Source organism: Acidovorax sp. GW835-FHT14B10 (assembly GCF_058793725.1).
Genome location: NZ_JBXAGC010000001.1, coordinates 343,359 through 399,307, shown reverse-complemented (window position 1 = coordinate 399,307; position 55,949 = coordinate 343,359). Strand labels below are relative to the sequence as shown.

At 65.2% G+C, this 55,949-nt stretch carries 54 protein-coding genes (2 of these 54 cut by a window edge); 35 read left to right on the top strand and 19 right to left on the bottom strand.

Annotation, left to right across the window (positions count from 1 at the left end):
• Positions 1-1,064 carry the 5' portion of a PRTRC system ParB family protein gene (locus tag AC1Q5S_RS01810; protein WP_066788232.1) on the bottom strand. 700 nt of this gene lie to the left of the window's left edge, so the window shows 1,064 of its 1,764 coding nt (coding positions 1-1,064); the start codon lies at positions 1,062-1,064; the stop codon falls past the left edge of the window.
• 34 nt (positions 1,065-1,098) lie between these two features.
• On the opposite strand from AC1Q5S_RS01810, the gene AC1Q5S_RS01805 reads away from it, so the two are divergent.
• On the top strand, positions 1,099-1,311 hold the full coding sequence (locus AC1Q5S_RS01805; RefSeq protein ID WP_156445267.1) for a hypothetical protein: 213 nt from the start codon (positions 1,099-1,101) through the stop codon (positions 1,309-1,311).
• A gap of 196 nt (positions 1,312-1,507) precedes the next feature.
• Here the strand turns inward: AC1Q5S_RS01805 and AC1Q5S_RS01800 are convergent, their stop codons facing one another.
• From AC1Q5S_RS01800 to AC1Q5S_RS01770, 7 genes are all read right to left on the bottom strand, one after another.
• The gene (locus AC1Q5S_RS01800) at positions 1,508-2,353 is read right to left on the bottom strand and encodes an HNH endonuclease (protein WP_060987132.1); all 846 of its coding nucleotides are present in this window, start codon (positions 2,351-2,353) and stop codon (positions 1,508-1,510) included.
• A gap of 1 nt (position 2,354) precedes the next feature.
• Positions 2,355-3,977 carry an AAA family ATPase gene (locus AC1Q5S_RS01795; protein WP_066788238.1) on the bottom strand — a complete coding sequence of 541 codons (1,623 nt, stop codon included), beginning with the start codon at positions 3,975-3,977 and terminating at the stop codon, positions 2,355-2,357.
• Between the two features lie 129 nt (positions 3,978-4,106).
• Positions 4,107-4,952, bottom strand: coding sequence for a three-Cys-motif partner protein TcmP (locus tag AC1Q5S_RS01790; protein WP_060986644.1), 846 nt, complete (start codon positions 4,950-4,952; stop codon positions 4,107-4,109).
• A complete protein-coding gene (locus tag AC1Q5S_RS01785; RefSeq protein ID WP_066788249.1) occupies positions 4,949-6,232 on the bottom strand; it encodes a three-Cys-motif partner protein TcmP in 1,284 nt (427 codons plus the stop codon). The genes AC1Q5S_RS01790 and AC1Q5S_RS01785 overlap by 4 nt, the downstream gene beginning before the upstream one ends.
• 36 nt (positions 6,233-6,268) lie before the next feature.
• A complete protein-coding gene (locus AC1Q5S_RS01780) occupies positions 6,269-7,132 on the bottom strand; it encodes a DUF5131 family protein (protein ID WP_013722621.1) in 864 nt (287 codons plus the stop codon).
• A 111-nt stretch (positions 7,133-7,243) separates the two neighbouring features.
• Positions 7,244-8,188, bottom strand: coding sequence for a nucleotidyl transferase AbiEii/AbiGii toxin family protein (locus AC1Q5S_RS01775; protein WP_060986645.1), 945 nt, complete (start codon positions 8,186-8,188; stop codon positions 7,244-7,246).
• Positions 8,181-8,684 (bottom strand): hypothetical protein, encoded by a 504-nt coding sequence (locus AC1Q5S_RS01770; protein WP_431512813.1) that lies wholly within the window; start codon positions 8,682-8,684, stop codon positions 8,181-8,183. The genes AC1Q5S_RS01775 and AC1Q5S_RS01770 overlap by 8 nt, the downstream gene beginning before the upstream one ends.
• A gap of 622 nt (positions 8,685-9,306) precedes the next feature.
• Between AC1Q5S_RS01770 and AC1Q5S_RS01765 the strand changes: the two genes are divergently transcribed.
• Both AC1Q5S_RS01765 and AC1Q5S_RS01760 read left to right on the top strand, forming a co-directional pair.
• Positions 9,307-9,639, top strand: coding sequence for a hypothetical protein (locus tag AC1Q5S_RS01765; protein ID WP_060986647.1), 333 nt, complete (start codon positions 9,307-9,309; stop codon positions 9,637-9,639).
• Positions 9,640-9,947: 308 nt separating this feature from the next.
• A complete protein-coding gene (locus AC1Q5S_RS01760; protein WP_060986648.1) occupies positions 9,948-10,622 on the top strand; it encodes a hypothetical protein in 675 nt (224 codons plus the stop codon).
• 71 nt (positions 10,623-10,693) lie between these two features.
• Here the strand turns inward: AC1Q5S_RS01760 and AC1Q5S_RS01755 are convergent, their stop codons facing one another.
• Together AC1Q5S_RS01755 and AC1Q5S_RS01750 are read right to left on the bottom strand one after the other, a co-directional pair.
• Positions 10,694-12,070 carry an AbiJ-related protein gene (locus tag AC1Q5S_RS01755; protein ID WP_296335981.1) on the bottom strand — a complete coding sequence of 459 codons (1,377 nt, stop codon included), beginning with the start codon at positions 12,068-12,070 and terminating at the stop codon, positions 10,694-10,696.
• Between the two features lie 49 nt (positions 12,071-12,119).
• The gene (locus tag AC1Q5S_RS01750) at positions 12,120-13,031 is read right to left on the bottom strand and encodes an AbiJ-NTD4 domain-containing protein (RefSeq protein ID WP_060986651.1); all 912 of its coding nucleotides are present in this window, start codon (positions 13,029-13,031) and stop codon (positions 12,120-12,122) included.
• A 601-nt stretch (positions 13,032-13,632) separates the two neighbouring features.
• Here AC1Q5S_RS01750 and AC1Q5S_RS01745 point away from each other — a divergent pair.
• On the top strand, positions 13,633-18,525 hold the full coding sequence (locus AC1Q5S_RS01745; RefSeq protein WP_492238232.1) for a helicase-like domain-containing protein: 4,893 nt from the start codon (positions 13,633-13,635) through the stop codon (positions 18,523-18,525).
• Between the two features lie 1,600 nt (positions 18,526-20,125).
• Positions 20,126-20,350: a hypothetical protein gene (locus tag AC1Q5S_RS01740; RefSeq protein WP_060987331.1), complete on the top strand. Its 225-nt coding sequence runs from the start codon at positions 20,126-20,128 to the stop codon at positions 20,348-20,350.
• Here the strand turns inward: AC1Q5S_RS01740 and AC1Q5S_RS01735 are convergent.
• Positions 20,321-20,551, bottom strand: coding sequence for a hypothetical protein (locus AC1Q5S_RS01735; RefSeq protein ID WP_060987330.1), 231 nt, complete (start codon positions 20,549-20,551; stop codon positions 20,321-20,323). The genes AC1Q5S_RS01740 and AC1Q5S_RS01735 overlap by 30 nt on opposite strands.
• 126 nt (positions 20,552-20,677) lie before the next feature.
• On the opposite strand from AC1Q5S_RS01735, the gene AC1Q5S_RS01730 reads away from it, so the two are divergent.
• On the top strand, positions 20,678-21,190 hold the full coding sequence (locus AC1Q5S_RS01730) for a hypothetical protein (protein ID WP_060987329.1): 513 nt from the start codon (positions 20,678-20,680) through the stop codon (positions 21,188-21,190).
• 94 nt (positions 21,191-21,284) lie between these two features.
• Here the strand turns inward: AC1Q5S_RS01730 and AC1Q5S_RS01725 are convergent, their stop codons facing one another.
• The gene (locus tag AC1Q5S_RS01725; RefSeq protein ID WP_060987328.1) at positions 21,285-21,497 is read right to left on the bottom strand and encodes a hypothetical protein; all 213 of its coding nucleotides are present in this window, start codon (positions 21,495-21,497) and stop codon (positions 21,285-21,287) included.
• 541 nt (positions 21,498-22,038) lie between these two features.
• On the opposite strand from AC1Q5S_RS01725, the gene AC1Q5S_RS01720 reads away from it, so the two are divergent.
• The gene (locus tag AC1Q5S_RS01720) at positions 22,039-22,347 is read left to right on the top strand and encodes a DUF5983 family protein (RefSeq protein ID WP_060987327.1); all 309 of its coding nucleotides are present in this window, start codon (positions 22,039-22,041) and stop codon (positions 22,345-22,347) included.
• 51 nt (positions 22,348-22,398) lie between these two features.
• Here AC1Q5S_RS01720 and AC1Q5S_RS01715 read toward each other — a convergent pair whose 3' ends face one another.
• Positions 22,399-24,867: a hypothetical protein gene (locus tag AC1Q5S_RS01715; protein WP_060987333.1), complete on the bottom strand. Its 2,469-nt coding sequence runs from the start codon at positions 24,865-24,867 to the stop codon at positions 22,399-22,401.
• Positions 24,868-25,082: 215 nt separating this feature from the next.
• Between AC1Q5S_RS01715 and AC1Q5S_RS01710 the strand changes: the two genes are divergently transcribed.
• Genes AC1Q5S_RS01710 through AC1Q5S_RS01700 form a run of 3 tightly spaced genes read left to right on the top strand, consistent with a single transcriptional unit; the run spans position 25,083 to position 28,814 of the window.
• Positions 25,083-25,484, top strand: a complete 402-nt coding sequence (locus AC1Q5S_RS01710; protein ID WP_066788243.1) for a DUF6088 family protein — start codon at positions 25,083-25,085, stop codon at positions 25,482-25,484.
• Positions 25,481-26,446 (top strand): nucleotidyl transferase AbiEii/AbiGii toxin family protein, encoded by a 966-nt coding sequence (locus tag AC1Q5S_RS01705; protein ID WP_066788246.1) that lies wholly within the window; start codon positions 25,481-25,483, stop codon positions 26,444-26,446. The genes AC1Q5S_RS01710 and AC1Q5S_RS01705 overlap by 4 nt, the downstream gene beginning before the upstream one ends.
• A 40-nt stretch (positions 26,447-26,486) precedes the next feature.
• A complete protein-coding gene (locus AC1Q5S_RS01700) occupies positions 26,487-28,814 on the top strand; it encodes a type I restriction enzyme HsdR N-terminal domain-containing protein (protein WP_067512333.1) in 2,328 nt (775 codons plus the stop codon).
• A gap of 99 nt (positions 28,815-28,913) precedes the next feature.
• Here AC1Q5S_RS01700 and AC1Q5S_RS01695 read toward each other — a convergent pair whose 3' ends face one another.
• Positions 28,914-30,194 (bottom strand): metallophosphoesterase family protein, encoded by a 1,281-nt coding sequence (locus AC1Q5S_RS01695; RefSeq protein WP_060985801.1) that lies wholly within the window; start codon positions 30,192-30,194, stop codon positions 28,914-28,916.
• Between the two features lie 11 nt (positions 30,195-30,205).
• Positions 30,206-31,489 (bottom strand): recombination directionality factor, encoded by a 1,284-nt coding sequence (locus tag AC1Q5S_RS01690; RefSeq protein WP_060985806.1) that lies wholly within the window; start codon positions 31,487-31,489, stop codon positions 30,206-30,208.
• A gap of 297 nt (positions 31,490-31,786) precedes the next feature.
• On the opposite strand from AC1Q5S_RS01690, the gene AC1Q5S_RS01685 reads away from it, so the two are divergent.
• Both AC1Q5S_RS01685 and AC1Q5S_RS01680 read left to right on the top strand, forming a co-directional pair.
• Positions 31,787-32,734, top strand: a complete 948-nt coding sequence (locus AC1Q5S_RS01685) for a tyrosine-type recombinase/integrase (RefSeq protein ID WP_243721570.1) — start codon at positions 31,787-31,789, stop codon at positions 32,732-32,734.
• Positions 32,735-32,739: 5 nt separating this feature from the next.
• Complete coding sequence (locus tag AC1Q5S_RS01680; protein WP_060985799.1) at positions 32,740-33,984, top strand: DUF1173 domain-containing protein; 1,245 nt, start codon at positions 32,740-32,742, stop codon at positions 33,982-33,984.
• 49 nt (positions 33,985-34,033) lie between these two features.
• On the opposite strand, the gene AC1Q5S_RS01675 is transcribed toward AC1Q5S_RS01680, so the two are convergent.
• Entirely contained in the window at positions 34,034-34,273 is a 240-nt protein-coding gene (locus AC1Q5S_RS01675; protein WP_060985805.1) for a helix-turn-helix transcriptional regulator, read from the bottom strand.
• Between the two features lie 421 nt (positions 34,274-34,694).
• Positions 34,695-35,480, bottom strand: coding sequence for an AcaB family transcriptional regulator (locus AC1Q5S_RS01670; RefSeq protein WP_060985798.1), 786 nt, complete (start codon positions 35,478-35,480; stop codon positions 34,695-34,697).
• Positions 35,481-35,969: 489 nt separating this feature from the next.
• Between AC1Q5S_RS01670 and AC1Q5S_RS01665 the strand changes: the two genes are divergently transcribed.
• The 6 genes from AC1Q5S_RS01665 (at position 35,970) to AC1Q5S_RS01640 (ending at position 41,192) form a co-directional block, all read left to right on the top strand.
• Complete coding sequence (locus AC1Q5S_RS01665) at positions 35,970-36,551, top strand: hypothetical protein (protein ID WP_060985797.1); 582 nt, start codon at positions 35,970-35,972, stop codon at positions 36,549-36,551.
• A gap of 33 nt (positions 36,552-36,584) precedes the next feature.
• Complete coding sequence (locus tag AC1Q5S_RS01660) at positions 36,585-36,806, top strand: hypothetical protein (RefSeq protein ID WP_060985796.1); 222 nt, start codon at positions 36,585-36,587, stop codon at positions 36,804-36,806.
• Positions 36,803-37,150 carry a hypothetical protein gene (locus tag AC1Q5S_RS01655; RefSeq protein ID WP_060985795.1) on the top strand — a complete coding sequence of 116 codons (348 nt, stop codon included), beginning with the start codon at positions 36,803-36,805 and terminating at the stop codon, positions 37,148-37,150. Before AC1Q5S_RS01660 ends, AC1Q5S_RS01655 begins: the two co-directional genes overlap by 4 nt.
• Positions 37,151-37,216: 66 nt before the next feature.
• Positions 37,217-38,854, top strand: coding sequence for an ATP-binding protein (locus AC1Q5S_RS01650; protein WP_060985794.1), 1,638 nt, complete (start codon positions 37,217-37,219; stop codon positions 38,852-38,854).
• On the top strand, positions 38,841-39,845 hold the full coding sequence (locus AC1Q5S_RS01645) for a DUF7146 domain-containing protein (protein ID WP_066786508.1): 1,005 nt from the start codon (positions 38,841-38,843) through the stop codon (positions 39,843-39,845). The genes AC1Q5S_RS01650 and AC1Q5S_RS01645 overlap by 14 nt, the downstream gene beginning before the upstream one ends.
• A 282-nt stretch (positions 39,846-40,127) precedes the next feature.
• Positions 40,128-41,192: a DUF932 domain-containing protein gene (locus AC1Q5S_RS01640; RefSeq protein ID WP_060983776.1), complete on the top strand. Its 1,065-nt coding sequence runs from the start codon at positions 40,128-40,130 to the stop codon at positions 41,190-41,192.
• A gap of 84 nt (positions 41,193-41,276) precedes the next feature.
• Here AC1Q5S_RS01640 and AC1Q5S_RS01635 read toward each other — a convergent pair whose 3' ends face one another.
• On the bottom strand, positions 41,277-42,026 hold the full coding sequence (locus AC1Q5S_RS01635) for a S24 family peptidase (protein WP_243721571.1): 750 nt from the start codon (positions 42,024-42,026) through the stop codon (positions 41,277-41,279).
• Between the two features lie 263 nt (positions 42,027-42,289).
• Here AC1Q5S_RS01635 and AC1Q5S_RS01630 point away from each other — a divergent pair, with 263 nt between their 5' ends.
• Genes AC1Q5S_RS01630 through AC1Q5S_RS01610 form a run of 5 tightly spaced genes read left to right on the top strand, consistent with a single transcriptional unit; the run spans position 42,290 to position 47,637 of the window.
• Positions 42,290-42,604, top strand: coding sequence for a hypothetical protein (locus AC1Q5S_RS01630; protein ID WP_060983777.1), 315 nt, complete (start codon positions 42,290-42,292; stop codon positions 42,602-42,604).
• Positions 42,605-43,267 carry a FlhC family transcriptional regulator gene (locus AC1Q5S_RS01625; RefSeq protein WP_060983778.1) on the top strand — a complete coding sequence of 221 codons (663 nt, stop codon included), beginning with the start codon at positions 42,605-42,607 and terminating at the stop codon, positions 43,265-43,267.
• Between the two features lie 53 nt (positions 43,268-43,320).
• Entirely contained in the window at positions 43,321-45,114 is a 1,794-nt protein-coding gene (mobH, locus tag AC1Q5S_RS01620; protein WP_060983779.1) for a MobH family relaxase, read from the top strand.
• A 1-nt stretch (position 45,115) separates the two neighbouring features.
• Positions 45,116-47,017 (top strand): conjugative transfer system coupling protein TraD, encoded by a 1,902-nt coding sequence (gene traD / locus AC1Q5S_RS01615; RefSeq protein ID WP_060983780.1) that lies wholly within the window; start codon positions 45,116-45,118, stop codon positions 47,015-47,017.
• Positions 47,014-47,637, top strand: coding sequence for an IncC plasmid conjugative DNA transfer DtrJ family protein (locus AC1Q5S_RS01610; protein WP_060983781.1), 624 nt, complete (start codon positions 47,014-47,016; stop codon positions 47,635-47,637). The genes traD and AC1Q5S_RS01610 overlap by 4 nt, the downstream gene beginning before the upstream one ends.
• Before the next feature lie 15 nt (positions 47,638-47,652).
• Here AC1Q5S_RS01610 and AC1Q5S_RS01605 read toward each other — a convergent pair whose 3' ends face one another.
• Positions 47,653-47,898, bottom strand: a complete 246-nt coding sequence (locus tag AC1Q5S_RS01605) for a helix-turn-helix domain-containing protein (RefSeq protein ID WP_041835951.1) — start codon at positions 47,896-47,898, stop codon at positions 47,653-47,655.
• A gap of 170 nt (positions 47,899-48,068) precedes the next feature.
• Here AC1Q5S_RS01605 and AC1Q5S_RS01600 point away from each other — a divergent pair, with 170 nt between their 5' ends.
• The 12 genes from AC1Q5S_RS01600 to traC form a co-directional block, all read left to right on the top strand.
• Complete coding sequence (locus AC1Q5S_RS01600; RefSeq protein WP_060983799.1) at positions 48,069-48,377, top strand: DUF5983 family protein; 309 nt, start codon at positions 48,069-48,071, stop codon at positions 48,375-48,377.
• Between the two features lie 203 nt (positions 48,378-48,580).
• Positions 48,581-49,078, top strand: coding sequence for a hypothetical protein (locus AC1Q5S_RS01595; protein ID WP_060983782.1), 498 nt, complete (start codon positions 48,581-48,583; stop codon positions 49,076-49,078).
• Between the two features lie 141 nt (positions 49,079-49,219).
• On the top strand, positions 49,220-49,747 hold the full coding sequence (locus tag AC1Q5S_RS01590; protein ID WP_060983783.1) for a lytic transglycosylase domain-containing protein: 528 nt from the start codon (positions 49,220-49,222) through the stop codon (positions 49,745-49,747).
• The gene (locus AC1Q5S_RS01585) at positions 49,744-50,166 is read left to right on the top strand and encodes a hypothetical protein (protein WP_060983784.1); all 423 of its coding nucleotides are present in this window, start codon (positions 49,744-49,746) and stop codon (positions 50,164-50,166) included. Before AC1Q5S_RS01590 ends, AC1Q5S_RS01585 begins: the two co-directional genes overlap by 4 nt.
• A 97-nt stretch (positions 50,167-50,263) precedes the next feature.
• Positions 50,264-50,626, top strand: coding sequence for a hypothetical protein (locus AC1Q5S_RS01580; RefSeq protein ID WP_060983785.1), 363 nt, complete (start codon positions 50,264-50,266; stop codon positions 50,624-50,626).
• 31 nt (positions 50,627-50,657) lie between these two features.
• The gene (gene traL, locus AC1Q5S_RS01575) at positions 50,658-50,957 is read left to right on the top strand and encodes a type IV conjugative transfer system protein TraL (protein ID WP_011804814.1); all 300 of its coding nucleotides are present in this window, start codon (positions 50,658-50,660) and stop codon (positions 50,955-50,957) included.
• A 14-nt stretch (positions 50,958-50,971) separates the two neighbouring features.
• Positions 50,972-51,538, top strand: coding sequence for a type IV conjugative transfer system protein TraE (traE, locus tag AC1Q5S_RS01570; RefSeq protein WP_060983786.1), 567 nt, complete (start codon positions 50,972-50,974; stop codon positions 51,536-51,538).
• Positions 51,539-51,623: 85 nt separating this feature from the next.
• Positions 51,624-52,532 carry a type-F conjugative transfer system secretin TraK gene (locus AC1Q5S_RS01565; RefSeq protein ID WP_243721572.1) on the top strand — a complete coding sequence of 303 codons (909 nt, stop codon included), beginning with the start codon at positions 51,624-51,626 and terminating at the stop codon, positions 52,530-52,532.
• Positions 52,529-53,965, top strand: coding sequence for a TraB/TrbI/VirB10 family type IV secretion system protein (locus AC1Q5S_RS01560; RefSeq protein ID WP_060983787.1), 1,437 nt, complete (start codon positions 52,529-52,531; stop codon positions 53,963-53,965). Before AC1Q5S_RS01565 ends, AC1Q5S_RS01560 begins: the two co-directional genes overlap by 4 nt.
• Entirely contained in the window at positions 53,949-54,779 is an 831-nt protein-coding gene (locus tag AC1Q5S_RS01555) for a DsbC family protein (RefSeq protein ID WP_060983788.1), read from the top strand. The genes AC1Q5S_RS01560 and AC1Q5S_RS01555 overlap by 17 nt, the downstream gene beginning before the upstream one ends.
• A complete protein-coding gene (locus tag AC1Q5S_RS01550) occupies positions 54,776-55,441 on the top strand; it encodes a TraV family lipoprotein (RefSeq protein ID WP_067512335.1) in 666 nt (221 codons plus the stop codon). The genes AC1Q5S_RS01555 and AC1Q5S_RS01550 overlap by 4 nt, the downstream gene beginning before the upstream one ends.
• A gap of 7 nt (positions 55,442-55,448) precedes the next feature.
• On the top strand, positions 55,449-55,949 hold the 5' end (the start) of the coding sequence (traC, locus tag AC1Q5S_RS01545) for a type IV secretion system protein TraC (RefSeq protein ID WP_060983789.1). It continues 2,082 nt past the right edge of the window; the window shows 501 of its 2,583 coding nt (coding positions 1-501); the start codon lies at positions 55,449-55,451; its stop codon lies beyond the right edge, outside the window.

Here is a 55,949-nt window from a genome sequence, read left to right as displayed (position 1 = left end):
GCGCCCTTGCCCTGCGCTTCGTCCTGCGCCGCCTGGGCATCGCGCTGCGCTTTGCGCCACAGGACAACCTTCTGGCTGTTGCATGCGGCGTCGAAGCACAGCGAGCGCGTGACCTCGCCATAGCTGCCCGGCATCGCGGATACCGCGCAGCCGAAGGACTGGCATCCCTGGCAGGAGGTGTACTGCGGCGCGCCGACGCCCAGGTCGCCCTCGGCGCTCACGGGAAGCGGCGCGAAGCCATCGCCGGCCTTGACGATGCGGATGACTGGGTATTCATCGCGCAGCGCATTGGCTCGGGATTCGATGGCCGGCTGGGTCAGTTCCTCGAAGTGGCTCGGGTGCTGGCAGTAGCCCTCGCCCAGGGATTCCGCGAACAGGCCCGACTGCCGCGCCGAGTTGTGCGGACAGCCGCCGCATTGCGCGGTGTCGAAGATCGCTTCGGCCAGCCGCCGTGCGTAGCGGCCCAGTTGCGCCTTGAGCACGGCCACCGGCACCTTCTGTGCCACGATGCCTGTGAGCACGCTGTCCTGCTTGTCCGGGGGAATGCCCGAGAGCAGTTCGGCGTGGCCGAGCTGGATGGTGCGGGTGGTGAGCGCCTTGAGCACGGCGGGCGTGCAGGCCAGCAGCGCCAGCCGCCGCTCCAGCACATCGGGCGACCAGCCCATGAGGCGGGCGGCTTCCTCCTTGTCGCCACGCTGGCGCAGGAGCTGGCGCTGTGCGGCGTGGGCCTCCTCTGCGGGCGACATCGCGGCGCGGTGGTAGTTCTCGATCACCGACATGGCCTCGGCCGTCTCGTCGTTCGCGTCCTTGATGACCACCGGCATGTCGTAGCCGTCGCCGAACACGTTCTTCGCGGCGCGCCAGCGGCGTTCACCGGCGATGATTTCGTAGAGGTCGGTGCCCGGCACGGGGCGCACGACGATGGGTTCGAGCACACCGACGGCGCGGATGCCCTCCTCCAGTTCCGCCATCTCGGCGGGGTCGAAGTATTCGCGGGGGTTCTTGCCTTGGACGATCTTACGGATCGGCAAGGTGGGCTGGCTCGGCTGGGTGGGGTCGGTCATGGTGCCTCCTGTCTGCATCGGGTGGGATGCAGTCATGCTCTCGCCGCTCCGCCTCCCTTCAAGAGGCTCGCCCTCGCCATCAGGCGGGAACCCGTCCAAACGGATCTTCGACCACGCGGTGCTGACGCTCAATGGCCACCACGGCGAACTGGCCTGGCCCAGCGGCCGGCGCGAGGCTCTGTCGCTCGATCCCGGGCGCGCGCTGCGCCCCGAGTTCCAGCGGCTGGTGCATCAGCACCTGAACTGAAGTCTTCCGACCGCCAGCGCAATGCGTGTCACGCCCGCAGCCGCAGAGCGTGCTGCTGCATCAGCGCCGCATAGCGCGCGCTGACCGACTCACTGTCCGTTCGCGATCAGGTACGCGTCGAGGAACCACCTGGCAGGAACTCGCCTTCCCCAACAGGCGGCCACTCCATCACACGGCAAGGAGGAGCCGAGTTCGCTTACGGAATCGTGAGATAGCCCCCGCCCACGAACCAAGCATCAGCGGCCAACGCGCGATAGGTCGCATATTGCCAGCTGTTGGGCCGTACCGAATGCAAGTCACGCTCGTCATTTAGAAACTGCTGGATCGCAGGCACGCCACCGCGACTTGACTGCAGAGCCAGCCTGTCGCGAAGGATCGGCAATTCGTCATTGGCGTTGGTTGTGAACGTGGTCGCCAGCCCGCACACGTCGAAGTGCCGCCGAACGCGATCTTGATCCACAGTGGTCCACGCAGTTGGAGGGCAGGCATCGAACACCAGCACCGGCGGTGGCCCGGGGTTGAGCGTTGCGCGCACCCAGGGTACGTTCAGCAGATGCTGGTCGAAATAAGGATGGAAGGTCTGTTGTCCGGCCGTGGCAGGATACTTCGCGCGCTTCTTGTCATTGCAGAAATGACATGCGGGCACCAGGTTGGACGGCAGAATGGACAAGTCGGGATAGCGTGACTTGGGCAGATGGTGGTCGCAATGGGCGACGCTGCCTACACCGCACAGCGGACAACGGTTGTTCGGTGCCGCGCTGCGTATGCGGTCATAGACCGCGCGAGCCGCGCCGCTCGTCTTGCTCAGATGCTCCTCGTAAAGTCCGGTCAGCTCCGCCTTGGTGACACCGCCAACCGAGGGCCGGCGCTCGACGTGGTGGAGCGAGGCCGCCGTAGCGTTCGCATGATAGGTCACCCCAGAAGCAGCGAGGCTGGCACCAATTGCCGTCAGGCGGGCCTGAAGGCCAGGATCTGTCGTGGCGCCCAGGCACAGCGCGAACACACTCGCCTGCGTGTCGGTAGGAAGAGGCAAACTTCGCATGTTAGGCCCCCTCGCCTGCCGCGTCGGGTGGAGACGGAGGCACCATGCTGAGTGCGCGAGCCAACGATCGCGCCTCGCCTCCGAGTCGGCCGCCGAATCGCGCTATGGCCTGTTCATATCCGCCTTGTTGCACTGCGTCGCTGATCAAGCGGTGAAAGCCAGTCTGGACAACCTCCAGTCCGAACACCTCGCGGGTGAGGATTCCGACGTTTTCGCCAAAAGTCTCAAGCTCGGGCCGGTCGACGCGCGCGGAGTGGCCCGAGCGGTTGAGCACCCATGCACAAGAACCAGGCACTTCCTGCAAAACGACCGGCGAGTGCGTCGCAATGATGGCCACACCATTGCGGTTAACCAGTAGCTCGCTCAGCGCACGCACAAACGCGGATAGCAGCGGCGGATGGAGATGCCCTTCGGGCTCGTCAATAAGCACCAGCGACTTCTCCTCGACAAGTTCGACGAGCAGCGTGATCGTCAGCAAGACAACACTATGGCCCGAGCTCAGTCGCCGAAACCACTTGCGCGTGCGATCTTCCCAGCCCTCACCTGTGTCATCGATGACGCTCCTGGCATTCGCATCAAGAAACAAGGGGTCGGCCTCGAGCAGTTCGACCGCTTTCAGCCAGCGACGCCGACGCGCGGCACCGCGACAGGCGACTATGCCTTTCAAAAAATCCCGAGAAAGCTCGGGACGCCCCTTGATGCTCAGCTCCGACTGCCCATCATCATCGACGCCACTTGGTTGAACATCCGCTGCGGACTGCCGGATCAGGCCAATGTATTCGTACCTCACCGCCAGTTGAGTATTCGCGGGCACCAGCGGGCCGTACTCGTCGAATGGACTGAACGAAACCGTCACCAATCCGGCAAAGTCATGGCCCCTACCCGGGGACGGATTGACGTACCCGAACGGACTGTTGAACCCGAGAGGATTCAGCGGCCCCAATTCGCCTACCGCACCTCCATCGCGCGACTGCAGGCCAAGAAAGGCCCGCGACAAATAGTCGAAGCAGCGCGTCTTGCCGACGCCGTTCCGTCCGATAACGACGTGGACGTTGGTCGGTGGACTGGATTCGGGCGTGACCTGGAAATCGAGTCGCGGCGGAGCGTCCAAGGTACGCGGATCCTGGGGAAACGTGTAGCGAAACGCGAACGCGGTCAGCACGACATTGCCGAGCGCGAGCCGGTGGAAGCGATTGCGCACTCGGTCGATATCGATATCGCGCAGCAGTGACCGCCGCAAAACTTCCTCGGCGGCATATTCCTCGAGCAGTGATGGGTTCCGCGCCATGTCACGCATTGCAAGGAGGTACTCGTCCCGCAACTGCTCGCCGAGTTCGTTGAGCTGTTCGTAGTAGTTCTCGGTCTGGCCCATCGAGAACCACGGGGCTTCGAGCCTGGAAAACACGGGGTCGAGCAATGCCGAGCTGACGGCAGACTCAGAGGTCATCCCCGCCCTGGCAATCTTTACGTTGCCAATATCGATCCGCCGGCGGTCTTCTGTGACCACGATCACATGGAACTGCGTCACCCAGGTGAACCAGTCGTTCCAATTGTCTCGGCCGAGGAGTACCTCATTGCCGCTGCTTGGGGCAGAGGTCGAATCGACGACCCTGAATGACAGCATTCCTTCTCCCTATATTTTTCCAAGAACAGCCATCACAACGGCATCTTTGCTTCCTCGCTTCGATTGAAACACCTCAGCATGGGATGCGATTTTTAGGGGCAAGCTCAAAGTGATTCGCTCAGAGCTTCCCTAGAAGTCGAATTCACGGTTCGGACCTTGGGCCACATCGCCCCAGATCCTGTTGGGTAGCTCATGACGACTGAAGAAAACCAAGTGGTACAGCGGCCGATTTCCTTCGTCGCGCACCAGCGGCATGCGTCGGCTGATCGAAAATCCAAGGCCGCGCACCAGATCGCACCAGTAGTCAAAGAACGCCTCGTCTGCATCACCACGTACAAATGCAATCGGGTCGATATGATCCCGCCATCCAGGTGCTGCCGCATCGAAGCGCGCCCGCTCCGAGTTGTATTCCATCAGCACGTTTCGCCGCAGATCCATGGTGCTGAAATGAACCGCAAAATCAACAAACTTCAGCCGTGCCAGTTTCTCGATCACGCTGAACGACAGGTACTGGAGGTTGTAGGGATCGAGGTACGCAAGGCACAGAGCGCCCTTCGGAATCATTCCAAACACTTGATCCACCGTGGACTCGGCTGCCCCCAGCAAAGCTGTGGCCGGCGCACCCATTGCCTGCAACCGCTCCGCGCAGGCCGATGCTCGTGACGCGTCCAGGTCACCAACGAAACATGATGTGAAGGCCACTTTGTCGCGCAGCGAGTGCTGCCATGCGACCTGTGCGCCACCAGGACGGGTCATCGTTTCGCCTTTGACCTGAATGCGTCCAGGCCCACAGAACAGATCGACATAGACGCGCTGCTTGAACTTCTCGCGCGCTCTCCGTGTGCCTTCCACATACTTGGCCAGGAAGGTGTGCTTCATCTCTGGAACCCACCTGCCAACACCCTCGCCGGCCCGCCCGAATTCCACCGGCAGATGGGGCAAAGGGTCATCGTTGTGCGCGAGGGAAAAACTCACTGCCCACCTCTTTGCGGAGTGCGGAATAGAGCGCCCTGCCGGTTTCGTTCGATCCAATCCGTATCCCGCATGTATCGCGCAAGCCGCCGAACCGCCCCATCCTCCGATCGAATGACGATGTCCTTCTCACCGGACAACCGCTCAAGCGCGTCCTTGTACATGAGCGAGGTGCCCGGGGACGTATTGCAGGTCGAGGCATAAAGCTCGCCGATCTGCACCGGCTGTCCTCGCCCAAAAATATTCTCCGCGAGGTGCTGGGGCAACACATCGGCAGACAGGCTCTGCGCCACATCGTCGAACACGAATCCCCCTTCGAACTCCTGGCGGAACCCCATCATGTGGGTCGCAAGCATGTCAAGGCCCGCACCACCGTAGTGGATGGAATGGTTCTGGTGCTCCCAGTGCACCTGCTTCATCACATCCTGCGCACGCGGATGCCGCGAAAGATGGACAAGCCAGTACTCGCCTTGACCGCTCCCTTCTCCACGAATGAAGAACGGCGTGAAGTACTCAGCTCCACAATCTTTCACCAAGGCATGGTACAGAGCGGCTTGAATGAAGCGCCGCCAATCCGTCGAGTTCTCTTCCTTGATTTGCTCGATCGTTTTACCTCCCAACGCCGCACGGATGTCAATGGCCAGCTTTCCAGAAACCTTGTCCGTGAACTCATCGTTGGTGTAGGTGGCAAAAGCCGAGACATGGAACGTCAGGACCACCTCGCTCTTCGGTGATTCAGCAAATATCTTTTGAATCAGCGGCGCCGGCACATCGCTGTAACCATACTGATCCAGAAAGAAAAGCGCCGTGTGTGCTCGGGGGGTGTGAGCCTCAATCAACCGAAACACGGCTGGCGACGCCGAGACAAAGTCGTCATGAATGACGTGAATGGATTGGCCAACTTGTGCACCGTATCCTCTGTCATGCAAGACTTGCTTCAGGTGCGACAGTGCCTGAGCATCCTTGTCGATGAAGATGTACCGCACATCCAGATCGATGGGTTTCGTTCTCTGGGCGTTGACGCGGAGACTGGCCTCCCGGACGGCATCCAGCATACGCAGCGGCGAGCCAAGGATTTCCGTACCCAGCCCTTTGAGCGTGTAGAGACCGCCCCCGCAAAATCCATCAACCAACGTGATGCGGAGTCGCTCACGCCCGCGGGCATTGAGCGTTCGCTGCTCGAAGTACCGAATCAGGTAGCCAACCAGCACCTCATGCTTCGTCACACTGTGCGGATCGATCTCTGCCGGTCCGTTCCTCCAATCGTAGTGACTCTTTGCCAAGTGCAAGCCTTTCTGCGGTACTGAAGTCGATCGACACTACACCGTGTTTCCCGTGCTCGGAAACTGATCCCAATGCCGGCCGCCCAAAGAGCGGCCAGCCTTGCCTTTCCCGACAGCGGCGAGTTTGATCTCTGAACCATCACGCCTGACGATGTGAATCGGGGTCCGGCCCGTCACGGCGTCGGCGGCTTGCTCGATGGGCGCCCAGTGGCCCCATTGCTTGAAATGGAAGGCGACGCCGGCCGCATTGCATTGTTTGCGCAGATCTTCAGGCCATTGCGGATCCATGGGACGCGACCCTGGCCCCGACTCGCCGCCAGCGATAACCCAATCCACACGCGTGCCGCCCTCCCGTGCCTTCAACCACTGGCGCAAATCCAGGGGCCCGAGCAGAGGCTCACAGGACAGGAACCGGACTGCCGGCGTCTCGAACTCCAGAAGGTACTTCAGCCGTTTGCCTGCGGCATCCTGGTTTTCGACGGTCGCACCAAGCCAAACGTTGGAAGGCAGTTCATAGCCCTTTGGCAGTTGCTTGCGCACCAGGTGGATTCGCTTAGTCAGGAGCAGCCAATCAAGATGGGGCGTTGCCGCGATAAGGTCCAGAAGGCGAAGCCGATGCGGAACCAGATCCTTGCGGTTCTCGAATACATCCGCCATGGACGCACAAAACACGCGCCGTCTGGTCTTGCTCTCCCTGGCCTCCCGGTCCCACTTCAGGGGCTCCTTCCAATGGGCATCGCCGAAAAAGCGTCGCTCAGACTTTGCGCCCCAAACGTCTTCCCCCAGGCGCTTCGCCCAGGTTTCGGCATAGCAATGGTCACACGCATCGGACACGCGCACGCAACCCCACCATGGATTGAAGGTGTGGTGCGTCCACTCGATACGGGTGTCTTTTCCCATTGTTCACTCTCTTAATGCATCGTAACAATGCACTGGTTTTTTGTACAGCAGCGACATGCAGACATGGGAAGGCACCGAATTCGGAAATCGCCGCATCAAGCCCTCGCCCTCTCACATGACGTCGATGTGTTGATGGATTCTGTCCAGCAGCACCTCGAAGTCAGGCTGCCCCTGGTAGTACAGCGCGGCTGTCTTGCGATATTCCTGCGCGAATCGCTGACGCTGATCGGCGTCGGCCAGCAAAAAAGCAGGATTGCGGGCAATGGCTTGGTCATCGCCGGTTCGGAACCGCTGCGCCTTGCGCTCCTGGTAGGCCGGCGTCCTCATGAAGGCCTGGACCTCATCCAACTCCAGTAGGCAGTACACGTCGTAGTAATGCCTCAGGAAGTTGCCTGGGAACGCCTGGGCTTCATCGAGTCGGCGGTACTTGGTGGAGATCGTCTGCAGTTTCTCGACGAAGGTGTGCGTGGGCGCATAGCACGGCACGGCCACCGCGCGGTTGTCCCCCGCCGCGACCCCGCGCTCCATGGCTACATCCAGCGCCCACGACGAGATCGTGACGGGCCGGTTCGGGGCGGTGTCATCGAATCCGAGTTCCAGCAGGATGCCGTCCTTGACGCCAGCAAGCGCCGGGACACGCGGTGCGTAGATCAAGCGGATGCCTGCGCTGCGCATCTTGTCGTCGTCGAACTGCATGTCGCGCTCAACACTGTCGATGCCCGGAATTCGAATCCTTGCTGCCAGCGCGTCGTAGTACGCCCGCCGTGATTCGACATGCGCCGGCTTGTCCTGGTTGCGCCCCGTCTTCACGTCCATGCCAGCGGGAGGTTCAATGCGGATGTCGATGTCTTCGGAGAAGCGGTGGATGACACCGAACCCCTTCGACAAGGACGTACCGCCCTTCAACTCGAACTGAAAGCCCTGCGCCTGAAGGCCCCACAGGCAATGCATGATCCAGTAGTCCTTCTCGACCAGCACGGGATCGACGCCGCGCTCGTCTGCAACCACCGACAGCAACTGATCGAAGTCTCGTCGTTCGTGTAGGAACTCAGCCATCCACCCACTCCCGCAGACGCTTGCGCGTGGCCACGCTGCCAAAGCTGTCAGCCGCGCGTTGCAGACGGGCGGGATCAAATGAAGGCAGTTTGCTGCGCGCCTGCCGCAAGACCGCATCACGGTCCTCAGCCAGTTCGTCCAGGTTGTTCAGCAGATCCACGTACAGGAACTCCGGCGTCAGCTTCCTGGGAAAGCGCGGCTTCATCCTGAAGTCGAACTGCCGATTGCCGAGCTTGAAGACGCCGTGGCGCTTGTGGTTGTAGACCAGCGTGCGGTTGTAGAGCTGGGTCGTACCCAGACCCACGGCGTTGTAAGCCGAGGGAGAGAACACCAGGAAATCTTTGTCGCGCAGGAACCCGCCCACCACTTGCTCATCGGCCGGCGGCAGTGGACCAAAGCTGGACTGCTTCGGAGCGTGGTACAGACCTTGGGCCAGCTTCTTCAGCTTTCCGGTAGCCACCAGTTCACGCAGATGCCGATCCACTGCCGTGGACAAGCCTGCAAGATCCTCCCTCCGGTAAACGCGCCCGGCTTGCAACTCGCCAGCAAGGTGTGCAGCCCCGCCTCGCAAGGAGACAACAGGAGATTGAGCAACGGCAGGCATGGCTAGTTTCTCATTGAAATTTCATGCATTTTACCGCTTTTCCACGCTCCACAGACATCGGGGGCAGCCCAGGCGCAGCTCGGACACCTATGCCACCGTGATTCGGCCATCGATCCAGACGCTTACCGGTTGACTTCGGATCGCCAGCGCCACAGATCTTGTGGCATTGCAGCCATACTGGAAATTCCCCTGCTTGCATTGCGTAAGCCCTCCCGGCCCAGCCGGGCGTCGCAGTCGTCACCTGCCTGAGAAAGGACAACCGCCCTTTCGCTTCATATCCCCCTGGGAACACTGCTCCCGTGGGGAGGGTGTTCCCGCTTTTTCTGGAGATCACCCATATGTCTCATCGCCATGCCCCCGCATGTCCCCTCTGCCCAGGTGAAGGTGCGCTACTCGGCGCGCTGGGCTTGCGTACCTGGTTCCGCTGCCGCCAGTGCGGCATGGACTTCAGCCGCACCCGCCGTCCGAGGCGCCCCGCCCCTGCTGCAGCGACTGCGTCACTGGAACGGCCAGCATGAGCCGCCACCTCCTGCACCTGATCCATCAGGGCCGCAAGCTCACCGTGGTGGCCGGCTACGACCGGCCTCTGCGTGAGCTGTATTTGCACGTGATCCACGACAACGATGCGGATCCCCATCAGGAGGAAGCGTTCGTCTACGACAGTCTGGGCGACCCTGGCCTGGATTGGACGGACATCAACACCGTGGCCGACAAACTGGCGAGCCTGGGCATCGAGCCTCCCGCCAGCCTGATCGAAGGCATCTTCCTGGATCAATGCTTCAACGTCGGCAACCGACTGGTCGAACACCACTTCGACCGGCCTTCGGTCGTTCTGCACGCGGGCTGAATACCCAACCCCGCGTACCGAGTCCGTCGACAGGCCGCCACCTGTCCATCCTCACCAGCGGTTGCCTGGTTTTCGTCAGCATCCTGGTGTGCGACCCGGCATGGCCGAGGTCGGCGCCTGCGCATCCCTGACCATTGGCGCAGTGACGGCGCTGCGGCGCCTGTTCGTCACCACGGTGCGGGCCCAGCCGCAACGGCTGGTCGCCCGAAGCATCGGGTGGATGCCACGGCATCTGCTTTTCCAATCCAACCCGGCGGGGCTCGCTCCGCTGGGGGGCGGGTTCTGCCCCAACCCTCAAGGAACCCGCCATGAACGTGACCCTGAATGCCGAGCAACGGCTGTACGTCATCCCCTGCGGCGATGGCTACACCTGCCTGGGCTTCGACAACGCGCGCAGCCATGCCGACCAAATCGCCGCCCGGCTGCAACGGCCTGACCTGGCCTTCGCGTCCAGCGACCACGGCTCGCTGGACGGCTACGCCAAGTACCAGGCCGCCATCGCCGCCTGGGGCCGTTCACAGCTGACACTGCAGACCTACTTCGACCCGGGCACCGATCCCAAGGCGGCCCGGGCGCTGGAGATCTGTCGCCGCGATGGCTGCAAGGTGCGGCTGGTGCAGGGCGACACCGCTACCGGCCGCTGCTGGCTGGACGAGCACGATGTGGTCGGCCGGATCGGCCGTTCTGGCGGCATGACGAAAGTGCCGTTGCTGATCGCGGCCGGCGCCGATGGTGGTGGCACGGCCATCTTGACGAATTGCCTACTGCGCCTGATCGACTGGGGATCGGGCCGCGACCTCTACCGGCACCCGGCCTATCGCACGCCCGACCTTACGATCCGCAAGGATCGTGACAAAACCGACCGGCCCTGGCAGCTGTTGCTTGACGGAACCGTCGTGGCCTGCTTTGCGGATATCGGCAAGGCGGGCGGCTACCTTGCCTTCATGTGCGGCGAGACCGTCGAGCCCCGTGTTTTCCAGTGAAGCCTGAACCGCAGGCCGCACGGCGGACCCGAGAGTCCCATCTTGGGCTTCGCTGTGCGCGTCAGCGGCGACTATGCGCTCGCGCGATCCAGGTGCCGGGCGAACAGCTTTTCGAAGAAGTCCACGATGAGCTGTCTCGAACGTGGCCCCACCGCGTAACGCCCATCAACGCGCTCAACATCCGCAAACTCGGCGGCTCCGAAACGATAGACCTCGTAGCCCTGCAGGCGCAGGCGGCGGTCTTCCGCAGCCATCTCTGCATACCGCGCCGGCGACGCCACCTCTCCATTGGCGAAATGGTGCTTGCCATCCACCTCGACCACGACACGGACGCCATGCACCAGAAGGAGCAGAAAGTCCATGCGCTGCCTCGCGAGAACGCAGCCGGCGCCACGCTCCGACGCCGTCCTGGGGTCGTAGTGCAGGTAGACCTGAGGAATCAGCGCCGGCAGCTTGTCGCCCATGCTTCGCGCGAAGTGAGCGTAGTAGGCCTCAAAGATAGCCACTTCGCCCGGCGACTGGGCGGCGTGAACCGCGGCGCGCAGCCTCACGAAAAGGCTCTTCCTGGCGTCCGCCACCTCCTCGTGCCGTTCCCGGTCGCGCCACCAGTCGACCAGAGCGTCCCAGCGAAGGCCGCCATCGGACAGCACACGGTCGTAGATCAAGGCGTCGGAATCGTTGGCGATGGCAACGTCGTTGTTGATCGCGTCAGAAAAATACAGGTCCGGCTTGCAGTTGATCGCGGCAAAGATCAGGTTCTTCGGCGCGCCGGCCACCCCACTGGCCGCGCGGCGCACACCGTACTGCGGATGCCGCGAGACCTCGCCGATGACGACAAGCACGAAGCCGTCGGCCACCAGCAGCTGGTTCAACGCTTGAACGAGGCGTTCCTGCTCCGGCCCGCGGCGGCAGACAGGATCGACAACCTTTTCCAGCATGTCGACAAAACGCTGCTGCGAGCATGTCAGTGCGCCACACAGCTCCAGCAGTTCGGCATTGTTCAGATCGTTGTCTTCAACATAGTGCCGCTGGATGTCGTCTCGCAGCGTGGCCGCGAACTTGGTCGAGTACTGAGCGGGCTTTTCGAGGTCCGGACACAGCACCGCGACGCCGTCCCAGACTGGCAGGTTGCCGAACAATTCTCCCGCTGAGACCAACTCCGCAAGTACGGCGCGACGGGTGAAATCCGTGATGCGGTGATCGGCATGCGTCGTCAGCTCACTCACGTAGTCCGCCAGGTCCGCAGCTCCGAACTCCTCCACCACGCGCTGCGCCAGCGCGAACAGCTCTGGCCCTTTGAATATTGTGATGCGGCTGCGCACGTATTTGCGCTTGCTGTTCATCGCCTCGGCCGAATCGCCGTCGCGCAGGCCCAGGGCAATGCAGGCGGCGGGCAGCGCGGGCGCGCTCACGGCGCCCCACAAGGCTTCGGCGATCGCGTCGCGCAATGTCTCGAGGGTGGTGGTCGGTGTAGTTGTGCCATCGTCGATCGGCTTCCTAGCGCGGCGAGTTCCGGCGAATGACCAACTCGACCAATGCGAACAACCGGAGGTACAGGTAGTCCACATGGTCGACATCGATCACCGGTGTCTGGTTGCGCTCATGGTGGCGCAACAGATGGCCGTTGCCGATCTGCGTGAGTTCCCGCGCTTCCTTCTCAAGAACCTCGCGGAACGCGGGCTCGGAAGCGCACCTGTCCAGGATCAGCTGAACCGACTTGGCCTTGTTGGCATCGGCCAGGGACTTGATGCGCTCCCAGGCATCGAACAGCCGCTCAAGCGCTTCACGCCGAATCAGGGGATCCGGGTCTGAGAACTTCGTCCGGCTCTCCTCCAGCATCACGTCCAGTGTCCGATCCCCGGTCCGGAAGTAGGTCCGCACCAGAGCCTCCCCGAGCACGGCCGGCAACAAACGCCGCATCCCACCGTCCTCTCCCAGTTCATAGGCCATGCCATTGCGAGCCAGGATCCGGTTCACGTCCGAACGGAATGCCGAACGCCCAGCCTCGATGTCGAACGTGAGGTGGTGGTGTCGGTGATAGTCGTGATGCCAGCCAACGACAGGCAGCGCCACCTTGCGCCAAACGAACTCCACGAAGTCCAGCGCCACCAAGGTCGGCGGCGCCCACGGTTCGCGGGTGCGGATGAAGCTTTTCTCATCGATTTGGTCGGTCGGCAGTGGCCATGTCAAGCCGTGGAGTTCAGCTTCGATGGCGCTTTTCAGATCGGATATCTCATTGCCGCAGATGGCCTGCCCATCGGGGCAACGCTCTGGATAGCTCGCCCCAAAGGCCCCGCTATTGGCCAATGAAGCCGCGAGCGCCGCGATACCAGCCCAGGTCACAGGGCCCATCTCCTGCTCGACCCTGGCTTTGGGACCCAGTTCGCGGTCGCTGAAGTAGTCACTCATAGAACATCCTTGGTCATCAGCGTCTGCGACCCGCCTTTTCCAGCGGATATCGATGTCGAATCTCGACGCCATTGACATGGTATCGCCCCGCATTTCACGGTTGACTCCCGGGATGGGACGTACAGCGCCACGGGGTTTCTTCCCGGTGGGCTGCCGCTTGCGCAGGCGCCGCTCCAGGAACTCGCGGCCGGAGCCCGCCGCGCCACACACTGCTCCTCGCATCCTGGCTCCGGCCAACGCACGCCCCACGGGCGTTCCCGAGTCCGCTCGGGCGTCGCGGTCGATACCCGCCTCCACGCCACGGCAGCCCTGAGCTGTCCCTTCATCACGCACTTTGCGCCATGCGCCCGCACTGCGGGCGCATGGCTCCGTGCATTTGTTCATCCCATCCGGGGAGCTCGCCTCCCCCATGGGGTCGGTGCGTTCCCCGCCTTCCTTCGGAGAACCACCGATGGCACGCACCACCGCGCCTTCCCTATGGCTGCCGGGCTTCGACCCCGACGAACCTGCGCTTCCCGATCTGCCCCCCGAGGCGGATCTGTTTGCCGAACACCTTGCGCCCGACGCGTCCCAAGCCACCGCTGACACCAGCGCGGCCGGCGTGCTTGCTGGGACCGAAACCGACGCCGAAGTGCACAGCGAGCGCCCCAGCTCGCCCACGCGTGCAAGCTGGCGCGTCGTCATCGGTGCGAAGCGCGATGAGCCGCGACCTCTCTGGCCGCCATTGCGCCGTGAGCACCTGAGCGGTCTGAACGGCGCCGTCACCAAGTTCGAAGCCAACCTCGCCGCCGCACGCGCACTGCAGGGCATCGAATTGGCGCCTCGCACCCCGGACGCCACCGAGCGCGGCCAGCTGCTGCGCTTCACAGGTTGGGGCGGCCTGCCCGCTGCCTTCAACCTCGAAGGCACTGATCCGTCCTGGCGCGGCCGCGCCGAGGAGCTCCAGGCCCTGCTGCCCACCGACGACTACGCGTCGGCCCGGGCCTCGGTCAACAACAGCCACTACACCGAGGTCCATGTGATCGAGGCCATGTGGCAGGCCGTGGAGCGTTTCGGCTTCACCGGCGGGCGCGTGCTCGAGCCCGCGGCCGGCGTCGGCCACTTCCTGGGCGTGATGCCCCGCGCGCTCGCCGAGCGCAGCGCGGTCACCGCCATCGAGATCGACCGGCTCTCCGGCCGGCTGCTACAGGCGCTGTACGCGCCGCACGGCGCCGACGTGCGCATCGCGCCGTTCGAGAAGGTGGCGCTGCCCGAGAACTGGTTCGACCTGGTGATCGGCAACGTGCCCTTCGGCAACTTTCCCGCCGCCGATGCGGGCCCCAAGCCCTATGCGCGGTTCCGGATCCACAACTACTTCTTCGGCCGCGCGCTGGACCTGGTCCGCCCCGGCGGGCTGGTGTGCTTCATCACCAGCACCGGCACGATGGAGGCCCGCGACGACGCCGTGCGCGAGTACGTGGCGTCGCAGGCCGAGCTGCTGGGCGCGATCCGGCTGCCCCGGGGCGCCTTCGACGGCCTCGCCTCGACCGACGTGCAGACGGACATGCTGTTCCTGCGCAAGCGCCACCCCGGCGAGGCCGTGAGCGGTGCCTGGATGGAACGCGTGCTGGTTCCGGATGGGCTGCGCCACCCGCGCTGCCCGCACAAATACCTGCAGATCAACGCCTGGTACGCCAGGAACCCCGCGTTCTGCATCGGCCAGGTCACGCAGGAGAGCAACGGCTACGAGGAAGTGCCTACCGTGGTGTTCGAGGGCGACCTCGAGCCGGCGCTGGCCGAGCGCATCGCGCTGCTGCCCAGCGGCGTGTATACCCCGGCCAAGCCGGTGGTGCTCGCGTCCGTGCGCGCCGCCGTGCCGGCCGAACCCGGCGCGCGGCCCGGGAGCTTTCGCGTCCACCATGGGCGCGTGCACCGGGTCGAAGGCGCCGAGCTGGTCGACCTGCATGACAGCCTGAATGCCACCCAGCGCGCCCGCATCGCGGGCATGTGCGCGATCCGGGACCATGCCCGGGCGCTGCTCGATGCGCAGCTGGCGCAGGACGGCGACGAAGGGCTGGCGCAGCTGCGGGCGATGCTCAATGGCACCTACGACCGCTATGTGTCGCGCCACGGTTGCCTGAGCACCCGGGCCAACGCGCTGGCCTTCCGGCGCGACCCGGACTACCCGCTGCTGCTGTCGCTGGAGCACTACGACGAAGAGTCGGACACCGCTCGCAAGGCGGCGCTGTTCACCCAGCGCACGCTGCGCAGGGTGTCTGCCCCGACTGCGGTCGCCGAGCCCACCGAGGCGCTGGCGGCATCGGTGCAGTGGCGTGGCCAGGTCGATCCCGGCTACATGGCCCGGCTGCTGTCGGCGCCCGAGGACGAAGTGCTTGCTGCCCTTTCCGACGCGGGACAGATCTTCCTGGATCCGTCCGACGGCGCCTGGAAGACTGCGGACGACTACCTGTCGGGCAACGTCAAGGCCAGGCTCAAGCAGGCGGCCCTCTCGGGCCCTGCCCTACGCCGCAACGTGGAAGCGCTGGAGCGCGTGCAGCCCGAGGACCTGCCGCCCGCTTCCATCGAGCCGCGCCTGGGCGCGGTCTGGATACCGGCGGGCGACGTCGAGGCCTTCATCCATGAAATGCTGGAGCTCAAGGACTGCAAGGTGTCGTACTCGGCCGAGGCCGGGGCCTGGTCGGTGACCTACCCCGAATGGAGCGCGCGGCACAACGTCAAGGTGACCCAGGAATGGGGCACGGCGCGGATGAACGCCATCGAGCTGGTGCAGGCCGCGCTGAATGTGCAGGTGCCGACGGTGCGCGACCGTGATCCGGCCACGGACCGCTACCACGTCAATCCGGCGGAAACGCTGGCGGCGCGGGAGAAGTTCGGGGCGCTCAAGGACCGCTTCGCGGCATGGGCCTTCGAGGACAGCGAGCGCCGCGAACAGCTGTGCCGGGTCTACAACGACCTGTTCAACGCCACGCGGCCGCGGCACTTCGATGGCTCGCACCTGAAGCTGCCGGGGTTCTCGCAGTGCTTCGAGCTGCATCCGCACCAGCGGGATTCCGTCTGGCGCGCCGTGCAGACCGGCAACGTGGGCCTGTTCCATGTGGTCGGCGCGGGCAAGACCGCGGTGTGTGTGATCGCCAGCATGGAGATGCGCCGCCTGGGCTTCCTGTCCAAGCCCTGCCACGTGGTGCCCAACCACATGCTGGCCCAGTACACGGCCGAGTTCGTGCGCCTGTACCCGCAGGCCTCGGTGCTCATGGCCGGGAAGGAGGATCTGGAAGGCGACCGCCGGCGCGAGCTGGTGTCGCGCATCGCCACAGGCGACTGGGACGCGGTGGTCATCACGCACTCGAGCTTCGAGCGCATCCGGATGTCGCCGCAATTCACCGAGGACTACATCGCGGAGGTCATCCATGAAATAGAGATGGCGGTGCGCGCCGAGAAAAGCGGTGACCGGAGCAACCGAATCATCAAGCAGCTCGAGGCGCAGAAGAAAAGCTGGAAGGCACGGCTGGAGCGGCTGGCCGCCGACCGGAAGAAGGACGATCTGCTGACCTGGGAGCAGTTGGGGATCGACGGCCTGTTCGTCGACGAAGCGCACCTCTTCAAGAACCTCTATAGGTTCACGAAGATGACGCGGGTCGCGGGTCTGCCGCTCTCGAATTCGGAGCGTGCGTTCGATCTGTACTTGAAGACCCGCTACACGATGAAGCTGCATGGCAACGCGCAGCGCGGCGTGGTTTTCGCGACGGCAACGCCGGTGGCCAACACCATGGCCGAGATCCACACCATGCAGCGCTACCTGCAGCCCCGGCGGCTGGAGGAGCTGGGCCTGCAGCAGTTCGACGCCTGGGCTGCGACCTTTGGGGAGTCGGTGACGGCGCTGGAGATCGCGCCGGACGGCAGCGGCTACCGCATGCACACGCGCTTTGCGCGCTTCATCAATGTGCCGGAGCTGATGGCTGTCTTCGGGGAGGTCGCGGACATCCGCACCGCCGAGATGCTGAACCTGCCGGTGCCGAGGCTCCGCGGCGGCAAGACGCGCACGGTGGCCTGCCCTGCCAGCACGGCGCTCAAGGCCTATGTGCAGACGCTGGTGGCGCGGGCCGAGGCGATCCGCAACGGCCACGTCGACCCTACCGAGGACAACATGCTCGCGGTCACGAACGACGGCCGGGCGGCGGCGCTGGATTTCCGGCTGGTGGCGCCTGCGGCGCGGTTCAATCCGGAGGGCAAGGTTGGAGCCTGCGCCCGCGAGGTGTTGGCGATCTGGCAGCGTACGGCGGACTTCCGCGGCGCGCAGCTGGTGTTCTGCGATCTGTCCAGCCCCAAGGGCGGCAAGGCCTTCAGCGTCTACGAGGACCTGCGCCAGCGCCTGGTGGATGCCGGGATTCCCGAGCGGGAGATCGCATTCATCTACCATGCGGAGACCGACGCGCAGAAGGCCACGCTGTTCAAGGCGGTCCGCGAGGGCCGCGTGCGCGTGCTGCTGGGATCGACCGGCAAGATGGGCGTGGGCACCAACGTGCAGACGCGCCTGGTGGCGCTGCACCACCTCGATGCGCCGTGGCGCCCCTGTGACGTCGAGCAGCGCGAGGGGCGGATCCTGCGCCAGGGTAACGAATGCGAGGAGGTCGAGATCTTCCGCTACGTGACCGAGCAGAGCTTCGACGCCTACATGTGGCAGACGCTGGAGACCAAGGCCCGCTTCATCGCGCAGGTCATGCGCGGCGACAAGGGCCTGCGGGCGATCGAGGATGTGGAGCTGGCCACGCTGAGCTACGCGGAGGTCAAGGCGCTCGCCTCGGGCAACCCGATGGTGATCGAGAAGGCCGGCGTGGACGCGGAGGTGGCCAAGCTCTCCGCCCTGTTCTCGGTCTGGCGCAACCAGCGCTGGGCCAATGAGAGCGAGGTGGGACGGCTGCCCATGCTGATCGAGTCGCTGGAGCAGAAGCTGATGCTGCAGGTGGATGATGTGGCCCAGGCGGAGCCTCAGACCATGGCGCAGATCGCCGTGGAGCTGGGAGGCCGGCGGATTGCCGGGCCGGATGCCATGGGCGACGCCCTGCGCGAGCTCGTCAAAACCTCGCGCGCCGCGATCCACGGCAGAGCCCTGCTGTCGGGCCAGATCCTGGGCCGCTTCGGCGGCTTCGAGCTGGGCCTGCAGGCCATCGGCACCGAGGCTGTCCCGGCGTTCTTCCTCGCGGGGCGCTGCCGCTACGACGCCGAGCCCTACCAGACCGGGCCCGGACTGGTGTCCGCGCTGCTGGCGGCGCTGGCCTCGGTCGGCGAGCAGCAGTCCAGGACGGGCGAACAGCTCGCCCTGCGGCGCAAGCGGCTGGAAGACCTCCAGCTGGAGCTGGCCCGGCCGTTCGAGCATGAGGTGCGGCTGACCACCCTGCTGGTGCGCCAGCGCGAGCTGCTCAAACAGCTCGACCTCGACAAGGACGAGGCCGGCAATGCCAGCCTGGACGGCGAAGCGATGCGCCAGGCTGCCTGAGTTCACGCCCTGCTACCGAAAGGTGGCGGGGCATTTTTTCTTGCGCGATGAAATCGGACGGCGCCGAATTGCATGGCGTTTCACTCCCTGGAGATGCGCGGAATGCCCCTTGCAAGCCCATCGCGACATGCGCATGGACTTCATGGCCCAGGTCTTCGCGCTGGACACGCTCTGCGGCTCACTTCTACAGGTCACCGCGTGGGGGAAGGCGCCACTGCCCTAAAAGTACTTGAACCGGCTACATAAGGCTACAGGTTTAGGAGCTGTCGTACTGAGCTCTTGTAGACGAATAGGTGTGCCAGTTCGACCTCGATAGGCTGGCCGATCTGTGGCATGCAATATGGGAAGTTTGGTATCGACGAGAGCCGGTTAATCTGAGCGGACTGCCACGTCTGGTTGTTGTGCACGATGCAGTTTCGGACTGCAGCAAGCTCAACACACCTCGCGTACGCCCAGGGGTAAGGCGTCCAGTTCAACTTCAGATTCGCGACGTTGGCCTCAAGGCCACTGTTTGGGTTGTTGCCAACGGCAATCGAGCGGGCTTGAATTTCGATGTCTAGTACTGTGTAAAGATCAACTAACAGTGCGCGGGCGAGCCGCGACGCGAACCGGCCTCGCGCCCTCCTGTAGTCGGCGTTGTGCAAGTTCGCCCGAGCCACGTTTCGACTCGGGTGGTGCTGCACGGAAGGGGGTGCCAACGGATTGACGCCAAGCTGCGTGTGCCCCCGAATCGTCGGCCGTATCGCCGCGACGCCCGTCGAAGCGTGAGGAATTCCGCTTGTGGCCAGACAGGCCATGTAGAGGTCTTGAGTCCATAGGCGAAGGTCGTTAGTCCAAGGCAAAGTCGGGCCTCCAGTTCAGTTAGAAAATTACGTGGCGTGGACGGCACACGCTGCTCGCAGAGTTCGGCCCCGACGATGTGGCGGTCGGTTTCGCAGCGAGTCAACAGCCAGGCGCTGGATACGCGGGAGGATAGCCACCCGCAACCACCGTACCAAACCGTCGATTGCGGTGGGTGTCTCCCTGCCTGATGAGCATATAGCCGCGTACTCGCCATACTGAAGAGGCTTCCCATGGACATCGCGTCCATAAAGCCTTCCTCGCGGCCTCGGCCGCGCCGAAGTCCGGCTCCGCTGGCGTCGCAGTCGTTACCTGCCCCGAGTTCCCTGGCTTCTGCCGGGGCGGCGGCTTCGGCTGCCGAGAGCGTCCGTCGGCGTCGGCGCCGACCTTTCTCTGTGACGCGCCGCCTCACCGTGGCGCGCTACTGAGCAAGGGCCCTTGCCGCAAGGCGTAGGGCCCTCATCCCATGCCGGCCCTCGAGGCCGGTGCCGAGCCGCTTCGCGCCAGCGAGGCACACCCGAACGGGGACCCCAGTCCCCGCCAGGGTTGGGCGTTCCCCTTTTTCACCGAAGGAGAACCCCATGTCTGCTATCCCTGCAGTCAGAGCATTGCACCGTGTTCCGGTGCTGTTGGGCGGGACTGGCCTCGCCAGCCCCCTGCCCGCTCCGCAGCGCAACCTCGCGCTGCTATTGCGTCCCCTGCCCTGCCTTGGCAAGTGCATGGGGCTCCCGTGTGCTACGTGCCGTGCGGGAGGTTGACCATGACGGTCGACCTGTACCGCCGGCGCATTGCCGCCACTGTCGTCGAACTGGCCCGGGACGATCCGTTTCTGGTCAAGGAAGTCATCGCCCGCCTGCGCACGGCGGGTGAGATCGAGGCCGACGATCTGGTCTATCTGGACCGGATCGCCGACCGCTGGATCACCATTGCCCAGGTCAACGTGCAGCGAGGCAGTTCAGCGCACCCGTGTCAAACGCGCGGGTAACGGGGCTCCCTTCGCCTGCGCCATCGCCGCAGCGATCTTCTCCAGCAGTTCCGGACGTTCCTCGGCCAGCGTGCCGGCCCATTGGGCCAGCGCCTGGTCGAGATCGTCTTGCGTTCGCGCCCCGCCGACACCGATGCCGAGCTTTCGGAGTTCATCGGTTTCGGTGGGCGTGAACCGGAGTGAGTGGCCTGCACGAAGCATGTGTGGGCTTTTCAAGGCGTGTGGGATGCCAGCTTAGCAAGGCAGCACACCGCCGCAACCCCTGGGAGACTGACGCCTCCCGAATGGGGCCTGGCGCGTGCTTCCCTCAAGCAAGGAGTAACGACCATGACTCTCAACGCTTCCCGGGCCCGGCCCAAGCGCAATGCCATCGGCCTCGAGGAAGAGCGCGCCTGGGTGTCCTTCTACCGGCGCGCCGGCAAAGATCCGGCGATCGCCGCCGAAGTGGCGGCCCAGCTCGAAGCCGACATCGAAATGAAGCGCGAGCACCTGGCGCTGTACCTGTGCTGCCGCGAATCGCTGCGCCTGCACCAGGCCCGCGAGGCGCGCAATCAGCGCTTCGGGCAGTTCGTGCGCTGGCTGCTCAGTGGACTGTTCGTCCGATTCCCAGCCAACGCGCGCCGTGCCATCGGCCGGGGAAGTGACTTCGCCGCAGCATGCCTGCCCGAGAGCAGCGTTGAGCCGGCCGCTGCGCAGGTTCAGCGTTTGAGCAAAAGCCCCAAGGTCCGCGCCGCACGCGCGGCGTTCAAGGCGCGATCTATCGTTGCAGAGACACCCGCCCCACCGGTGGCTGTCGAGGCGATGGATGCGGCTCCACGAGCGGCTCAGGCCAACGGCTGAGCCTGGCACCAAGTTCTCCTGGCCCATGGCCGGGGGAACTCGGTGTTTCTGCCGCCAAAGGCACAACACCCCCATCCCCACCGCGCTCACGCCATCAGGCCGCGAGGCAACGCGCAACCTCCTGGTCGATCATCCAATGCAGGAACTGCGTGTCGTGCGACACGCCCCAGTAGTGCGCCTTGCACTTCGCCACATACGCATCGAGATCCGCGAGCGTGCGGATGCCGGCCGGCTCGATGTCGGTCAGCCATTGGAAATACTCGATTTCCTTGCTCGTCAAACGGATCTGCGCGCCCAGGCGGATCATGGTGAACCCCCTTGATGCTCACCATACTGACGCCAAAAAACAAACTTGAGGGCGAATTGGCGGAGCCTGATCAAAAAATATCTTGAGTGACACCGGAGTGACTTTTGAGTGTCACAAGACCGGCAGTGGCATGCATCAGACCCTCTCGGCATTGACGATTCGCGACACCGCGTGCAATTGCCATCCGAATTCAGCAATGAATGAGCGGTTTTTCACCGCGGTTTACTGCCTGCACACGTTTTCCCCCTTGTGACGCAGCGAGGCCAGGGCGACACTGCCCAAACCCACTTTCTATTCAGATAAAGGCCCTCCGGCCAGTCGCCGGCGCCGCAATCGCTACGTGCAAAGACCACCGTGCCGACAACCGTTGCGCACCACATTCCCGCCGGGGACGCCGTCCTCGTGCAGCACCGCATCATCGGTGCCGAAACCATGTTTCTGGGAAAGTTGACACTCATGATGGCCTACCTCTGCAGGGTTGGTGAAGTCCACAAGGCTTCCCGAACCCCATGCCGGCATCGCCCCACAAGGAGTAACCCCCATGCACACCCAATGCATTGAACAGTTGCGCGAATTGGCTGAACCTCTGGCGGCGCTTTCGCTGACCCATCTCACGCCGGCCACGCGGCAAAAGCTGCGAGACGACGAACTGTCCGTCAATGCCTACCCGACCGACTTCGGAGGCTTCGTCTTCGTAGGCTCACCACGCTATCGCTCGCCTGCGGAATCCGACCTGGCAACAATTTTCGAGGCCGCCGAGCGAGCCGGAATCATCTGGCTCAAATTCGACAGCGAGGCCCCCGCCGTCGAGGGACTGCCGACCTTCTCTCCCCAAGATCCCCTCTTATGAGAACGCCCCGGTGCCGACTCGGCGCCGGGGACTGGCCCATCTTCATCGCCATCACTCGACGGGAACGGCACCGGCGTCCATCCGCAGCGCCTCCAGGTCAATCACTGCATCTGCCATGCCCGCCAACTCGGGCGTCTGCGAGACGAAGAACTCGCGCCGGTAGCCTCCGAGCCGCAACACCTCCCGCTTCATTGCTCCGAACATGCGCTTGCGTTCAGGATCGAGCGCGCCATCGGCCTCGTCCGAGAACAGCGTTTCATAGCGCCGCTCGCTGGTCTGCGCCAGGTACAGCGCGACGGCCCGCACCAGGCATTCGTTGATCCAGACCCTCTCCCCTCCGCTCATCAGCCGCACGCTCTTGCTTTCCCCCGATTCGGCGTCGTGCACCACGATGTCGAAATCCTCCCGCTTCTCCCCCTTGGCCGTCTCCGCCTGCGTAAGGATGGATACCGTAAAGCGCGGGCCGTAGCAAGCCAGCAGCAGGTCGTTCGCCAGACCCGACAAGGCCGGCCCCGCGTCGTCGATCGCCAGGGCGATCAGGCCGTCATTGCTCATGCAGCGTGCCAGCAGGGCCCAGTCGCCGATGGCATTCTCGATACGCTGGCTGCGCCGACGGGCCGCCGCCTGGCGTTCCGACAATGCCTCCCGCTGCTGGCGCAGTGCGGCCAAGCTCTGCACCTGTTGGAGGGCTTGTACATGGGCGCGCTGCGCGGCCTCGTGCACGGTGACGGCGTGATCCAGGGCCATATTCGCTGCGGACAGAAGTTTGTGGTCGAAGGGCTCGGGCAGCGTTGCCAGCACTCCATCCAGTCGGGCCAGCGCTTGCTGCAGTCCGGCCGACTTCTGTTGCCGCTGTGTGCCGATGGCTTGCATCGCCGCCGTGATGGCTTCCAGCTCCTCCCGCTCTGCGCGGGCTTCGGCCGAACCGTCCTCGCCGCCGGCCACACCGAGGCCTGTCAGCTCATCCCGCGCGTCGGCAAGACGCTGCCGGGCAACCTCCATGTCGTCGGCCTTCGCTGCAAGCAGCGCCAACGTGGATGCCCGATCCCGTGCACGCTCCAGGTTCCGCTCTGACAGCTCCAACTGGGCCCCAACGGAATTCATGGCCAAGACGCGTGCCTTGACGGCCCGGCCCTCACGCTCGACCCCGGCCTTCTCGTCGGCCAGCCGCTGCAGCACCGCGTCAGCACTGGGAATCAGCGCCTGGGCTTCGCGGGCGTCGGCCAGCAACTGGCAGCGCCCCTGCAACGGCATGCCGCTGCAGGGCACCTCGGCGGTCAGGCCGAAACGGCGCCGCAGTGCCTGCGCCTGCAGGGCCGCCTGCCCCGCTTCGCGCTCGATGCCCTGCACTCGCTGCGCCAGCATCCGCAACTGGCCGCGGCCCTGCTCCCGGTCTGCCAACTGAATCCTCGCCAGACGAACGCGCTCCGCGCGCTGCGTCAGAAGGTGTTCGGCCAGCGGCAGGCGCCGAATCGCGCGCCGCACCAGAGGCTCGCTGGCCAGCAAGGCATTGCACTGCGCCTGCACTCCCTTCAGACGCTCCCTGCGCAGGCCGGCCTGGGCCTGCCGCTGAGCCGCCCGGCGGGTCAGGCGTTCCAGCCGCAGGCCCTCCCCGCTCTCCCGATCCGCCAGCTCCTGCATCGCGCTACGAGCAGCGGTCTGCGCTGCTTCCCGCTCCGCCAGCAGTTGGGCCCGCCGGGCATCGGCCTCACGGGTATGGTCACTCTGCGCGGTGACCTTGGCGCAGGCATGCCGAGCGACTTCCAGTTGGGCGGCTGCGGCTGTCACGGCATCCTGGGCTCGCCCAGCCAGGGCAGGCGCATCCGCAATTTCCTCCCATGCTGCCTCCAGCCGGCTGGCCTCGGCGTCCATGCCGAGCGTTTCCTGCCGCACAGCTACCAGCCCCGCCTTCAGGAACTTGGCCGTATCGCCAGCCTTGCGGCCCAGTTCGCGGATGTGCTCCTGGCCCAGCAGGTCGGCCAGCAGCGTTTTGATTTCCGCGTTGCGGTAGTCGCTGAGCTGGCGCTTGCCCTGGGCACCGAAGACCGAGGTGAAAAAGGTATCGGCGCTGCCGCACAGGTGTTCTACGCAGCGCGTATAGGTGTCCACCTTGCCGTCCGATACCGCGCCGTCCTCCAGAATCACCGGGCGCCATGCTCCCGTATCGGAGAGAACAAACAGGAAGGCTTCCGTCCGGCGTCGGCCATTGAGCCGGATCACGATCTGGGAACGGTAGCTGCGCCCCTCCAAGGCCCAGACCAGATCCTTCTCGCTCTCCGGGAGGAAGACGTGGTCGTAGTAGCTGAAGCCGCCCGCACCTGCCGCTGCCGAGCGCGAAGGCATGGTGAGGTAGGGATGCATGTTGTCGAGCACCGTGGTCTTGCCGCGCCCATTGGCGCCGACGATGGCGACCAGCTCGGCCCCATCGCACAGGGCCTCGAAGTCCAGGGTCAGGACATCCAGCCCCAGGCCGTCGCGGATTCCGCGAAAGCCCTTGAGGGTCAGGGAAAGAAGTTGCATGGCGATGATCTCCATGGAATTGGTGCATCCCAGTTTCCCGCGAGGCCGGGGGAGATCAAGGGCTTGGAGGTGCCGATGGCTTTCTCTGCCGCTCATCGAACGGATGCTCCAACGGATGAGCGAGTCAAGATAAAAAATCCCTTTTGTAGACAGCAACTTACGGAAACCTGCAAGAGAGGTAAAATGGCCTTCCAAGGATCCACTGCTCCGCTGCCATGAACACACTCAACCGCATCAAACGCTCTGTCGCCAACCGCAGCGACGACGTGCTCCTGCGCAGCGAGTTCGATCAGTTCGGCAGTGCTGCGCAGGTGGGCCGTGCCCTGCGCGAGTTGCTGATGGACGGCACGCTGGTGCGCCTGGGCCTGGGCGTCTACGCCAAGGCCAAGCCAAGTGTGCTGACTGGCAAGCCCATTCCGGTACGGCCGCTGGAGGTTCTGGCCCCGGAGGCGCTGAACAAGCTGGGGGTGACCGTCATGGCCAGCCGCCTGACCCAGGAGTACAACGCCGGGCGCAGCACCCAGGTGCCCGCGGGCATCATCTTCAACGTCGGACGGCGCCGTATCGCCCGCAAGCTCGGCTTCAACGGCAAAGCGATCCAGTACGAACACGCATGAGGGTACTGGCGCCCGAGCGGCGGGAACTGATCGAGGCGCTCGTCGCGGAAGCGGCGCCTGGCGGGATCACGGCGGGCCTGCTGGAAAAGGACGAGTACCTGACCGATGCGTTGCGGGCCCTGTTCGCCTTGCAACCCGAAGGCATGCAGTTGGTGTTCTGTGGCGGCACCAGCCTGTCCAAGGCCTATGGGCTGATCGAACGCATGTCCGAGGACGCGGATCTGAAGGTGGTGATCCCGGATGCCGGTCAAGCATCCCGCGCCGAAATCCGCCGCAGGCTTTCCTCGCTGAAAGCGCTGGTGACCGAAACCCTGACCGGCATCGGTCTGGTCGAGGACCCAGCCAAGGGGCTGGCCTTCAACGAGAACCGGTACTTCTGTAGCGAATGGAGCTACGCGCGGCACTATGGCTCCGCCGCCGGGCTGCGTCCTCACCTGCAGATCGAATTGACGGCACGCACCCCGGTTCTGCCTCCGCAGGTCTGCCGTATCACCACGCTGACCGACCAGCTCGCCGGCCGCAGCGATCCAGCCTTCGAGGCGCTGGTGGTCGCCGTGGCCGAGACAGTCGCGGAAAAAGTCCTCTCGTTCCTGCGCCGCTACGCCCAGCACCGCGCCGGGCTGATGCGCCAAGCCTGGGACACGGCCCTGGTCCGGCACCTGTACGACGTGCACAGCATTCTCCAGCGCCAGCCCGACGTGCTGGCCGACGCCCAGCGGGCATTCCCCGCGCTGGTCGCAGGCGACCAGAAGGAGTTTGGCGTCCAGTTCTCGGACTTTGCCGCGGCACCCCACCAGGTGCTGAGCGGCGCGCTGCGGCAAGCCCGTGCGGATACGAAGATCCAGGCGGAGTTCACCGGCAACCTGCTGCCCCTGGTCTATGGCGGCGGCACACCCGCATTCGAGCAGGCATTCGGGGACTTTGAGAAGGTGGCGGCCACGCTGTTGGACACGCTGCGCTGACCGGTCTGCCCCCGGCACCCCTTGCCTCAATGCCCACGTCATGACCATCACAACGACCCAGCCCCCCGAAGCCGAATTTGAAGCACGCATTGACGCCACGCTGGAGCGCGTCTTCCCGGGTGTCACCCAACTCAGACACCAGTCTCGATTCAAGCTGCGGGTCGGGCGCACCGTCCTCGAGGCTGGCGCGGCCAACTACGTCGAGGGCCGTGCAGACATCATCGTCTACAGGGGTGACGTGGCGGTGGCCGTTCTGGAACTGAAACGGGAAGGGCTTGCCCTCACCGCCGATGACGAGGCGCAGGGGCGCTCCTACGCCCTGCTGGCCCAAGCGCCCATCGTGGTGATCACCAACGGCACGGACACCAGGATCTACCAGACGTACGACATGGAACGGCTGTCGGGCGAGACCGTTGACGAAGCGGAGCTGGCGCGCCGGCTCCAAGCCGCGGCGATTGCCGCGCAATCGGGTGTCTCCAGCGCCGTCAGCAAGCTGCTCGGGACCGATCTGGGCCGAAGCGCGGTCGCGGCCATCACATCTGCCGAGCTGGAGGAGCTGACAGGGGACTGGATCTCCGGCGAGCGCTTCGTCGACCGATTCCTTGTGCCGCGCCAAGCCACGAAGGATCTCAGAACCATCTTGCGGTCGGGATCCCACAAAGTTCTTCTCCTGGCCGGCCCTCCGCTGTCCGGCAAGAGTTCAGTATTGCGGGAGCTCGCACTGAAGAGCCATGACGAACCATGGGACATCCTGTTCGTCGAGGGAGGCTCCTGCAGCGAGGGACTGTTCCGGAGGCTGGCAAACGTGCTCGCCGCGCAGTTCGGTTGGCCCGCGACCCCGGACGAATCCAGGGTCTGGCTGCGCCAGCTCGCCAGCCAGAACCAGCGCAAACTCATCCTCTGCCTCGACTCCCTGCCAACGGCCAACCCGGCCATGGCCAGCGAACTGGACGAGATGCTGACCACCTTCGGCGAGCGCATGCGCATCGTCGTGGCGGTCGACGAGAACGACGTCGACGGGCTGACGCTCAAGCCCAACGGCAGGGAACGCACCAGATTGGGCCGCCACAGCGGGCTGGTGAAGTTCGGCAACTACGATGACGACGAGTTCGAAGTTGCCAAGCGCGAGTTGTGGGCGCTGGGTGGCGGCCTCGTCGATGGTGCCCAATATGCGCCGGAGCTTCGGGCACCATGGGTCCTGCGCGCAGCGGTCGCGAGCGGCATGCACGGCAACCCACCCGAGAAGGTCGTCATGTTGCCGCCTCTGCTCGGCGCGGAAATGTTCGAGGTTGCCGACGAGAGATTCGACAGTCTCGGTGAGTTGCGCGATGACTTCAGGCGACTTGCAGTGGCGTACCTTGAGGATCTGAACACGCATCGTCACCATGGGGATGTGCTCGCCGCCATGTACCTGTTCTCCATCCGGCAGGAGGTGGTGAAGGAGCACATCGAACGGGATGCCATTCGAGACCTGACCCGCGCCGGTCTCATTCGCCGGGGAAAGGCGTTCTCCGGCGACACGGTATATGTGGTCCGGGTTCCTGAACTCTTCGGATTCGAGGTGGCGGCTCGGCTGGCCGCGCTGCTCCCCCGGCGCGTGTCGAAAAGCGCGGATGACGCCGCGAAGTGGATCATCCAGACGTGCGCTCGAATGCCATTGGGTGACGCCATTGGTGCACGTGCCATCTCCAGGGCCATCCACGATCTGGGCGGCGCTGGCTACCTGGTACTGATCAATGGCCTCCTGAAACAGCCGCCAAGCCGACAGCAGTTGGGAGCGGGTGCACGCATGGTCACGCTCATGCCAGACCACGGCCTCGTCGACATCGAGGTGGGTGACAACGGCACGCTGACCCTGCGTTCACGCGCGAAGAATGGGGCACCGGTACAAGTGGAAGTCGACGACGAGGATCTCACCACCACGACCAGTATGGACGGCTGGCTGATCCTGTCGCAGATGCGGGAGTTTCGTCTGGCCTTCGTCGACAACGAGGAAGAACTTTCCAACGTGGCCGCGACCTTGCTCCTGGAGTTGGGAACTTGCCCCATGGTATTGCGGCGGCCCAGTCGGAATCTCGAAGGGTTCCATTCGCACGAGATCGATGGGGCTGAGATGTCGTGTTTCAGGAACGGCATTGCGGAGCCCGTCGTGTGGGCAATGTCGGAGCTCCTGCTTCACGACATTCAAGGCGTCGACCGAGACGCCTGGGTCCAGGCCGCGGCCGCGAGCGACTGTCCGCCGCTCATCCATCGTCTCGGGCTGGCGCTCACCCACATCGCCAGGCTGCAGGGCAAGAGCGAATGGGCGACGGACATGATGGAGCGGTTCTACCGGCCGGCATGGTCCGCCCTGCCCTCGTTTCACTGACTCCCGACACGACCGCCCCCAATCAGCGCATACCCGGCCTCTGTGTCACCACCAGCATCGTGCACAACCACCCTGGGTTGAGACAGCGGATCCGGATCCTCAGACCGGCTCACTCAACCGTTCCGGTAGCACATGGTGCGTCGACGGGGTTGAGTCCGTATTGCTTCCGATCAGCCTTGCCGCGATGACCTCGGGCTGCTCGTGGTCCAGCGCGGCCATGCAGGCCAGTAGGGGTTCGGGGCGAACGTCTGCCACCTTCGCCCAGGCGCGCAGTTTGTCTTCCAGGCGTGGCAGTTGGGAGATGCCGGCCGCGCGCGTGCGCACCACAGGAACGATGCGCCCCTCCAGTTTGGCCTCGGCCGCGCCTGCCAGCATGCGCTGGATCGCCTCGCGGTCGACCGCGCCGCGGTCCTCGTCCGCGACCGTCCAGCGCACGCGCACGCTGGCGCCCGTCACGTCCTGGCGCGCGATTGCGTCTCGCAGCACGTCCAGGTCCGGGCGCCCTTCGAAGACGATATCGATGGTGCGGCGCGCCAGCGTGGCTTCCAGCGTGCAGCGCGCATCGTCGGCGCCGACTTCCCAGACCAGAAATCCTTTCTCGCCCTCCTCGCCGTAGTGGAAGCGGCCGATCGACCCAGGATAGGCAATGAGCTGCTCTCCTCGGTCACCCTGCCGGCTCCAGGCCTGGTGCCGGTGGATGTGGCCGAGCATGAAGGCCTGGGCCTCGGCCGCGAAAAGCGCGCCGGTGGTGAACTCGTGGTCGAAGCCCGCCATCGGCACGCCGTGCTCGCTCACGCAGCCGAACACCGTCCCGTGCGACACGCCGATGGTAGGCAATCCTCGCTCGCGCGCCAGACGGTGGGTGGGCGCCCAGCCGGCCAGCAGGCGCTCCAACTGCTCGCCAACGGCCTGGGCGGCATCCACCGCCCCAACCGCAGCCGCCAGCTCGGCCTTGTTGACGGTCGGCAGGCAGGAAAACAAGGCGACGGCATCGCTCGGCAGCACCTCGAAGCGCCAGTCAGGAGAGCGCCGCCAGCCCCGCCCGCGCGTCAGCACCGCCTGCCCGATGCCTTCGGCCACATGGATGGGATGGCGGCCGCCCAGCGCCCGGAAGATTCCGAGCGTGCCTGGCGGCTCGTGGGAGTAAGTGCCCTGCAGCAGTAGCACGGGACAGTGATCGGCGAGCCGCCGCACCTGCGCCACCAGCCGCCGGGCCGCCGGGGCGTGCAGGTCGAGCGCATGGTCGGTGGCATCGCCAGAGATGACGGCGGCGGCGACGCCGAGCGCCGCTGCGCGGTCGATGGCCGCACCGAAGCAGCGGTCCGCCTCGACCAACGTCCGGCTGCCGTAGTGCAGGTCGGAAAAATGGGCAATGCGCATGGTCGTCTCCTTCACGCAGACGCGCGCAGCTCGACGTCGATCTTGTCGGCATAGCCCCGCGGATCGTTGCGGTAGCGCTCGAGTTCATCCCAGGCCCGGCCCCTGCCATGCGGGTTGACCCGCCAGCCACGGCCCCATCGGCGATCCGCATAGGCCTGGTAGCGCTCCACCGGCAGGCCGATGCCGCGCACGCGCGCCAGCACCTGCTCCAACGTCGGGCGTCCCGGGGACGGCTCCGCCTTCTCCGAACCGTCGGCGTCGTACGCCTCGACTGGTGCCTGCACCTCGCCAAGACCTTGCACGCCCGCTGCAGCACCGTCCAGGATCTGGGTCGCCAGACGGGCTTGCTGGACGATCGCCTCCTCGTCTTCGTGGTCGCGCAGGAGCGCCGTCACGTCCACGGGGGCCTCGAGCTCGATGATCCACTGGGGCACGCGCACCGCCCGTCCCTGTTCATCGATGCGCGGCACCTCCTTGAGCACCTTGGTCAGGAAGAAGGTCGTGCGGTCCCGTCCCAAAAAGCCGGAAATGCGCCCGCCGCGCATCTGGGCGATGGCCTGGAAGCGCTGGATGGCGGCGCTCATCGCGTAGAAGCTCGTGGTGGGCAGCTCCAAGGCGCTGATCGAACGGATGCCGGGAATGAAGAACAGGAAGCGGCCCGTGAGATTGCACTGGTGGGCCTGGTATTCAGGGCAGGACTCCGGGTTGCAGATGCCGCCGTTCTCCTCCCGTTGCATGGTCTTGCGCCCGCCGAAGATGCGGATTGTGCGGCGCCCGGTGTGATCCACAGGCACCGGTGCATGGTGCATGCAGTGGCGCACCAGCCCATCGGGCGAATACTGCGACCAGAACCGCTTTTCATGGGTGCTCCAGGCCGCCAGCTCATGTGGCATCACCGTCTGCCAGTGGTCGGATGGGAAAACGACCGGGAAGCGGTACAGGCGATGGCCCTGCCCCCGATCCTCGCCGTAGGTGTCGAGAATTTCGCGGGCGATTTCCGGATTGGGGAAGTCCGCCCCGCGCACCGTGAACCACGGTACGTTGCGCGGAACCAGCGGGGACTTGAGCTGGGGCAGCGCCTGCGCCAGCGCCTTCTCGATCGCCTCGAAGGATCGCCCTTCGGCCACGCCCTGGGTGTAGATGGCCTTGGCCTCGGGCTGCTCGGCCGCCTTGCGCGTGAGCACCATGATGCCGGGGCGGATCTTGCCGCCGGTAGGGATGCGCGCGGGGGCCTGGCCCAGCAAGGTCGGCAAGGAGTCCGATCCGCCCTGCACCGTGATAATGGCTTGTGCCATGGAGTGCTCCTTCATGAACATCGGGGAATTCCGATGGTTCATGCTCTCGCGCATGTGGCCGCCATCAACCCCTGGTGCCGGCCCGCAAGCGATCGCGTGCTCGAGAGCCAACGGTGTCAACATTCCCGAGTTGAATCTTCAAGATTGCCCAGGACGCAGCGTTGACGGACAAGGCGCACACTTGGCTGATGCCGAAACCCCGTGCATTTCGCCTCGATTTCGGCTGGCGCGCAGACTGGCATTTGTTCAGCATGGAGCCATGACCAAGCTGGAGCAACAAGGAGCGATAGCGTGCAAATGGAGGAACCCATCGAACCCGAAGAGGGAACACCGCAAAGTTCCTGGACGCTCGCGATCGCAATGTTGCGTGGCGTTCTGGACGGCGGCACCTATGACGCCGTCGCATCCCGGCATGGCATCACGCGCACGGCTGTCGAGAGGCGCATCAAGGCCGTCGCCATCCATGTCGCGTCCACCGCAGGCATCGAGGGGCTGAATGCCGAGGGAGCGGCCTTCGTTCGTCGTCTCCGGCTGCATCGCGACGCCATTCGCGAGGCATTGGACAGACTGGGCACTGAGCCACCTGCCCATGCACGGCCTATCCGCGTTCTCACCGATGAGGAAATCAGCTCAGGTGCCGTGCGCATTCGAGGGCGCAGTCAGCAGCCTCACGAGGATCTGGCTCTCTACTACATCCTGCTCGCCACGGGCGCCCGGCCGCTGGAGATCGCTCGCCTCGAAGTTCGCGACTACCTCCATGCCGACGGCACGGTGCGCCGAATCTCGTCTGTCCGACCTGAGGTCGCCATCACCCGGAAGGAGCGCCCGCTTTTCTTCTGCAGCACGCGGCTCGAGGAAGCCTTGAATGCCTATCTGGCGGAACGCATTGCCGCCCGGCAGGGAATGGGTGCCGATGGAGAATACCGAGGTCTCGATCCGGCCAGCCGGCTCTTTCTGTCCGCCAATGGCCAAGGCTTCGAGATCAAGCCCTATGGGTCGAATGGCCAGAAGCGGTTCCGGTGCCGAGCCGTCCAGGAAACCTACCGCAAGCTTTTCCGCTACGCCGAACTCAAGCAGGTGACCGCGCTCACGGTGCGCCATACTGTGGCCGACCGCCTCTATGCGAGAGGCGCGGACGAATCCCAGGTAGGGCTGCTGCTGGGCATTGCCGACCGCAGCGCGGTGCGGGACCAATTCCCCCGCCCTCTGCTATCGCTGGACACCCTGACCACCGACCTGGTGTAGCGGCAATGAGCGGGATCACAGCCGTTCCGTCCCCGGATGAGCAACGATTCTCCATCCGTGGCCAGGTCTGGGAGATCACCGATCTGGGCCTGCAGGAGGCACTCGCCCGGATTCATGACACGGCGGAACGGCCGCGCTGCCTGTGCATGCCCGACGGGATCGAGATGTACGTGGCACGGCACCGCCAATACCTCGTGAAACGAATGCCGGACACCGGCAAGTCCCATCATCCACTGTGCCCATCGTATGAGCCCGACAACGCCTATTCGGGACTGGGTGACTTGGTGGGCGACGCCGTGCTCGAAACGCATCCGGGCCATGTCGAGCTTCGCGTCGACTTTCCATGGACGCGCGTTCGTGGACACGCCGTGGCGCGCGGCGAGCCGGACGAGCCGGGAGAGGTTTCGGTACCGCGCAGGCGCATGACCCTCAGAGCCGTCACGCACTTCCTGTTTGAGCGCGCCGGCTTCAACCGGTGGACACCTGCCATGTCGGGGAAGCGCAATCAGGGGGTGCTGTGCAAGTACCTGCTCGAGACCGCCGCAGAGATCGAGGTCAAGGGCAAGTCCCTGGCCGAAAGGCTCTACGTGCCCGAGCCCTTCAGCGAATCCGCAAAGGCCGACATTGCGCAGCGCCGGCGCGCCAAGCTGGCGGTGCTGCAACCCCATGACGGCCAAGCACCGCTCGCGCTGGTGATCGGCGAGTTCAAGACCTGCGAGCGGGGAGACAACGGCTGCCGCATCTGGATCCGCCATATGCCGGATGCTCCGCTTCTGATGGATTCACGCGCATGGGATCGCCTGGCTCGCACCTACGCGGCCCTGCTGGAAGCTCGCGATGCCGATTCCGGTCATCCCGTCCGGCTCGCCATGGCGGCGCTGATCCACGCGCGGCGGGAGTTCACCTACGAGATCGACGCTGCCAGTCTGATGCTGGTCAGCGAGCAGTGGATCCCCGTGGAAGGGGTGCACGAACTCCCCCTCATCGATGCCTTGATCGCGCAAAGACGGCGCTTCCTCAAACCGTTGCGCTATGACGCCAAGGCGGCGGCGACCTTCCCCAATGCTCTGCTGCTGGACTGCGGCGCCACGCCCGTCCCCTTGCATCTGACCAGTGAATTCACGAGCCCCAAGGACCGGGCCCTCAAGGAAAAGGCGATTCACGCCAGCGAGAAGTCAGGCGCTTGGCATTGGCATACCGCCCTTCCGATACCGCCGTTGCCGGCCAAAACATCGGGCCAGCACCTCTGACCTTCACCTGAAGCTCCGGCTGCCCATGCAGCCGGAGCACGCCAGCCGTTCAATTCTGCTCGTCAATCCAGCGCCGAACATCTTCTGCGCGCCATGCCGTGATCCCAACCGACAGGCGAATCGGGGCAGGGAATACGCCGTCGTTGACGCGTCGCCAAAGCGTGGACTTGGAAAACGGGACGAAGCTCAGCAGCAGCTTCTGGCGAACGAATCCCGTCTCGGGCAGTGTGGGCCGCTGTGCCTGAAGTCCGGCGGGCACAGAGGGAGAGGTGGTCGAGGTAACTTGCATGATCATTCCTTGTCTTGGCGAATGCCAAAGGTGCAGGGGCATGACCAGCTCTGTCGCAGCGAAGTCGGTCTTGAAAGGCTTTCGCTGCCGAGGAACGCAGAACTCCTACCTCTGTGCAGGCGTTCCATTCAGGCACAGGGCAATGGGTGTATAGGGGCTTGAATCAGCAAATCATGAACATCTGCCCGCCAGAGCAATGAGGGCAGTGTTCAATACATGGGGCCGAGTAGTAGAGACGCGGCCTGAAGGCAGGTGACGACTGCGACGCACTTGCTTGCCAAGTGGACTGCGGGGCCAAGGTGAAGTGTCAGCCCCTGTGCATCACTTTACCCTCGCAGGCCGATGACGTACCGGCAGCATTCAACGCGGCGCCAGCAAACGGCCCCGCGCGCGGCCGGTTGTCCGTGGAGACGTCACCATGCTATGCCGGATCCACCGGTACGGCGTCGGCCTCCGGAGACGGGGATGGTGCGATGTCGTCGGCCCCGGCCACGCCCTGCCCTGCATCGGCCTCCAGCAGAAGACTGGCTGCGGCATCGTCTGCTGGCGGCGTTTCGCCGGATTGGGATCTCTCCACATCACCCGCGCTTCCAGCCTCACTCGCCGGACGGCGCGCGTCGAGCGCATTCATCTCCCGCCGCAGGCGTGTCGCCAGATTGCGCGCCCCGTTCGCCACGTCACGCACCTTGCGCTTGAGCGCCGCCCGTTCGACATCGACGGCCTGTTGGGTGATGATTTCGTGGATCTCGAGCGTCTGCAGCAAGGGCATCAGCTGATCGAGCTTGCCCAGGATTTCCAGATACCGGCGGCTGCTCGACGACAAGACGCCCACCTCCAGATCCAAGGGGACGGTGTCATAGGTCGCGGTGCTGGTGATGCCATTGGCATGGAACAGCGCTTCGGCACCGTCGATCGCCTTGTTCAGATCCTCGGCCACCTTGTCCATCTGCGACCGGATCAGCACCTCGACCTTGCTGACGTCGTCATGGTTCAGCCGGGTGCGCGAGATCACCGAGATGAAATGAATGCCCAACTGGAAGGTGTTGAAGTAGCGGATGAACAGGCGCTTGCCCTCGGCACTGGCAAAGCTCGCCTTGATCTTCAACGAAGCCGCTTCGACGCGGCGGAAGTCGGCCTTGGTTTCCTTCGCTAGGATGCGGGCGTTGACACCCCCTTGGTCGTGCTTGACGAAATCAATGTCGGCCATGATCGAGTTCTCCTGAGGCAGCGCTGCCCGGATCAATGATCGGCAATGCAGCCACGGGTCGCCACGCGAAACGGCCACGAAGTCAGGCTGCTTTCGGCATTAGCACGCATTGCTAGAGCATCAGGCATTGACGCGCAAGGGGCGGCCCTCTACTGTGCGAAGCATGCAGTAGCTGGCCCTGCACCCCTGGCAAGCCCTGGAGTTTCCATCGACACGGTCTGAGCGCGACGCGCTCGATCGCTGTCTCCATGTAGCGCTTCCCGCCGGCGGCTTTCGAGGCCGGCCCCGAGGGTAGCAACGCCCTCGGCCTGGCGCCGAAAGCTTCCCCCGCCGGTCGCTGGCACACCGGCCCCATGGCGCATCCCGCCGTGACCCAAGCCAGCCCAGAAATCTCCGATCCGTCTCGCGGATCCGTCCACCCATCCACCCCTTGGGGCTCATCGCCCCTTGATTGGTGCGTTGGCTCCTGCTTTCTCCAAGGAGCCCACCATGCTGCACCCCAGCGTCGCACCCGAGTTCCGAGCTGCTTCCTCCGTCTGCCCCGAGCCACAGCGGCCTTTCTTCCACGTCCTGCTCGACAGACTTCAAACCGATGCTTCGCCGCCCCCGGCAGCAGCGGCCTTGGCTTCGCTGGATGCGGACCAAGGCTCTCCCATCGAATGGAGCGAGGAAGACGTCGTGCTGCTGCACTGGCGGCTGCTCAAGGAAATCGGCCGCCTGGCCGATCCCGAAACACCGCTGGAAGAGAAGTTCGACACCTTGCGCTGGGTCTTCACCGAGCGCGACAAGGATCTCCGGCCCTTCAGCTTCGTGTCCTGCCTGCGCGTGGTGGGCTGCAGCCCGCTGTCGCCCCTGCCGTACTGCGGCCTGGTCGATGTTGAGGAGGTGCGCGACTTCATCCGTCTCGCCATCCCCCAATGGCTGCAGCAGACCCTGAAGCGCTACCCCAGCTGGGTACGCGAGGCCATCGTGGACCACCCCGACTGGGTGGAAGCGCGTCTGGCCCGCAACCCGCAGTGGATCAACGAAGAAGTCAGGCGTTTCGCCAGCGAGGGCGACCTCTTCGCCTGACTGCCCATCAACCCCGTCCGAAAGGAGTCCGCCATGAAGGACGTTCTTTGCCTGCTGGCGATCTTCTTCGCCTACGGCCTGGCCGGCCACCTGGACTACCAGGATGCCGTCGCCATGGAAGAAGCCATGCGCCAGGACGATCCGCCGTCCTGCGCCACGCCGCAGTTCGAGCCAGCGCCTGCGCGCTTGGCCCGGGATGAACCCCACCCCCCACCGGCGTGCCGGCCGGAGGATCACGAGGGGATCGAAAAATGAACCACATCGCACGCACACCGAGCCGCCCGGCCGCCCTGCTCACGGTCCAGGCCCTGGGCGACATCGAGTACCTGGTGAAGGAGAGCGAGGTGCTCACCGGCCAGGCCGGCAGAAGCTTCGTCATCGCCGGGGCCGACCGTCTGTCCTATCGGGTGCACTGGCATCCGCTCGGATTCAAGGTCGAGCGCCTCGACGAGAGCGGCGACGTCCTGAATTGCCAGCACCTGCTGCCCTGGGAGTTCCCTCAGCACAGCTTGGCCCAGGCCCTCGCCTGCGGCCAGTTGTTCACGGCACCTGTGCCGCACGTGTCCAGCGCATTTGGCGCGCCCGGCACCCACGCCTGATTTCTTTCACCCCGCCAGCGGGCCCGCCCGCTGTGCGGGCGGGCGCTGGTCTTTCAGGAGATCACGATGAAGATCCAGATCCGTTTCAACGAGGAAGGCGCACTGCGCAACCAGCGCTATGCCTTCACGAACCGTTTCACACTGGTCACCGAGCTGCTGCAGAACGCCCGCCGCGCCGGCGCGCGCCACATCACCATCGAGCACCGTCCCGAAGATCAGGTGCTGCGCGTTGTGGATGACGGCCACGGCGTGGCAGATTTCCAAAAGCTGCTGAGCTTCCACGAATCCGGCTGGGACGCGGGCCTGGCCGGCCAGGAGCATCCCTTCGGCGTCGGCTTCACCAAGTGCCTCTACGCGGCTTCACGCATCGTGGCCGCATCGGGACGCCAGCAGGTGGACATTGATAGCGCTGCAGCCCTGCAGCGCGAGCCCTTCGACGTCACCACCAAGCGGCGCGTCGTGAACGGCACGGTCATCGAACTGCATGGCGTCGAGATCAGCGATCTCGCCAAGCAGATGGAGACCCTGTGCGAGGGCTTCCCGGTCGACGTGGTGTTCAACGGCACGCCGATGGCGCGCCGCTATGCCGAAGACAAGATTGCGTTGAGCCCCACGCCGATTGGCGTGGTTCATGTCAGCGGCAACCGCGACGGCAAGGCCACCTATGCCACGCTGGTGTTCCTTCAGGGCTTCTGCGTTCATCGGCCCAGGTTCTTCCAGGCGGACTCCGTGAATGTCGTTCATCTCGACCCGCAGCAGTTCATGGCCCGGCTCCCCGATCGGGATCAACTGATCGACGCCGACCAGCAGCTCAAGCGGGTCGATGCCCAGGTCAAGCAGTCCTGGCGCAGCATCCTCGAGGTGGCGAAGACCCAGCTCAAGCCGCAGGACTTCGTCGCAACCTACTTCGACGCGATGCTCCAGTGGCAGCATCAGGATCTGCTCAATGACATGGACGAGCTGCCCGCCGCGCTGTTCCAGCGCATCTCGGGCTACCCCTTCCAGACCCACTACGGACAGCAGGGCTTTCTCGAGCCTGCCGCTGCGGCCCCCAGCCGCGAGGACATCGAGTCCGGTCAGGTCACGCTGGTGTCCATGGGCGCAGTCAGCGAGGAGAACGCCGCGCACTGGATGCTGGCCCGGCAAAATCAGTGGCTGCTCACCGAGGCTTACCGCCTGGACAGCAACCATTGGCTTCATCCGCATGTCCGTTACCCGGATTTGGAGAAAGCCGTAGTCGAACCGCAAGGTGAAACCGCGCGCATCACGTTGGAGGGCCGCTGGGTCTGGCCACAGGTCGTCCTCTGCGAGGCGGTCAATATCCGCTTCGGCGGGCACGAGGCCATCCTCGTGGATGACGGGGTATGCCACGAGGGCAATCTCCTGATTCCCGCCAACGAGGTCTCGGGTGAAGCCATGCGGCAGCTGTCCGACTTCGTCGATGGAAACGATCACTACCGTGATGACGACGCCGAGGCCGATTGCATGGCGCTGGCCGACCTGATCCGCAGGCTGCGGTCGACGGACCCGGTCGCCACGCTCAGCTCGCTGCTGTCCGAACTCGGCCTTGGCAAGTACGCACTGTTGCACGGCCGGCGCTTCGAGGTGACCGTGGGCGTGGGCGGCATGCCGGGATGCTCGGTGGAACTGGTCGGCGCGGAAGAGGCGCTCGCATCCGACGGAGGCGGCCATGCAGAATGCTGAATATGCTGCGCGCATAGAAGCAGTCAAGCAGCGCGCCCATGGCCGATGGACGGAGATCCTCGGCGCCCTGGGCCTGGACGAGCGCATGCTCAAGCGCAAGCCCATGCCCTGCCCCGTCTGCAGGGATGGTGTGGACCGTTTCCAGTACACCGACAAATACGGCGAAGGGAACTACCACTGCCGCAAGTGCGGGCCCGGCGGGGGCTTCAAGCTGCTCCAGGCCTGCAAGGACATGGACTTCCACACCGCGCTGTGCGCCGTCGAGAAGCTGGTCGGCCTGCTGCCACCTACGGCACCTGCCGGCGAAGCCGCGCCGGATCGCATGAAGAAGTTGGTGCAGCGCATCTGGAACGAAGCCCGTCCGGTGACGCTGGGCGATGAAGTGGACCGCTACCTGCGCGGCCGCGGACTGGCCTTGAGCCACTATCCCGACTCGCTGCGGTTCCACCCTGCCCTGGGCTACTACCAGAAGGAGGGTGCGGCCAAGGCGCGCAAGGTGGCCGAATACCCGGCCATGCTGGCCAGCGTGCGGGATGCCCAGAGCGCGGTGACGCTGCACCGGACCTACCTGAACGCAGGCCGCAAGCTGGATGCACCCGATGCGAAGAAGGTGCTCTGCAGTGGTTTCGTCGGGGCAGCGGTCCAACTGGCCGAGGCGACGGAGGAACTTGCCGTGTGCGAAGGCATAGAGACAGCGATTGCGGTCTTCCTGGCCACAGGCAAGCCCGTGTGGAGCGCCCTGAGCGCCGGCAATCTCGAAAAGCTCTGGATTCCGGAGACCGTCAAGCGCCTGTGCATCTACGGCGACAACGATGCCGACGGCGATTTCACGGGACAGGCCAGCGCCTACGCGCTGGCGCGCCGGGTGAAGCGCGAGGAGGCACAAAGCGGCCCGAGAACGGTCCAGGTGTTCCTGCCCAAGCTGGCAGGAACCGATTGGGCTGACGTGTGGCTGCAGCGCCAGGAATCCTCGGTGCTGCGCGCCGCGTGATGTTGGTTTCGGGGGTGGGTTCGCTCACTCCCGGGCCCTTTCAGTGCAGGTTCGAGGTGTTCGCTCTGCGCCTGTACCGAAAAGGTTTCTCCCTCTGGTCGCTGCCAGACCAGGCCGTTCACGACACCCATCGTGCGGCGAAGGCAGCCTTGGAGTTTTTCGCGCAATTCGATTGCGCATCGTGGATCGGTTTGCACCGGTCCTTCATCAGCCCATGCGGGGATGTATCCCCGTCGGGGCTCTGCCGTCCCCGCTTTTTCTGTTCCCCAAAAGGAGATTCTCATGAGAAGCGGACGTACCCTGGTCAGCCTGGCCCATGAACTGCAGCGCCAGCTTGATACCAAGAAGGATCTGGTGGTGCCCTCGCCGCTGGTGCGCCACAGCACCAGCGAGGACGGCGGCACCACCCTCGTCATCGAAGAGGCCGGTGGGCCCGCGAGCTACGGCGTCACGCCGCTGGCCCGGCGCCAGCTTGCCGACAAACTGAGCATCCCGTATGCCTATTTCGAGCGCATGCGCGAGAACCAGCCCGTGCTGCTGGACCGCAATGTGAACACCTGGCTGCAAAGCGAAGGCGACCGCCGTCTGCTGCGCACGCTCGATGGCCGCGTGCGCGCTGTGCTGTCCGACCGCTATCGCCGTCTGGACAACTACGACCTGGCCGAGCATGTCCTGCCCATCCTGCAGGGTCTGCCCGAGCTCAGATTCGAGTCTGTAGAGCTGACCGAGACGCGGATGTACCTCAAGTGCGTCACGCCGCAGCTCAAATTCGAGATGGCGCCCGGCGACATCGTGCAGGCCGGGATCGCCATCTCGAACTCCGAGGTTGGCCAGGGGACGCTGTCGGTGCAGCCGCTGCTGTTCCGCCTGGTGTGCCGCAATGGCCTGATCGTCGCCGACCGGGCGCTGCGCAAAACCCACGTCGGCCGCGCGCTCGCCCAGGAGGATGAAGGCGTGACGGTCTACCAGGACGACACCTTGCAGGCCGACGACAAGGCCTTCTTCCTGAAGGTGCGCGACGTCGTGCAAGCCGCCGTATCGGACGTGACGTTCCGGCAAGCGGCGGTGAAGATGCAAAAGACCATGGGCATCAAACTGACTGGCGATCCGGTGCAAAGCGTGGAAGTGCTGGCCCAGCGTTACACGCTGAACGATACCGAACGCTCGGGCGTGCTGCGCCACCTGGTTGCAGGAGGCGATCTGTCGGGCTATGGCCTGGTCAACGCGGTGACCCACTTCAGCCAGGAGGTCGAGGACTACGACCGGGCGACCGAGTTCGAGGCATTGGGCGGCAAGCTCATCGAGCTGACGGCCGCCGAATGGAAGCCGCTCGCCGAAGCGGCATGAACCGCGTGCGCGGCCCATAGACGAAACCGTGGCGGGAGGGGATGCCCCCTTCCGCCCGTTTTCACGCGCCTGTGCATGCCGGCGTCAGGAGAACACCTTCACGCTGATCGCGCTGCGCACCTTGCCCAGGATTTTCACGCGGCGCCTTGCGGCCGCTGTTGTCCCTGTCCACTCGTAGTCCTGGTAGGCCTTGTTGTCGCACTTGAGCACGATGCTCCGGTCCATGCGCCGTTCCACCCGCCGGATGTACAGACTGCCGTTGCAGTTGAACGCATAGATTCCGTTGCCAGCCAGTTGCGTCACGGCTGAATCGACGAAGACCAGATCACCCGCCTTCAGATGGGGAGCCATTTCGTCCCCAGGCACCTGCATTGGAATGCCCAGTTGGCCATGGTGGGCCAGAGAATCGGTGATGGCCTGGATGCAGTTGGCCACCTCGATGAGCTGGGCGCAGTGGGCCTCATCGTCAGCGAGTGGTCGCAGCGCGCCGATGATCTCGTCCGCACTGCAGCCCAGGCCCGCGCACAGCCGGGCGAACGATTCCAGATCCGGCAAACCAGGCTCGCTGGCATCGAACCATCGACGCACGCTCTGGGCCGCGCGCTGCGTGATCCCGGCCACATGCGAAACCGTCTTGTCGGCGGGAATGCCCATGGCGACCAGCCTGGCCTGCAGGCGGTCACGCACACCAGGAATCAGGTCGAGATCCCCATCAAGAGATGCTGCAAAGGAACGCCCTGCGCGGCTCACTGCACGGCTGTCCTCCAGCCTTCCACGCCGATCCACTGGCAAGCGTGGCACCACGCGGCTCGACGACGTTGTCTTGGCAGTCACATGACCTCCCGCCGAAAAAAAACAAAAGCGCGTGTTTTACCGCTACTTTTGTTACCGGATGTGGCCGACTTCGGAAACGACCGCCAACCCCTGCTCTTTACGGTGGCGAATTCAGCCAGCCCTCGAGAAAGCAGCAATTGATGCGCACCAGTTCATGGTCGACAGCATATGCTGACTATGACCTTACCACCACCTCATCCCCGAATCGAGTACCCGTGAAACATTGTTGACACTCCCCTCCAGAGGGGCATCGAGGAACGATCATGTGCCACCTGCTTCTATCCGATGTGCAATCCACCAACCTTCAATTCCTCTATGCCATCCTCGTCGGCACGGAGCGCGACATGGTGGAGACCTGCCGCAAATTCAACCTGCATGCGGCCCAGGCCGAACGCCTGCGCACCCTGACACCTGCCGGGGTCTGGAGCCTGGTGCATGCGGTCGGCCAGACCTCCCTGTTCGTTCCGCGGGCCGATCTTGTCGCGCTGATCGACTCGCCGCCGGCGCTTGCGGGCACCTTGGCCGCCGCGCGTCCGCCCCGCCCAGCGCCGCCCATGCAGATTCAGGTGTCCCGATAGATGCCGGGCACCAAGATCAGCCAGCGCATGCGGGCGCTGCAACTGGCCCGCGATTGCGCGGCATTGGGCGCACGCATCCGGACGATCCACCATCTCACTGGGCTGCGACCGCGCGAGTTGCTGCACCTGCTGTTCAATTCGCATACCATGCCGCCCTGTGGCAGGGCCCCGAATTCCCGCGAGTGGTACCACCGCGCGAACCTCGTGCAGCGGATCGAGGCGTCCATCGTCATCGCCAACTTCCGGCGCATGCGCCATCTGGGTTTTCCGGCGCCTGAAGCTCTGGTTGGCGCGTACCGCTATTACCAGTCGATGTACCGGCCCCCGCCTCGCATCAGCTTTGACCGGGCATTCGATCTCGCGGCGCATACCGAGGGCTTGTGGATCGCCAAGGCCCCCAACTTCCGCCTGGCATCGTGTTCCCGCTGTGACAGCGAGTTCCTGGACACATTCGCAGGCGCCGACACATCCGCACGACCCTGCCCTTTCTGCCAGTTGCTCGATCGGCACGCCCGCGATCCGCGCCTCACCGCATCCTTCGCCGAACCGCCAACGGCTTCAGAGGAGTTGATCGCACACCTGATGCCCGTGCTTGGCGCGGTCATGGATGCCAATGGCGAAACCCCCTCCAATTCGTCTTCATTGCCGCCAGCCGAAACCTAGCCCTTCCTGAACAATGAATCTTCATGGCCCCGCGCGGGCATGGAGATTCTTCGATGGCTCCCGGCACCTCATCGTCCACCACCGGCGTACAACCGTTCGCATCCTCGGATCCCGGCTTCGAAGCACTGCCCTTGGCCGCGGTCATCGCGGGACACCAGGCGCTTCTGGGCCGGATCAAGCTGTGCTTCGGCGCGGATCGCGCCACCTTCGAGCGCGAGCTGATGCCATTGGTTCAGGGCTATGCGCGTTTCGTGCACTTGCTTCCCGCCACCGCCGACAACTATTTCCACACGCCCGGCGGTCTGCTGCAGCTCGGGCTGGAGACGGCATTCTTCAGCCTGCAGGGCACGGACGCACACATCTTCTCCGGCCGTGCGACGATCTCCGAGCGCCGTGAACTGGAGCCGCGCTGGCGCATCGCGACCTTCATAGGCGGACTGTGCTGCGAACTGCACCGGACGCTGACCCACCTCATCGTGACCACTGCGGACGGCGAGGAGTGGCCGGCATTCCTGGGAGGTCTGGCGCCGTGGCTGGAGCAGCGAGCAGCCGATCGCTACTTCGTGCGCTGGCGCGCCAATGCGCGAGAGTCCCGGGGCGTGGGCCTGTTCGCCCTGGCCCACGTCGTCCCGGCAGAAGTGCTGCAAATGCTGGGAGATGGCAATTCCCTGGTGGTGCCGCAGCTGTTGGCCAGCATCGCGGGTCTCCCCCAGTACCGCGAGCACAACGTTCTGGACGAACTCGTGCGCCGGTCGATGGCACTGGTCATCGACCGTAACCTGCTGGCAAGCGCCGACCGTTACGGCAAGCCCCAGTATGGCTCTCACCTTGAGCGCTATCTCGTGGACGCGCTACGACGCCTCGCCGCCGGCCATTCCACGTGGACGCCGAACCGCGACAAGAGCCGTGTCTGGCTGGGGCCGGAGGGGTTGTTCCTGGTCTGGCCGGGGGCTGCGGAGGATGCGTTGTCGCTGCTGGAAAGCGACCAATTGGTCGGTATCCCGAAATCGCCCCATACCCTGCTGGAGTTGCTGCTAGAGGCGAAGGTATTCGTGGCGGCCGGCGTCGGCCGCGAAACCTGGGACATCCAGCCGCCGGGAACGAAGACGTCGATCGAAGCGGTGAAGCTCGCCAATCCGTCTATCTTGCTGGCGGGCCTTGAGCCACAGCCCACCGCCCTGACAGCAAACCTCCTCGCTGCGCCTTCACCACCAACGAAGCCACCTGCTCAGGCTGCCAACGCGAAGCCCGCAGTCGCTGGAGATTCGCCCGCAGCCATGACGAGCGTGTCGTCACCTCCAACCACGCCCCCACCCGACGTATCCGCGGCAGCCGCACCAACAGAACAGCTGTCGCTGCTGGATGCCACCGGCAATACCGATGCGCCCGAAACTGCGCCGCAAGAAGCCGCTGCCGTGGTTGAAGCACCGGCTTCAGTCCCTTCGAGGGCGGAGCCAACCGCCATATGCCTGCAAGCCCCTATGCGCCTGAACCCTGCCGTGCGCAAAGCCCTGGCCGAAATCGTGGCGACCCTCAATGACGGTGCCTCTGCGTCGGATATCTCCACGGTGGCCGAGGGCGTCTTTGTGCCGCTGGCTGATTTCGAACAGCGCGGCATACAGCCCAGCATCGCGATCCGCGCGCTGGACGATACGCGGATGATCCGGCGCCTGCACCCAGACGGCCCGCCAACGGTTTCGCGCCAGATCGGCGGCACCACCGTGGTAGGCGTGATCCTGGCGTCCGCGCACGTCGAAGGCCTGGATCCTGCGGCCTTCGGCCTCGCTGCCGAAGGAGACGCGGTCACCCCTTCCGACACTACCGCCGCACAGCAGCGAGGCCGCTGACATGCTGGTGCGCAGTTACGAAATGCCCTGGCGCCGCGCCTTCGAGGCCCATTCGGGGCTGGTGTGGCTGGCCGCCTCGCTCTACTTCGCAACCATTGCGCTTGCCGGCCCATTGCCTGTCCTTCCTTCACTCGGACTGGCTGCCGCCTGCCTGCTGATGGCGTGCCGACGAATGGCCCAGGCGGTACGGATACTGCGGCTGCGCGGATCCCTCGGCGGGCGCCGCATCCAGGTGCTGAGCGCGCAGGAGCTGGGGCGACTGTGCACCGATCCGGCCCAGGTGTTCCTGGGCTTCGGCTTCGAGTGGAGGCCCGTGCATGCGCAGCGCCTCTACGAACTCTCCAAGGTGGACTACCGCGAGTTCAAAGTGCCCGAGTGGCTGCAGCATGCCATGGGGCAAGGTGGCACCGCACAGCCCGATGCCGAGATCGGCCTGCCCTACATCCACGGGGTAGAGCCGACCGAACATGCGCTGCGCCGGCCGTTGCAGAACTTCGAGGGCGGCACGCTCCTGGTCGGCACCACGCAGTCGGGCAAGGGCGTGGCGCTGGCCAACCTGATCACCCAGGCCGTGCGCCGCGGCGACGTCGTGATCGTGATCGACCCCAAGAACAGCCGCCGCCTCAAACGGGTCGTCGAGCGGGCCTGCGAGGACTACCGCGAGGCGGACACCTTCATGGAGTTCCACCCCGCCTTTCCGGAGCGCGGCGTCCGCCTGGACTTCACGTTCAACTGGCAGAAGCCCACCGAGATCGCATCGCGCATCCAGTCCATCATGCCGCCCGACACGGCCGGTGCGTTCACGGCCTTCGGCTGGGACGCCGTCAACGTGGTGGTGCAGGGCCTGGTCGAACTGGAGGAGCGGCCGAATCTCATCAAGCTCACGAAGTACATCGAGGGCGGCATCGAGCCGGTGCTGGAAGCCTCGCTGCGACGCTTCTACGAGCAGTTGCTGGGCCATAGCTGGCGCGACCAGCCCGAGATGCGCAAGCTGCTGCACGATGCGCACCGGGGGAACATGCGCAGGCCCTCCGAGGCGGCGAGCGCCGACCTGATGGGCTTCGTCGCCTACTACGAGCACCACGTCGCGCAGAACCAGCGCAACAAGGTGCTCGATGCCCAGGTGCGCACGTTCCGACACAACCGGGAGCACTACCAGAAGATCACGGCGAATCTGTTGCCGATCCTCTCGATGCTGACCTCGGGCGACTTGGGCCGCAGCTTGTCGCCCGATCCCTTCGATGCCGACGATCCGCGCCCGATCATGAACTTCGAGAAGATCGAACGCGGCGACCATGTGCTCTACATGTGCCTGGATTCGCTGCCCGATCCGTCGGTCGCATCAGCCATCGGTGCCCTGGCCCTGGCCGACCAGGCCGCCCGGGCCGGCATGCGCTACAACCTTGGCACCTACCGGCGCATCTCGCTGTTCGTGGACGAGGTCAGCAACGTCATCAACCAGCCGCTGATCGAGATTCTGAACAAGGGCGCCGAGGGCGGCATCTTCGCGACCTGCGCCATGCAGACCCTGGCCGACCTGGCGCGGCGCCTGGGCAGCGAGGATGCCGCCCGCATGGCGCTGGGCAACCTGAACAACCTGATCGCGCTGCGCACCAAGGATCGGCCCACGCAGGACTTCGTGGTCGAGACCTTTGGCAAGACGGCGATCCACACGGTACGCGTGGGCCTGAGCCACGGGGCCGACACGCATATCGGGGACTTCTCGTCGAGCTATTCGACCCAGCTCACCGAGAGCTTCGAGGAGGTGGTGCCGGCGGATATTCTGGGCAAGCTGCCGAACCTGCAGTACTTCGCGTCGGTATCGGGCGGCCGCATCATCAAGGGCCGCTTTCCGATCATCAATCCGGATGCGGACGCACAGCCACGGGGAGCGGCCGCATGATCCGGGCCGTCGCCGTCATCTCCCTCGTTCTGCTGCTCATACTGGTGCTGTACGTGCCTGCCGTGCATCCGCCCGAGCGCTTCCTGGAGCAAATGCGCAGCGAGCACCAGGTGGCTGTTGAATTCTGGGGAGCGGAACCCGCCTACCGGATGCTCGATCGCGCCATACGCCTGCAGTCCAATGCCGCCGAAGCCAGTCCTCTTCCGGCGCTGAGGGACATGCCCAAGAGCCACGGCACCAACCAAGCGGTCGCCTCCGAGATGAGATCAGTCAATCAGCGCCTGTTCAACAACGCCTACTTTCGCTCGGTCGATGCGCTGCTGATGCTCGCGAGCTATCGCCTGTCCGGTTTGCTGGAATGGCTGCCTTGGCTGATCCCCCTGGTGCTGGCCGCCAGCACTGACGGCTTCTTGCTGCGCATTGTTCGGTCGAAGGAGTTTTTGCTGCACGATCCGGAGATGTTCGCCGTGTGGTGCTCACTTCTGATCATCACCGGCTGCGCGACGGTGGTCGCATTCGTGCTGCCTGTCCAGTTGCATCCAGCCATGCTGGCCGCTTCGCCCATTGCAATGACCGTGCTGCTGGGCCGCGCGATCACGCATTTTCATCGGCGCGCATGACCGAGCCATTGCCCGCTACAACTCGGCCTCCGCCATCAGTTCGGTCATGCTCATCTCCATCGCTTTCGCGATGCGAGCGATCGAGACGATCCCGGGATTCTGGCCGCCGCGTTCGATGCTGCTCATGTAGGAACGATCAATGGCACTTCGGTGTGCGAGTTCTTCTTGAGAGATGCCTCGCGCGCGCCGGCTGCGGCGAATGGCACCGCCCAGTGCGATGAGCACCGGGTCGTTGGCGTGCCGAGGCGAGGTAATGGGCATCCCCGCATGGTGGGGATATGATGCCAATCACACCACGGACGATCTTCCACATAGCCGACCAGTGGGAGAGCGTGCGACCGGTGTTGTGTCCGTCAATGCTGGACTGTTCCCGCTAACTCTGGACTCGTCTCGCATTGACGCATTGCATCATCTCTGTCGAGGGCACGACCATGAACACAGCCTGCATCGATCGCCTCCGGGAGTTGGCGGAATCCATCACCGCTCTCTCATTATCCCATTTGCAGCCAGCCACACGTGCCAAGCTGTACCGGAATGACCTGTCGGTGAATGCCTATCCCACCGAGTTTGGAGGACTGGTCTACGTCGGTTCACCACCACACCGCATTCCCGTCGAGACTGATCTGGCACTTATCGCGGGACTCTCGGCCCATGCTGGCATTGAATGGCTATTTTTCGACGCCGAGGGGCCGGTCGTTAACGGGCTGCCCGTGTTCGACACTCACCAGTCCACTCCCTGACGCCAATCAGAGTGGAAATCGCTGAGTCCTCAAGCAGTCTCGCCTCTCGCGTTCTCTATGGCATGGACACCAAAGCAGGCTGATTGCGAAACACCCCTGAGTTGAGCTTCATTTCCGGGTGACTTGCATTCAGCCCTCTCCTATTCTCTGTCCATGCGCTGACGCGCGTGTTCAATGAACTCCAGGACACGAGGACCCATGCCATGCTGATTGCCATGCCGAACACCAGCCCCGCAAGCCAGCCCCCCGAAGGAACTGCCGGCACCAGCGACGTGGTCGAGACGCGGCTCTGGCTGGAGGAGCACCACTGGCTCTATGCCCTTCTGCGCAGCGAGAGCAATGTCGCTCCCACGTTCCGCATTCCGGATCTGATGAGTGCCTGCGTGGCTCTCGTCTTCGGCAATGAAGATGCCGCGGAACGCATCTTTGGCTTTCTCGGGACCGCGCTGGTCATGCGCTCGCCTACCACGCCACGCCGGCGCGAGTCCTTGTGGCGCCCCCAGTTCGAGCTGCTCCACGATCTGCAATGCTCGCCTGCCAACAGGCATCCCAACCCCAAGTTCCAGCTCGACCAGTTGACCACCGCCTGCGTGGCGCTGTGCCAACTGCAGGATGACTCGGGCGCAGCCGTGCTCGTCCAGGCACGCCGCAACATGGTCGAGCGGCACTTGACCCACCTCGGGCCGCGGCACCAGCGATGACCGTGCGGCATGGCGCCGCTCACCCGCATTGACCCTCCGGGCCCCCGCCCGGCTTACCCGCCAAGACCTTGACCGGCACGCCGGCCCTCACCCCGTGCCCGCGCCGCAGCGGGCTTGTCATGAACCACTGGGGGGTGTTCGATGCGCTTGCTTGCCGTTTTCATGATGGCGATGCTGCCGACCGCTTCAGCCTTGGCCACGTGCTGGGACACGGCGGCGCAACGCTACGGCATTGCGCCAGAGTTGCTCTACGCCGTCGCCCGTACCGAGTCGAGCCTGAATCCGCGCGCGGTGAACCGCGCGCACGAGAAGCGCACGGGCAGCTACGACATCGGCCTGATGCAGATCAACAGCCGGCACCTGCCCCGGCTGGCTGGCTTCGGCATACGCGAAGCTGATCTGTACGACCCCTGCGTGAACCTGCAGGTGGGGGCGTGGCTGATGGCTGACAGCTTCGCGCGGCACGGCGTCAGCTGGAACGCCGTGGGCGCCTACAACGCAGCGTGCACCCAGCTCAAAGGGGCCGCCTGCACACAGGCCAGAGCCACCTATGCATGGAAGGTGTACCGGCATCTGCCGTCAGCGCGTGGTGTGGATCAGGGTACACGGCAGAAGGCCACCGCCGTCGTGGCGCAAGGCCAGGGCCTGCGCGTGAGGGTTTCGCCATGAGGTGCTTGACACCTGCGGCGCTGTACCACCGCTGCGCGCTGTGCGCGTGCCTGGCCATCTCGGCGTGCACCACGGCGCCGCCCAGCGCCATCGAGCCGCCCGCAGCGATGGCCACCAAGGCTTGGGCACGGCTGGCCCAGCACGGACATGGAGCGCAAGCCGCGTTCGCACTGTGCCGTGGCGACGCCTGTCCCCAACCCACGACCAAGACCTTGAACGCAGCACCAAGGGTCATCGCCCCGGTAGTGCCGGATCCCGTAGCCGATGCCCCGGTTCCGCTCATCGAATCGATGGGACCCGGCGAGCAGGTGGAGGAGCAGACCCATCAGGCAACGCCCATCACCGAGGGGCCGCCTGGCACGGAAACGCCACCGGCGGCGCCACAGCACGGTAGGTCACTCCCCGACCAAGAACGCTAACGAACACCCGACCGGGCCTTGGCCCCACCTCGCCACTGAGCAGACCGAACCGCACCACCCGATCGACACCCGTCTTTTCCTATTCCGGAGATTCGTCATGAGCACTGCCATCCTGTCCACTCCCACCACAGCCTCGCGGCGCGCCCCCGCGCGCAGGGTCCTCGGTTTTCTCTGTCTGGTCACGCTGGCCCTGGCCGGCCTGGCGCTGGCGTTCCCGAGCCATGCGCTGGATCTCGTCGCCTTCACGGGCATCACCGGCCCGCTCACGTCGGCCCTGACGCAGATCGCCGAACTGGGACCGGGCATCAAGGCTCTCGTGGGTTTTGTCGGCTTCGTGGTGGCGCTGATCTCGCTGTCCGCGCTGCGCAATTTCGGACCCGTGCTGTTCTATGTGGGCCTGGCCATCTTCGCAGCCGTCGGCCTCGTGATTGCCGGCGCGATCATGGGCGCGGTCGTCTGAGCCCCGGCGCATCACCATCCCGGAGGCCCACATGCAAGCGGACACCTATATCCCGCGGCGCCTGGACGACCAGTGGAAGATCGGCTTCTGGGACGTCGATGTCGCCGCGCCCATCGTCCTGGCCTTCTTCATCGGCTACCTGTCGGCCAGCAAGGCCGCGTTCGCGGTCTGCATGGCGGCCGGCATCGCCGTCTCGCGCTGGATCGCGCGGCTGAAGTCGGACAAGCATCCGGCCTTCGCGCTGCACTGGCTGTACTGGCACCTGCCGGTCAATCCCGCCACTGCCATGCGCGCCACGCCGCCCTCGCACATCCGCCGCATGGTCGGCTGAACCGGAGAAGCACCATGGACTTCGACCGGCTCAGAGGCGACCTCAAGGACATGCGCCGACGCAACCGGGGCCTGGGGCTCGCCGTCGGCGCCCTGGCCGTCGGCATGCTGCTCGCGCTCACCATCATCATCAACCTGCTGGGCACGGTGCGCACCGTGGTCGTGCCGCCCTCGATCAGCAAGAGCTTCTGGGTCACCAGCGACCGGGCTTCCAGCGAGTACCTGGAGCAGATGGGCAGCTTCGTCGCCTGGCTGATCCTGGACGTGACGCCGTCCACGATCGACTGGAAGAAGGACATCCTGCTGGGCTACGTCGACCCGGCCCAGTACGGCCCGCTCAAGACGCGTCAGGAGGTCGAGGCCGAGCGGCTCAAGCGCATCAACGCCGCGACCGCCTTTGCGCCCCAGCAGCTCGTCGCCAGCGAGGACACCCAGTCGCTCGTCGTGCGCGGCCGGCTGCGCACCCTGGTCAACGGCTACGAGACCGCCAACGACCTCAAGGCCTACCGCATCGAGTTCGGCCATGCCGCGGCTCGCATGCACGTCATCGGATTCAAGGAGGTGCCCTATGCGGTCAAGTGACAGCACGCTCACGCGGCCCTGGCCCGCGTATTTCCCGCGCACGCTCTCGCGCACTTTGGCCCTGCAGGGATCAGCCGGAAGCCGCATGGCCTTGCCGCCCACTTCCCGCAGCAATCCGTCGCACCAGCGCTGGCGCCGATTGCCGCCGGCCGCGCGCAAGGTGCTCGCCGTCACCGCCCTGTCCCTCGGCCTGCACGCCCACGCGCTGCAGGTCGTGGAGGCCAGCGACGGGGTGGCGGTCGAGGCCATCGTCTCCCTCAAGGAGCCCACACGCATCCGCATCGAGGGCGCGGCGATCACCGACGTGTTCGGCAACATCCATTCCAGCCATTGCGGCGGTGCCGCGCCGGCCATCTCTGCCGCACCCAACACCCCGTCAAGCACGCCCGGCCTTGCCAGCCCGGCATCGCTCACCTCCTCCTCGGTCAACCCGGCCGGGAACGTCATCGTCGAATGCGACCGCGACAAGGGGGAGGTCTACATCCGGCCCGTCGGCGATGCGCTGCGGCCGATCAACCTGTTCGTGTCGTCGGGCACGGCCACCTACACGCTGCTGCTGCGCCGTTCGGACACCCCGGCCGACACCATCGTCATCCGGGACAAGACGCCCGTGGCGCTGCGTTCCGGCGCACCCGAGGCGGCGCCCTCCGGCCCTGCACCCAGCCATGTGCGCGCGATGAAGGGCCTCCTGGTGGCCATGTCCTCGGACCGGGTGCCCGCCGACGTGCGCGTCGAGGAAGCCTTCAAGCCCATCCAGCTCTGGGCGGAAGCGCGCTTCACGTTGATGCGCCGCTACGAAGGCCGCGGCTACGTCGGCGAAAAGTACGCCCTGCAGAACGTGAGCCTGGCTCCCATGGTGCTGGCCGAGCAGGAGTTCGACCGTCCGGACAGCCGTTCCGGCGGGGAGATCACCGGCATCGCGATCGAGCACCACAACTTGCGGCCCGGCGAGACCACCAGCGTCTATGTGATCCGGCGAGGAGGTTCACGATGAGCACTCCTTCCATGCCTTCGGGGCCGTCCGGAACCGGACGGCCATCCAGCCATGCCGTGCGCGGCTGGCTGGAGCGGCTGTCGCCGCGCCAGCGCCAGTACGCGCTGCTGACCACCATCCTGGGCGGCGGGATCGGCCTGCTGTGGATGATCTTCAGCTTCGCGGGAAGCGATGCCAAGCCGCACGGCGGCCGCGCGGCACAGACCCAGCCCGGCGACGTCACCAACATCGGCGTGATGCCGCCGGGGGGCCAGGTCAATCCGGTGGACCAGTGGGTCGGCACCGCGGGGCGCAAGCTGGCCCAGTACGAGACCGAGCGCGAGGCACAGAGCCGGGTCAACAAGGACCGCGAGGCCTTCGAGAACAAGACCCTGCAGCGCTTCGCGGAACTGGAAAAGCGGCTGACCAGCACCCAGCAGGCCGCCGCATCGCCTCCTCCCGCGCCCACGCCAGCGCCGGCACCAGTGCCCGCACCGGCAGCCCCGACCACCATGCCGCCTGCGGCCGGCCTGCCGCCAGCGCCGCCCGCCCCGGGCACGGGCGCCATGCCCTCCGGCATGCCCACGTTCCAAGGCATGGCCGCAGCCACCCCGCCAGTGCCCGTGATCTCCCGCGTGACGCTCACTGAGCGCCCTCGCTCGTCCACCACGACCGGCGGCGACGGCCCCCACAGGGCCGAGGGAGGCGGCCAGGCATCGAACGCACCCAAGACGGTGTCCACCTTCCTGCCCGTGAGCTTCACGCGCGGCATTCTGCTGGGCGGCCTCGATGCGCCCACGGGCGGGCAGTCCCAGGCCAACCCGCATCCGGTGCTGATCCGCCTGTCGGACAACAGCGTGCTGCCCAACCAGTTCCGCGGCGAATACCGCGAGTGCTTTGTGGTCGCGGCGGGCTATGGCGACATCAGCTCCGAGCGCGCCTACCTGCGCACCGAGAACCTGTCCTGCGTGCGCGCCGACGGTGCCACGCTGGAAGTGCGCATCCAGGGTTCGGTCTACGGCGAGGACGGCAAGGTCGGCATGCGCGGGAGGCTGGTCACCAAGCAAGGCCAGATGCTGGCCAACGCGCTGCTGGCTGGCGTGGTCAGCGGCATCGGCCAGGGCTTGTCCACCGCCAATACCACCTACAGCAGCTCGCCGCTCGGGACCATGGCCAGCACCGACAGCAATGCCGATGCCTACCGAGCCGGCCTGGGCAGCGGCGTCGGCAAAGCACTGGACCGACTCGCCCAGTACTACATCAAGCTGGCCGAGAACACGTTCCCGGTCATCGAGGTGGACGCCGGCCGCCAGATCGACGTCGTGATCACCAAGGGCGTGCGCATCGACGTGCCGATGACCGCGTCCTCCCATTCCCTTGCCGAGCGCGGCCAGCGCCGCACCGCTTCCCCCGAAACCCGCTACCTGGAGACCACCGATGATGGCAACTACTGAATCCGCGCGCCGGAGTCACCGCTTCGCTTCGACAGTGCTCTGCGGTGTGCTGGCGGCTGCGGCGGCGACCGCCCAGGCCGCGTCTCCCGACGAGACCCGGCTGCTCGCCGCGCTGCGCAAAGCCCATCCGGGCACCGAGTTCACCGAGGTGTCGCGCACCGAAGTCTCGGGCCTCTACGAGGTCTGGATGAACGCCAACGTCGCCTATGTCGCGTCGGCGAATCCACGGTATTTCGTGTTCGGGCGGCTGTTCGACACCCAGGTCATGCGTGACATCACGGGCCCGAGGATCGCGCAGCGCGGGGGCCAGGATGCGCGGGCGCAGGCGGAAGCCGTCTCCGCCGCGCCGGTGCCAGTCGATCAGTTGCCGCTGGCCGATGCGATCAAGACGGTGCGCGGCAACGGCCAGCGCAAGCTCGCGGTGTTCAGCGACCCGAACTGCGTCTACTGCAAGCAGCTCGAACCGGAGCTCGCCGGCCTGGACAACGTCACCATCTACACCTTCCTCGTCCCATTCCAGGGCGAGGCCCGGCCGGTCGCCATCTGGTGCGCCGCCGACCGCGAGCGCGCCTGGCGCCAATGGATGCTGCAGGCCGATGCCAGCCTGCTGCAGCCCGGCGCGCAGTGCGAGCACCCGATCGCGCGCAACCTTGAGCTGGCGCGCCGGCTCCGCGTACAGGGCACGCCGACCATGATCTGGGGGGACGGCAGCCGCACCGACGGCTATGTCGGGCGCTCTGTGCTGGAAGCCAGGTTCGCGGAGGTCGGCAAGGTGGCCGTGGCCCAGCCGGTCAAGACGGAGAAGCGGCCATGAGCGCGCGCATCGCATGGATCGCGCGCAGGGCCTCTGCCGCCCTGCTGCTGCCGCTGGCCGGCTGCATGAACATGTCGGGCCTGAGCGGCAGCTCCAAATATTCATGCACCGCGCCGGAAGGCGTGGCCTGCGACTCGGTATCCGGCACCTACACCAACGCCCTGCACAACAACCTGCCCGGCCAACAGACGTCGGCCTCCCGCGGCGCCCCACAGGGCACTGCAGCGGAAACTATCGCATCACCGCCGGTGCGCCAGCCGATGGCCGGTGCGCCGCGCAGCATCGCCGACGGCAGCGCGGATGGCGCTCCGCCCCTGGCACTGCGCTCCCAGGCCCGCGTGCTGCGTCTGTGGACCAGGCCTTGGGAAGACGCCGACGGCGATCTCTGGGACCAGGGCTATGTCTATGTCCAGGTGGATGCAGGCCGCTGGCAGATCGACCATGTGCGCCAGCGCATTCGCGACCAGTACGCCCCGCTACGCCCGCCGCCAGCAGTTGCACCCGCCACACTGTCCAGTGGCGCGCCGGCAGTTGCCGGGTTCACCCCGTCCGAGTCTGACAGCGCCGCCCCTGCCGAGGGCGCCGTTCAGCGCCCCGCCCCATTCAGTGCCTTCCCCTCGCTCGCCCGTCCGCCGGCCGGCCTGGGGGCCCGTCCGCAGTGAGGCCGCCATGCAGTTTTCCTCCACGGACACACAACCCAGCGGCGGTCGCGCCGCACCGCTGCTGCACTTTGGCGCCCCCGCGGACACGCCGGCCGAGCAGTTTGCCAACTGGCTACCGTATTCGGCCTACCTCGCCCATGAAAAGATCTTCGTGAACCGCGACGGCATGGGCTTCATGCTCGAAGTCATGCCGCAGTCGGGCGCTGACGAGCGCATGGCCGAGGTGCTGGTCTCGCTCTACGCCAACTGCCCACCGGGCACCGGACTGCAATTCCACCTGTTTGCCTCGCCCCACATCCGCCACCAGTTGCGCCAGTACACCAACCTGCGCGTCGAGGACGAGGACCAGGCCGAGAAAGCCCGCGAGTGGGGCCGCCCCGTCCCCAACGAGAACCTGTTCCGCAAGCTGGCCCGCCAGCGGGTCAACCACCTGCTGCACGGCACCCAGGATTCGCTGACCGCAGGGTTCCACTACACGCTGCGGGACTTTCGGCTGATGCTGAGCGTG

Bases quoted from the DNA above. Each gene is read 5' to 3' on its own strand.
- AC1Q5S_RS01675 (WP_060985805.1), bottom strand. From the start codon at position 34,273: ATGCAAGTTACCTCGACCACCTCTCCCTCTGTGCCCGCCGGACTTCAG.
- AC1Q5S_RS01660 (WP_060985796.1), top strand. From the start codon at position 36,585: ATGAAGGACGTTCTTTGCCTGCTGGCGATCTTCTTCGCCTACGGCCTG.
- traD (WP_060983780.1), top strand. From the start codon at position 45,116: ATGCTGGTGCGCAGTTACGAAATGCCCTGGCGCCGCGCCTTCGAGGCC.
- AC1Q5S_RS01585 (WP_060983784.1), top strand. From the start codon at position 49,744: ATGAGGTGCTTGACACCTGCGGCGCTGTACCACCGCTGCGCGCTGTGC.
- AC1Q5S_RS01645 (WP_066786508.1), top strand. From the start codon at position 38,841: ATGCAGAATGCTGAATATGCTGCGCGCATAGAAGCAGTCAAGCAGCGC.
- AC1Q5S_RS01590 (WP_060983783.1), top strand. From the start codon at position 49,220: ATGCGCTTGCTTGCCGTTTTCATGATGGCGATGCTGCCGACCGCTTCA.
- AC1Q5S_RS01735 (WP_060987330.1), bottom strand. From the start codon at position 20,551: ATGCTTCGTGCAGGCCACTCACTCCGGTTCACGCCCACCGAAACCGAT.
- AC1Q5S_RS01650 (WP_060985794.1), top strand. From the start codon at position 37,217: ATGAAGATCCAGATCCGTTTCAACGAGGAAGGCGCACTGCGCAACCAG.
- AC1Q5S_RS01605 (WP_041835951.1), bottom strand. From the start codon at position 47,898: ATGCCCATTACCTCGCCTCGGCACGCCAACGACCCGGTGCTCATCGCA.
- AC1Q5S_RS01780 (WP_013722621.1), bottom strand. From the start codon at position 7,132: ATGGGAAAAGACACCCGTATCGAGTGGACGCACCACACCTTCAATCCA.
- AC1Q5S_RS01700 (WP_067512333.1), top strand. From the start codon at position 26,487: ATGACCATCACAACGACCCAGCCCCCCGAAGCCGAATTTGAAGCACGC.
- AC1Q5S_RS01680 (WP_060985799.1), top strand. From the start codon at position 32,740: ATGAGCGGGATCACAGCCGTTCCGTCCCCGGATGAGCAACGATTCTCC.
- AC1Q5S_RS01805 (WP_156445267.1), top strand. From the start codon at position 1,099: ATGCTCTCGCCGCTCCGCCTCCCTTCAAGAGGCTCGCCCTCGCCATCA.
- AC1Q5S_RS01765 (WP_060986647.1), top strand. From the start codon at position 9,307: ATGAGCCGCCACCTCCTGCACCTGATCCATCAGGGCCGCAAGCTCACC.
- AC1Q5S_RS01740 (WP_060987331.1), top strand. From the start codon at position 20,126: ATGACGGTCGACCTGTACCGCCGGCGCATTGCCGCCACTGTCGTCGAA.
- AC1Q5S_RS01690 (WP_060985806.1), bottom strand. From the start codon at position 31,489: ATGGCACAAGCCATTATCACGGTGCAGGGCGGATCGGACTCCTTGCCG.
- AC1Q5S_RS01610 (WP_060983781.1), top strand. From the start codon at position 47,014: ATGATCCGGGCCGTCGCCGTCATCTCCCTCGTTCTGCTGCTCATACTG.
- AC1Q5S_RS01665 (WP_060985797.1), top strand. From the start codon at position 35,970: ATGCTGCACCCCAGCGTCGCACCCGAGTTCCGAGCTGCTTCCTCCGTC.
- AC1Q5S_RS01640 (WP_060983776.1), top strand. From the start codon at position 40,128: ATGAGAAGCGGACGTACCCTGGTCAGCCTGGCCCATGAACTGCAGCGC.
- AC1Q5S_RS01630 (WP_060983777.1), top strand. From the start codon at position 42,290: ATGTGCCACCTGCTTCTATCCGATGTGCAATCCACCAACCTTCAATTC.
- AC1Q5S_RS01720 (WP_060987327.1), top strand. From the start codon at position 22,039: ATGCACACCCAATGCATTGAACAGTTGCGCGAATTGGCTGAACCTCTG.
- AC1Q5S_RS01580 (WP_060983785.1), top strand. From the start codon at position 50,264: ATGAGCACTGCCATCCTGTCCACTCCCACCACAGCCTCGCGGCGCGCC.
- AC1Q5S_RS01710 (WP_066788243.1), top strand. From the start codon at position 25,083: ATGAACACACTCAACCGCATCAAACGCTCTGTCGCCAACCGCAGCGAC.
- AC1Q5S_RS01625 (WP_060983778.1), top strand. From the start codon at position 42,605: ATGCCGGGCACCAAGATCAGCCAGCGCATGCGGGCGCTGCAACTGGCC.
- AC1Q5S_RS01705 (WP_066788246.1), top strand. From the start codon at position 25,481: ATGAGGGTACTGGCGCCCGAGCGGCGGGAACTGATCGAGGCGCTCGTC.
- AC1Q5S_RS01760 (WP_060986648.1), top strand. From the start codon at position 9,948: ATGAACGTGACCCTGAATGCCGAGCAACGGCTGTACGTCATCCCCTGC.
- AC1Q5S_RS01695 (WP_060985801.1), bottom strand. From the start codon at position 30,194: ATGCGCATTGCCCATTTTTCCGACCTGCACTACGGCAGCCGGACGTTG.
- AC1Q5S_RS01655 (WP_060985795.1), top strand. From the start codon at position 36,803: ATGAACCACATCGCACGCACACCGAGCCGCCCGGCCGCCCTGCTCACG.
- AC1Q5S_RS01775 (WP_060986645.1), bottom strand. From the start codon at position 8,188: ATGGCTGAGTTCCTACACGAACGACGAGACTTCGATCAGTTGCTGTCG.
- AC1Q5S_RS01565 (WP_243721572.1), top strand. From the start codon at position 51,624: ATGGCCTTGCCGCCCACTTCCCGCAGCAATCCGTCGCACCAGCGCTGG.
- traE (WP_060983786.1), top strand. From the start codon at position 50,972: ATGGACTTCGACCGGCTCAGAGGCGACCTCAAGGACATGCGCCGACGC.
- AC1Q5S_RS01555 (WP_060983788.1), top strand. From the start codon at position 53,949: ATGATGGCAACTACTGAATCCGCGCGCCGGAGTCACCGCTTCGCTTCG.
- AC1Q5S_RS01600 (WP_060983799.1), top strand. From the start codon at position 48,069: ATGAACACAGCCTGCATCGATCGCCTCCGGGAGTTGGCGGAATCCATC.
- AC1Q5S_RS01725 (WP_060987328.1), bottom strand. From the start codon at position 21,497: ATGATCCGCCTGGGCGCGCAGATCCGTTTGACGAGCAAGGAAATCGAG.
- AC1Q5S_RS01750 (WP_060986651.1), bottom strand. From the start codon at position 13,031: ATGAGTGACTACTTCAGCGACCGCGAACTGGGTCCCAAAGCCAGGGTC.
- AC1Q5S_RS01715 (WP_060987333.1), bottom strand. From the start codon at position 24,867: ATGCAACTTCTTTCCCTGACCCTCAAGGGCTTTCGCGGAATCCGCGAC.
- traL (WP_011804814.1), top strand. From the start codon at position 50,658: ATGCAAGCGGACACCTATATCCCGCGGCGCCTGGACGACCAGTGGAAG.
- AC1Q5S_RS01795 (WP_066788238.1), bottom strand. From the start codon at position 3,977: ATGCTGTCATTCAGGGTCGTCGATTCGACCTCTGCCCCAAGCAGCGGC.
- AC1Q5S_RS01800 (WP_060987132.1), bottom strand. From the start codon at position 2,353: ATGCGAAGTTTGCCTCTTCCTACCGACACGCAGGCGAGTGTGTTCGCG.
- AC1Q5S_RS01730 (WP_060987329.1), top strand. From the start codon at position 20,678: ATGACTCTCAACGCTTCCCGGGCCCGGCCCAAGCGCAATGCCATCGGC.
- AC1Q5S_RS01685 (WP_243721570.1), top strand. From the start codon at position 31,787: ATGGAGGAACCCATCGAACCCGAAGAGGGAACACCGCAAAGTTCCTGG.
- AC1Q5S_RS01550 (WP_067512335.1), top strand. From the start codon at position 54,776: ATGAGCGCGCGCATCGCATGGATCGCGCGCAGGGCCTCTGCCGCCCTG.
- AC1Q5S_RS01560 (WP_060983787.1), top strand. From the start codon at position 52,529: ATGAGCACTCCTTCCATGCCTTCGGGGCCGTCCGGAACCGGACGGCCA.
- AC1Q5S_RS01670 (WP_060985798.1), bottom strand. From the start codon at position 35,480: ATGGCCGACATTGATTTCGTCAAGCACGACCAAGGGGGTGTCAACGCC.
- mobH (WP_060983779.1), top strand. From the start codon at position 43,321: ATGGCTCCCGGCACCTCATCGTCCACCACCGGCGTACAACCGTTCGCA.
- AC1Q5S_RS01595 (WP_060983782.1), top strand. From the start codon at position 48,581: ATGCTGATTGCCATGCCGAACACCAGCCCCGCAAGCCAGCCCCCCGAA.